Genomic DNA, 53,508 nt, shown 5'->3' with positions numbered 1-53,508 from the left:
CATCCGGGGCAGGGTGACGCGACGCACGCCGAGTTCCTTCATCCGGGCAATCGGGATCAGCGGCGTGGTGGGGCGCGAGCGCAGCCCGAATCCCATGTTCACCGATACCGGAATATCGACCGCATCGACCAGCGCCTTGATCTGATCCTCGCCCTTGATCGCATCGGCGAAGATCAGGTCGGCACCGGCCTTCTCGTAGAGCTTGGCGCGCCGGATTGCTCCTTCGAGCCCTTCGACCGCGAGCGCATCCGTGCGGGCCAGGATCACGAAATCATCGTCGCGCCGCGCATCGCATGCGGCCTCGATCTTGCGCGCCATTTCGCGCATGTCGATCACATCCTTGCCGGCCATATGTCCACACCGCTTGGGGCTGACCTGATCCTCGATATTGATCCCGGCGACGCCGGTATCCTCGAAGCGTTGCGTCGCGTGCCAGACCGTCGCGGGATTGCCATAGCCCGTATCGGCATCGGCCATCACCGGGATCGACACGCAGCCAGCGATCATTCGGCAGGCATCGAGATTGTCCGTCATGCCCATGATGCCCACATCCTCGAAACCCATGCGGGAATTCGCAAGGCCCGCGCCGCTGGTGCAGGCGGTCTTGAATCCCATCTTCTCGACGAGCCGGATGCTGTAGCCGTCATAGACGCCGGGCGAAACGAGGATGTCGTCGCCCGCCAGAAGCTCCCTCAGACGCTTGGTTGGTTTCACGCTTCACTTTCCTTTCTTTCACGCCGTGGCTGCGCCGGTGCGGGCGCATTTGCATTGGCGGTATCGGTGTCCAGAAGGCGCTGCAGCGCCGCGGTGGCGCGGGCGATATGCGCCCGCATCAGCGACTCGGCCAGTTCGGCATCGCGCGATTTCATGCCGCGCAGGATCTGCCAATGCTCCGCCGAGGCGTTGTCATGTCGCCCCGGTGTCGAGCCCGAGCGGGCACGATACAGGCGCAACAGGTAATAGAGCTCGTCGCACAGCAAGGATTCGATGCGCCGGTTGCCGCACTCCTTCGCAATCCTGACATGAAGGTCAAGCACGCGGCCATTGCCGCCAGCCTGCTCGAAATCATGCAGCAGCCGGTTCATCGATTCATCCGACATCGCACGGGTCGCCAGCTTGACGCTCATTCCCTCGACGCTTTCGCGCAGCTGGAATATCTCGATCATGTCTTTCACGTCCAGATCGACGACACGGGCCTTGAAATAGGGTTCCTTTACGATCAGACCTCGACCCTGAAGCGCCTTCACTGCCTCGCGCACGGGGCCGCGGCTGACCTTGAACCGCTCCGCAAGCGTGGCCTCGTTCACGACTCCGCCCAGCGGAATCTCTCCGCTGAGGATAAGGTCAAAAATACCATCGAAGACGGTGTCGACGCGAGTTCGCTGCTGGCCGGACATCCTTACCTCAATCTGTCAACACTTTTGCGGAACTTACCTGTTATCTACGAAAAGTAAAAGACATTATTGCCCATTTTTGGGCGTTATGGCTGATAGTGTTGACACTTTTACAGCCGCGTCTTATCCAGATGATATGCAGAATGTAGTCAGGACAAATTCCGCCGAAATCGCCTGTGCCGGTTTTCCGGGCAAAGGCGGCGCGCCCGCGCTGGCGGTCGACCTCAACGCCCTGACCGCAGGCCGTAAGCGGCCATTGCCGCGCTCCCTGCGCGTGGTGCTCGAGAACCTTGCCTTGCAGGCGCTCGACGGGGAAGATGTTGCTCACGAGATCGCCGCGATCCGTGACTGGAGCGCCAGCACGGACGAGATTTCTGTTCCGTTGCAGGTCTCCCGCGTCATGCTGCCCGATTCCAGCGGCCTGCCTGCGCTCATGGACCTTGCCGCGGCGCGCGATGCGCTGGTTGAGCGTGGCCGCGACCCGAGCGCGGTAGAGCCGGCCGTGCCGGTGACGTTGGTGGTCGATCACTCGTTGATCGTCGATGTGGCGGGCCATCCCAACGCCCGAAACCGCAACATGGCCGAGGAATACCGCCGCAACGCCGAGCGCTACGCCTTTTTCAAATGGGCCGAACAGGCCTTTGATCGTCTCCGGGTCGTTCCGCCCGGTTCGGGCATCATCCATCAGGTTCATCTGGAGAGCATTGCACAGGTGGCCGCCCCGCGCGAGGTGCAAGAGGGACGCATCATCGCGACGGAATTCGTTCTGGGATGCGACAGCCATACGACGATGGTCGGTGGTATCGGCATGCTGGCCTGGGGCGTCGGCGGGATCGACGGCGAGGCCGCGGCCCTGGGTCTTCCCTATCAGGTGCGCATTCCCCGTGTCGTCGGCGTCCAGCTCAATGGCGACCTCCCGGCAGGTAGCACAACGACTGATCTGGTTCTGACCGTGACCGAGCGCTTGCGTCAGCTCGGCGTGGTCGGGGCATTCGTCGAGTTCTGCGGCCCCGGTGCCGCCAGCCTGTCGGTGCCCGACCGCGCGACCATCGCCAACATGGCCCCCGAATACGGCGCCACCTGCGCATTTTTCCCCATTGATGAACGCACCATAGAATATCTGGCGGTATCCGGACGCGATCCAGACCACGTATCGCTCGTCGAATCCTACGCCCGCGCCAGCGGCATGTGGGCCGACCCCGGCGACCCTCTGCCCGAGGTCACCGAGATGGTCGAGATCGACCTTGGATCAATCGTTCCCAGCGTCGCCGGTCCCAAGCGCCCTCAAGACCGCGTGCCGCTCGACCGGATCGCGCAATCGTTCCGCGATGCGCTTTGCGCCCCGGTCGGCCCGCAAGGCTTTGGCTTGTCCGAAGACGCGCGCGATGCCTGCGTTGAAGTGGATGTCGCGGGCTCGCCCGTCACCTTGCGCCATGGCAGCCTGACCATTGCCGCGATCACCTCCTGCACCAATACGTCGAACCCGACAGTGATGCTTGCGGCCGGTCTGCTGGCGCGCAATGCCGTCGCCAAGGGGCTCTGCGTCCCACCCCAGGTCAAGACCTCTCTCGCACCAGGCTCGCGGGTGGTCGAGGACTACCTCGCCGCCGCAGGTTTGATGGAACCGCTCGAGACGCTTGGCTTCCATGTGGTCGGGATCGGCTGCACCACCTGTTCGGGCAAGTCCGGCCCCCTTGCGCCCGGCATCTCCGAAGCCATCGCCAAGAACGATCTGGTCTGCGCCGCGATCCTGTCGGGCAACCGGAACTTCGAGGGCCGCATCCATAAATCGGTCCGTGCCGCCTATCTCGCATCGCCCCCGCTGGTGGTGGCCTTCGCCCTGGCGGGGCGGGTTGATATCGACTTTGCCAACGAACCCTTGGGTCACGACGCACAAGGCGTCGGGGTGATGCTGTCGGATATCTGGCCCGACCGTGACGAAATCGCCGCGTTGGAAAAGGACAGCCAGCAACCCGAGCGGTTCCGCAGCAGCTATGCCACCTTGTTCGATGGCGCGCAGCTCTGGGACGATCTGGAAAGCCCGCGTGGCCCGGTCTTCGACTGGAACCCTGATTCCAGCTACATCAAGCGTCCGCCCTTTATCGAACTCGGTGGTCAGGCGTTGCCTGACCGGATCGAACAGGCGCGCGCATTGGTCGTCGCGGGGGATTCCCTGACCACCGATTTCGTGACTCCCTCGGGTGAAATCCTGGCCGAAAGCCAGGCCGGCCAATATCTCATGGATCAGGGCGTCGCGCCGCGCGATTTCAACGCGGTCACGCAGCGGCGCGGCAATCACGAGTTCATGGCGCGCGTGACCTTTGCCAACCAGCGCATGAAGAACCGCCTTGCGGGCGGGATCGAAGGCGGCTTCACCCGGCTCGACCCTGATGGCGAGGTGATGACGATCTACGACGCCGCTCAGCAATTGCGTGAACAGAATTGCCCGGCGATCGTGTTGGCGGGCAAGGATTACGGCATGGGGTCCAGCCGGGACTGGGCCGCCAAGGGGCCAAAACTGCTGGGCGTGGCCGCCGTGCTCGCCGAAAGTTTCGAGCGCATCCACCGGGCCAACCTGATCGGAATGGGGATTGCCCCGCTGGTCTTTTCACCGGGCGAAAGCGTCGAAAGCCTCGGCTTGACGGGGTTTGAAACCTTTCGCCTGACCGGTCTGCACGACGCGGTCGAGACTGGCGCGCCGGTGCGTGTCAGCGCCATCGGGCGCGGCATCGAGCCCCGCGACTTCACGATGCGCCTTGACGTCACCGGCACGCATGAAGCCAAGCTGCTTCGCGAGGGCGGGATCTTCGCCGAGATCCTGAAAACGGCGCTGGCCGAAAAGGACCATGAACGGGATGACACCGCATGAACACGCTCGATGACGCCGTTGAACTGGTGGTCGCCTATCTGAAGGCGATGGAAAACCGCGACCTCGCAACCGCGCAAGGTTTTGTCGCTGAGACCGGGCTCGAACTCGTGTTTCCCGGTGATCGCCGGTTCTCGAGCATCGATGAGATTCGCAGCAATTCCGCCGGCCGATACGGTTTCGTGGGCAAGACCATCACCGAAACCGACGCCTGGCAGAACGGCGAGACGACACGGGTGATGGTGCAGGGCACGCTGCACGGCGAATGGCGCGACGGCGAATCCTTCGAGGGAATCCGCTTCGTCGACCTGTTTGACCTCACCGCAGGCAAGATCCGGCGCCAACAGGTTTGGAACGACACCGCGGAACGACTGATCGCATTGGGAAAGGAGTGGCAGACATGACCTTCGACCTGGTCCTCAAGAACGGCGAGATCGTCTTTCCGGGCGAAGGCGTGGCGCGTGGCTCGATCGCGGTCAAGACCGGCCGGATCGCCGCGATCCTCGCACCCGATGAATCCGTCAGCGCCCGTCAGGTGATCGACTGCACCGATCGCTGGATTCTCCCCGGCGCGATCGATCCTCACACCCATGTCGGGTTCGGGGCCAAGGAACAGGACTGGACCACCGAAAGCCGCACCGCCGCCTTGCAGGGAGTGACCGGATTGATGACCTTCTGGCGCTCCGAGGATCTGGCTCAATCCACGCCGGGTTGGCAGCGCGAGGGCGAGGCCCGCTCGGTGATCGATTTCGGCTTTCATTTCGGCGTCACCTCGCGCAGCCATGTCGACGCGTTTCCGGCACTTGCCGCGAAGTTCGGTGTGACCTCGCTCAAGGTCTACCTGATGTACAAGGGCGCGAACGGCGCCGCCAAGGGTTTCACCGAAGTCGATGACGCACTCCTGTTCTCGGCCCTTGCAGCCGCCGCGCGGGTGCCGGGCGGGGTGGTCGGGGTCCATTGCGAGAACACCGAGGTCATCCCGTTCTTCCGTGACCCGATCAAGGCGGCGGGCCGCTCGGACCTGGGCGCCTGGGACGACCAGAGCCCCGGCTTCCTTGAAACCGAGAATGTCTTTCGTGTCGCCTATTTCGGCGAAAAGGCGGGTTGCCCGGTCAATATCGTGCATATGTCGGCAGTCGAAAGCCTCGATCTCGTGCGCCGGATGCGCCATGCTGATCGCCCAGCCATCAATGTCGAGACCTGCATCCATTATCTCAGCCTGACCCGCGACAGCGACATTGGCGACTTGGGCAAGGTCAATCCGCCACTGCGCAGCCAGGCCGATGTGGACGGGCTCTGGGAAGGCGTGCGTGACGGTGCGATCCAGACCATCGGCTCGGATCACGTCGCGCGCAAACGCGCCACCAAGGGGCCGGACCTCTGGGGCGCAACGGCCGGGTTTCCCGGTATCGCGCAGCTTTGGCCGATCCTTGTCTCCGAGGGCTACCATCGGCGCGACATTCCGATCGAGACCCTGGCCGCTACCACCAGCCGCAACGTGGCGGCGCTCTACAATCTTGCGGGCAAGGGGCGGATCGCGCCGGGCTACGACGCCGACTTCGCCGTGGTCGACCCGGATGCCACCACAGTTGTGCGCCCTTCCGACTACCCCTCGCATTCCGATTACTCGCCCTACGAAGGCATGGAACTGCGCGGTGCGGTCACCCATACGATCCTGCGCGGTATGCTGCTGTCCGAGAACGGCCAGCTTTCCGAAGCTGTCGATGCGGCACCGCGCGGCCAATACCTTTTCCGGGCCAATTGATTCACTCAGCGAAAGAAGAGAGACACATGACCGAGCGCATCTGGGACAAGTTCCTGACCGAGAAAGACAAGCGGATCTTCCAACTGGCGGGTTACGGCAAGCGCGGCGGCTTTGGCACGCGCCCGGCCCTGTTCATCATTGATGTTCAGTATAACTTCACCGGCGACGAACCCGGAGAACCGCAGGAAGAGGGCGTTCTCAAGTATCGCACCCATTGCGGCGAGGCTGGCTGGAAAGCCGTGCCCCATATCGAGCGTCTTCTCAAGATCGCCCGCGCAAAGAACCTGCCGGTCTTCTACACGGTCTCCGAACGCCGCGCTGACATGATCGACAGCGGCGTTCAGGTGGGCAAGAGCCACCGTGGCACCGAGAAGACCTCGACCGAGGGCTCCCACGCGACCCAGACGGTCGCACCATTGGCCCCTCAGCCCCAGGACATCCTGATCGGCAAACGCAAACCCTCGGCCTTCTTCGGCACGATCTTCATGAGCCACCTCAATTTCCTCGATGTGGACACGCTGATCATGACCGGTTGCACGACCTCGGGCTGCCTGCGCGCAACGACGGTCGATGCCTACTCGTTCAACTTCAAGGTCGTAATCCCCGAAGAAACCGCCTTCGACCGCTTCGAGGCAAGCCACGCCGTCAACCTCTTCGACCTGAACTGCAAATATGCCGATGTGATCCCGACTGATGAGGTGGCGGAATATCTCGAGGGCCTGCCCGTCCGCGACACCGCAACCTGATCCGGCGCACCCATCGCCTCGCGCAGCTTGACCCGGCCCTCCGCGAGGCGGGGACGTTCCTGCAACCCGAAGCGGTTTTTCACGCCCGTCCCTTGTTGATATACACGTTTCGACGCGACCCTGCCCGTTCCCAACCGGGGTGTTCCAACAGTTCTTGGCCAGAGGAAAACCGAGCCCAGTGACACCCGGTGAGACCGCATGACAGAACAAGGCCCGCCTCCTCGGCGGGCTTTGATTTTTCAAGCATATTCAAAAGATTACTGCGAACCTCCAGCGTTTGAACGCCTTCTTCAGCGATCCAGCTGACCACCAAGATGTCGATCAAACGGTGCAACTCGTCGGGTGCCCGGCGCGAAGCGATCGGCGCCGGTCGCAAAGCGCCAAGTGGCATCGAGCGGGCGCGCAAGGCTTTCCGTAGAGCCTTTGAGCGGCTTTACCGCCGAGCGCGCAAGAATGCCGAGGAGCAGGTCGCGTCAGCGGTCAAAGACATCAATAAAGCTGATCAAACGATTGCGGAGATAGCCAGCCAGCTTCCGCGAAGTCTGAGGCAGCGAATTGCTGAGAAGCGGCGTGAGTTGAGCGCGCGGACGGTGAAGCCTCTTTCGGTCATTTGTCTGTCTCCGCGTTGCTGTGATTTGAAGGGAAAGAAACGTGTTATGTCACGTCGTCCCCCTTTGCAGAAGCAGGCGCAGACAGAACGCCGTCTCGGCGAGGATCGTTAGCCCGTAGGCAGGCAGGAAGACTGGCAGGAAATCGGGTGCGAAGAATCGCAGGCCGCTGCCGATGAGATACACCACCCCGGCAAGCGCGAGCCCCGCCCCGAACGCCTTGGCAAAGAGACCCGAGCGCCATATGAGCACGCCCATGATTAAGCTGTTCACTCCAAAGAAGACCAGTCCGAGATCGTAGCCGTGTGCGTGCAGGTCAAGGAACACCAGCGCGAGCGCCGGAGCATCGGTCAGCGCGTCGGCGGACGTCAGAACCAACCAAGCCGCCAGCAGAGCCATGAGGCTCGTGGCGATCAGCACGGTCTGGATCAGTCGGAACACCATTGCCGACAACGCAAGGCCCGGCGCGACGGTGCGAAAGATCAGGTACAGCAGGATCGCAATACCCGCATCGCTGAGCGCCATCACGAGGTCTGTTGCGATGGCGGCGCGGAATTGGGACGGTGCCGCGAGGATCGCGGTGGCGGTCGCGTCGGCATCGCTGAAGTCGACCAGCGGACCGCGAAGGCCAAGCTCCGCCCCGAGACCCGTGACAATGACGACCAGGTAGAGAAGTCCGGCAAATCGGGCCTTCCGCGCGAGGCTGTCGGTGCGTGCAAGGGTGGGCATAAGGCTTTTACCTTTCCGAAAGAGTGATCAGACATACTATGCGCAGCTTTTGAGCGGGCTCATAGTGGCGACACCGACTGATGGGCGGTTCGCTCGCTGCCCGGCCCAGACAGAACCGAGAATGATTGCAGCGCCAAGGCCCTGTACGACCGTGAGTGATTGGCCCAGCACCGGCCAGCCAAGCAACACAGCTGTCACGGGGCTCATCATGCCGAGTATCGAGACCGCGCCGGCCTCGATCCGGGCAATGCCCCGGAACCAGAGCGCGTAAGTGGCCGCCGCGCCGATGAGCCCAAGCCAGATCAGCCAGGCCATGTTCGTGGCCGTAAGCGGTGGCAGAGCGGGTTCCATGATTAGCGCCAGCGGCAAGGCTGCGCCTCGCCAAGCTCCGCGCCAATGAGCCGTAATCATTGAAACACTGACCCCGAGAGATCGGACTGCACGTAATGGCCCGCACGGGCTTCAGGCGCCAAACCCTACATTTGCTGCGCACTGCGTGAAGGTCGGCTTGGGACCTGAAGGCGGAAGGCCTCTCCAAAGCCACCGGCTGGCAGGCATATAGGGTGCGCGCGCGGTCTCATACACCAACCGGCGCTGCACTACCGACATACCTGAGTGGTGGATCGCGTTTCCCCACGTCGGCAGGGTAGGGGCGGACTGGCGCGCCGCAAGCCAAGTTGTCTTCGACAATGCCTGGTTTGCTTGTTCAGAAGCGTGCGAGTCAGCCACGACCGTCGCAAGTCATCCCTCGGATGCTTCCGCTCGTTCTCCTTCGGCGCTGCCTTCACTGGCGGCGAACCGATCAAATGTTTCAGTTGACTTGGAAGCTGCTGATTTGCACTGAGTATGTTTATTTATGCACAACATGAGGGATAATTGTAAGTATTTAATAATAAAAGATTTTACCAAATATACTCGTTCTAATTTCCTCAGCATGATACAGTTTTCGTGAATTAATCAAACGTCTGTGCGTTTGCGTGATCCGATGTTCAATTCCTCTGTGAAGACATTTCCCCAGAGGCGTTTCCGTCCCATTTTGAATGTCAGACGAGCGGGGTAGTCCCGCCGCCGAACTTCTCAAACGGGTCCGCGTGGACCACACGTAAATGGAGACATTACAATGCCTACAGCAAAACTCTTTGCCTTGATTGCCGCAACTGCAATTCCCGCCCTTGCCTCGGCCCAGACGGTTTCGTCCGATGCGGCAACACAAGCTGCGCTGCTCAAATCAGCAACCGCGTCGGTGACGGAATTCGACCAATTCGCCGGTGGCGAGCTCAACCCTGATGACCGCACGGGCGTCATCTACAACGGTGAACTCAATCCTGGCGACCGCGAGGGTGTGATCTACAATCAGGGCGCCCAGTCATTCGATATCGCCGGTGGCGAGCTCAACCCTGATGATCGCACGGGCGTCATCTACAACGGCGAGCTCAATCCTGGCGACCGCGAGGGCGTGATCTACAATCAGGGCGTCCAGTCATTCGATATCGCCGGTGGCGAGCTCAACCCTGATGACCGCACGGGCGTCATCTACAACGGTGAACTCAATCCTGGCGACCGCGCGGGCGTGATCTACAATCAGGGCGCCCAGTCATTCGATATCGCCGGTGGCGAGCTCAACCCTGATGACCGCACAGGCGTCATCTACAACGGCGAGCTCAATCCGGGTGACCGCGAAGGCGTGATCTACAGTGTCAGCCATGTTGCGGCCGATATCGCCTAAACGTTCAGTCAATGCCCTATGAACGTGGCGCCTTAGGGCGCCGCGTCTTCCTTTGCTATACATTTGGTGACGGCAAGAAACATCCGGTCACATTCAACACGGTCCGTCTATCCCCTTTTGTAGACTTTCGCCTGCCCAGTCCCCGATCATACCTTTGTCACGTTGGAATGCACACATTCGCCTGCTTCCGTCGTCGGGCTCGCTCTTGCCGCTCCGTATTGATCGGATGATTGCACCCCGTGTCCTGTCGACCAGTTCAGGAACGGGCTGAAACTGTCGACCTGGTCGTCATGGCGGGCGCGCTGAGTTTAAGCGGATGTCCTTGTCGTCATGTGGCTTGCTGGGACGACATCAGTGGTAACCGCTTTTCTGGAATACCTGCAGCAGGGGCTTGCCGCTGTGGGCCGCTCGCGACGATCCGATAGTCGGGCGGAGAGAGGTCATTCGCCGCGCTCACCGCGAACACACGCTATCCATCATCTGCGGCACGGCGGGCGACTCGAGCATATGCCCGAGCCGCCTCGATTTTCGCGCGAATCTAAATCAAAGATCGCTCACAGGGGTATGCACGATCCCCGGCCACTTGGCGTTCGCGCCTGCGATAACCGCCTGCGGGTCTTCGCGGTATTTCTCCAGGATCGCGGCGTTCACGAAAAGGTAGAGCTTTCCCTCGACGATATCGGCATAGCGGACATCGCCATCGAGTTTCTTGTCGACAAAGACGCCGTAGGCACAAAAGCCACCGAATTGGGGCAGATAGGCTGCCGGGTTTGCTTCGAACGCCTGCTTCGCCTTTGCCGTGGCGAAGTAGTAGTCGATCCCGTCATGCGTCATGGCATGCGTGGCGTCCCCGACGACCGGCCCCTGGTCACCGAACATCGACACCGGGTCGACCCCGTGGAGGCCCAACGGGTGTCCGGAAAGCGTGTAGCCGTTGACGACGTTATATTCGTCGGCGGCATTGGCAAAGGTGGCGAGGGTCAGGGTGGCGGCAGAGGCCATGGTCAGGATGGTGGTCCATTTGGCGATGCCCTTGATGATTTGGGAAGTCATGGGAAGTCTCCTTCAGGTTTGGATGAAAGGTTGGATTCTGGAACAAGATCAGCTTGCGGCGGCGATGCGTTTCACGGCGTCGTCCGTCCACCAGACTGCGTTGGCGACCATGCGGAAATTGATGATGGCGGCGAGGTATCCATCGCCCTCGGGCACCTTGGCACCCGCCGTTGCATCACGCACCACGGCCACTTCGTAACCAAGCTCCAGCAACTCGTAGAGATGCGCCTGCGTGCAGAGGTTTGCGGACATACCAGCCAGGATCACCTTGTCGATCCCGCGCTTGCGCATCTGAAGGTTCAGATCGTTCTGCGCGGGGCTGTAGACCTTGTGCGGAGAGCAGACGATGGTTTCGCCATCCTCGATGTATTTCTTGTATTGCGGCATCCAGTCGGCGCCTGAGCCTTCGAAATTGCCGAGGTTCAGCGGCCCGAGGCGGTCGAACATGCCGATAGAGTGCATGGTCTTTTCCAGCGTTCCCTCGAACTGCCATTGATGGTCGTGCGGGTAGTAGTAGTGCGGCGAGATGAAGACCGGCATGCCGGCCGCCTTGGCTGCGGCGAACAGACGCTCGATATTGTCCACCGTGCCTTGCTCTGTCACGCTTTCGCCGACGACGCCCCAAGTGACACCATCCTCGGACAGAAAGTCGATCTGCGGGTCGGTGACGACGAGCGCGGTGCGGCCGGGCTCGATTTCCATGTCGACCTGCGGCAGGCCAGGTGTCTCGGGATCGGCGTAATAGGCGCGGGCCTCATCGGTGGCCGCCGTGGCGGCACTGCCGGTCAGCGCCGCGGCCCCGGCCGCAGCTGCGCCGGCAGCCCCCGCAAGAACCCGGCGGCGTGCCAGATCGACATACTCGGGCGTGATTCCGCAGCCGCAGTCGTGGTTGTGGTTTTGTGTCATGGTCAGTCTCCTGTTCAGGGGTGAGGACAGCGCGGCGTCGTTGCCGCGATGCCAGGTTGGCGGGATCACACCGGCCGCATCAGAAGACAGCCGTCACCTGTTCGCGGTCGTGGGTCACGTCGCGAGCGAGAGGGAGCGATATCCGCTTTCCTTCGGGGTCGGCACCGTCAGCGGGGTGCCGGAAACCGGGTCAGTCCGCCAGTACTTCGGTCAATGCGAGAGCGCAGGCGGCCGTTTTCATTGGTGCGTGGTGGTCGGGTGCGGCCTTGGATGCCATCTGTGTCTGGGCGCGATCGGTGTCCGGCATGGCCGATGGTATCGCGATGTTGCCGGCGGTAATCGCCACGGCCAAGGCCAAGATGAGAAGCGAGTTTCTGTCTTTCATTTCAATGATCCACTTCCTGGCTTGAAATTCGGGCGTGCGCCCTTGGGTTTGATCCTTGCGGTCAGCTCGGGGAAATCCCGGCCTTGGTCAGTTGTCCTTCCAGCGCCTCGATGCGCGCCTTCAAGCGGAGAATCTCACCACCATGTTCCGCATCTGTACGGCGCACCGGAATGTGCTGAGGGCAGTTCCAGTCATAGGCTGCGACACGAATGATGATCGCGCGCTCTGCCGGCGGCGCACCGGGCGTGGAGAGCAGGCCCATCACACCGGCGTTCTCGGAGATCTCGGCCGTGCCCCACAGCTTGAGGCGCTTGCGCGCCGGGTAGTCGATCGCGATAATCGCGACGCGGGGATTGGTGCGCAGGTTGCCGGTGCTGATATACTGCCGATTGCCGCGGTAATCGGCGTAGGCGACGGTTTGCGGGTCGATCACCCTGAAAAAGCCGGGCGCGCCGCCGCGGAACTGCACGTAGGGCCAGCCGGTTTCCGAGGCGGTAGCCTGAAACACACCGTCGCGTGCCTCGAGAAAGGTGACCTCGCGTTCGGTTAGGTGGCGCCCGCCGTCGCGTTCGGGCGAGAGGGCGCTCTCGTAAAGCGTGGCGGAGCCAAGGCGTTCCTGTTCGGCACGTACGGTCGGGGTGAAGGCGATATCGGCAACTCCGAGAGGCATGACTCCACTCCTACAGGCCAAGGGCCGACAGGCCGGGGTGATTGTCCGGGCGATGACCGAGCGGCCAGTGAAAGAGACGCTCCTGCTCGCTGATCGGCAGGTCGTTGATCGATGCGATGCGCTGCCGCATCAGGCCATTTTCGGCAAATTCCCAGTTCTCGTTGCCATAGGCGCGGAACCACGAGCCGCTGTCGTCGCGGTATTCATAGGCGAACCGCACGGCGATCCGGTTGCCGTGGCAGGCCCACAAATCCTTGATGAGCCGGTAGTCCAACTCTCGCGCCCATTTGCGGGTGAGAAACTCTATGATCCTTTCGCGCCCCCGGAAGATCTCGGCACGGTTGCGCCATTGGCAGTCGGGAGTATAGGCCAGCGCGACCTTCTCCGGGTTGCGGCTGTTCCAGCCATCCTCGGCCATGCGGACCTTCGTGATGGCGGTGTTTTCGTCGAAGGGCGGAAGAGGGGGGCGTGTCATCGAATATCTCCGGTTCGAAGGAATGCTGACGCCCCGGCAGGGACAGGGAGCGATCCAGGGGAAGGATGCCGGGGCGCCTCCGGGTCAGGCCACCTTGGCGCTGACGGCCGGAAAATCGATCGGCGTGTCGAGTGCCGAATTCAGGTAGTTGGTCAGCGTATTGAGCGCGACATGGGCGACGATCTCGACGATCTCTGCCTCGGAGTATCCAGCCGCTTTCACGGCCGAGACATCGGCGTCGGATACGCGTCCGCGATCGTTTACGAGTGCGACCGCAAAGCGGAGGGCGGCCTGGGCCTTCTCGTCCTGAGACTGACCGGCGCGGTTCGCCGCGATCTCCGCCTCGTCGAGCTTGGCCACATGCGTGCCGAGATACGTATGGGCGGCCAGGCAATAGTCGCAGCCATTGATCTGTGCCACGGCCAGCGCGATGCGTTCTCGGGTGCGGGCATCAAGGCTACCCTTGGCGAGCGCGCCGTTGAGGCCGAGATATCCTTCGAGCGCGGCGGCGCTGTTCGCGGTGATACGGAACAGGTTCGGCACGCTGCCCAGCAATTTCTTCACATCTTCAAGAAGCGGTTGTGCAGCGGCCGGAGCCGTTTCGATCGAGGCGGGAAGTGCAATTCTGGTCATGGGTTTGTCTCACTATGGTTGGTCGAATGGACAAAATATATACAGACCAGTCTGTATAGTATCAAGCCCGATAATCGTCGAGCTGAACAGATTGCAACCGCGTGACCACTTGAATTATTGAGATTGTTGCGCCAGATATATACAGAACTGTCTGGATATGTTGGGAAATATGCCAAAGTCTCGTCGCGACGATCTTGTAGAAACCGCACTGAAACTTTTTTACGCGGGCGGCTTCAAAGCCACCGGTATCGACAAGATTCTGGAAGAATCCGGCGTCGCAAAGATGACGCTCTACAATCACTTCCGCTCCAAGGACGAACTGATTCTCGCGGTGTTGCACCGGCGTGACGAACAGTTCCGCAACTGGATGATGGGCGAGATGGACAAGGTTTCAGCCGACCCGCGGGCGCGTCTGCTTGCGATGTTCGACGCGCTCGAGACCTGGTTTGAGGGGAGGGCGTTCAAGGGCCTGGGCTTTCACGGCTGCGCGTTCATCAACGCTGCCGGAGAATTCGGCGACCATGCGCATCCTGCGCACCGCGCCGCGGCCGAACACAAGCGCAGTATCCTGAAATATCTCGAACGCCTCTGCTCCGAGGCCGGCGCGCCCGATCCGGCAAAACTCGCCGAGCAATTGGCCCTGCTCAAGGAGGGGGCCATCGCCACCGCCCATGTGCGCTGCATGCCCGCCGCCGCGCAGATAGCCAAGGAAATGGCTGCCCGGATGATCGATGCGGCGCTCGCCGAGGCATAGTTGCCTGCCAGGATATCCTCCGAAACTCGTCAGGCCGCGAATTTCGGCAATGGCATTCCGAAAGCAACGCATCGGTTTGTGGTCCTGTGTCCGCCCCGGGGCGGTCGCTGTCCTTGCACCGAAACGGAGCGCAGCAGACCATTGCTACAGGTGCAGTTTGGAATCGGGTTCTCGCAATAATTGGAACTCCGGTCCGTATTGCGTCCGGATACAGCACGAGGTTGGTCGCTTCCCGCGCGTGTCGTAGGATGCGGATCATGGGGTATGTGACATCTCTCTTCGCGCGCAAGGTGGTCGCCGCGGCTGGCGACGGCATCGACGCGGCCGAGATGCTGTCCTTGGTAGGCATTGATGTTGATCGTCCTTGGAATCCCAAGCAGATGATCCCGGCCGAGCGCTACTATGACATGCTTGAAAGGATCGCCGATCAGATAGACGTGACCGACCTTCCGGTGCGGACGGGCGCCTCCATGCGGCTCGACGAGTACGGCGCACTTGGGCTGGCCTTCAAGGCTGCAAAGACGCTTGGCGCGTCCTTTGCGCGGGTCGAGCGCTACGCACGCCTGTGGACAAGCGTCGCCGAATACGAGCTACGGCCGGCGACCGGAGGCACGCTCTTCATCCTTCACCGGGCGGGCGAACGACGCCTCGGAATGCGGCTGTCGAACGAGGCCACACTGGCCAGCGCCGTGTCCATCGCAAGGCAGGTCTGCCCGGTGCCGGTCGCACCGGTGGAAGTGTTGGTCCGGCATCGCGCCCCGCGCTCAATCGCTGCTCACGAGGAGTGGTTCGGCTGTCCGGTGCGCTTCGGCGCCGAACTCGACGCGATCCACTATGCCGACGAGACGCTGGCACGGCCCAACATCATCGGGGATGAGGGAATCTCCAGGTATCTCACGGCGCATTTGGACACGGAATTGTCCGAGATCACGCGCGAGCCCGCGCTTGTCACGCAGGCAAAAGCATCCATCGCTCAGGCCCTGAACGAGGGGTCGCCGAAGATGGCCGACATCGCCCGTGGCCTCGGACTCAGTGCGCGGTCCTTCCACAGACGTCTCTCCGAGCACGGCATGAACTTTCAGGCACTGACCGAGCAAACTCGCCGCGACCTCGCCGAGGGCCTCTTGCAAGACGAGAGCCGCTCATTGGCTGAAATCGCGTTTCTGACCGGTTTCTCTGAGCAGAGCGCCTTTACCCGTGCGTTCAAGCGCTGGGTCGGCGTGACACCCGCGACATACCGCAAGGAAATGGCCCACCGTTGACAGGCGCGTTGGCCGCGTCGGTCAAAAGGCTGGCATCGCCGGTCAATACTGATCAGCATCTGCGCGCCTATCCCTTGGCTGTCGAAACCGAAGCCAAGGAGATACCCGATGCAAGATCAACCAATCCTCGTCATCGGCGCAACCGGCAAGACCGGCCGCCGCGTCGCCAGCCGCCTCGAAGCGCGTGGCCTTCCCGTGCGCCGCGGCTCGCGCAGTTCCGCAACGCCCTTCGACTGGGACGCGCCCGAGACCTGGGCGCCGGCCCTGCGCGGGGCCCGTGCGGCCTATGTCACCTACTTCCCCGACCTCGCATTCCCCGGGGCGGTGGAGAAGCTCGAGTCACTGTGCGAGACAGCCCGCGACGTGGACGTCGAGCACCTCGTGCTGCTCTCTGGCCGCGGCGAGCACCATGCGCGGCTGGGCGAAGATGTGGTCCGCAGTTCCGGCCTCGACTTCACCATCGTCAGGGCCGCGTGGTTCGCTCAGAACTTCTCGGAAGGATACCTGCGTGATCCGGTCCTGGCTGGTGTCCTGCCGATGCCTGGTGACGATGTCGCCGAACCGATCATCGATATCGATGACATTGCCGACGTAGCCGTCGCGGCGCTGATCGAAGACGGGCACAAGGGTGAGCTATACGAGGTGACCGGCCCACGTTTGATGTCATTCGCAGACATGGCAGCCGAGCTGTCCCAGGCTACCGGACACGAGATCCGGCATATCCCGATCAGCTTCGAGGATTTCCACGGCAATGTCGCCGAGGCTGGCGGCACCTTCGTCGCCGACGTCTTCACCGCCATCGCGCGCGAAACCCTGGATGGGCGCAACGCGCACACCACGGGCGGCGTTATGCGGGCGCTTGGCCGTGGCCCTCGCGACTTTGCAGACTTCGCCCGCGCCGCCGCCAGAAGCGGGGCATGGACAAGCGCCGCCTGACACCCCCCCATGAAAGGAGGATGACAAGAGACCCACCATCTTCGAGAAGATCGCGCTCGGTCTCGCCCTGGACCCACCGCGTTCACCTTCGGCGCGCCTGTGGAGCCAAAGACCCGGGCCATCGCAATGCTTGCCCACCGGCAGGGATTTGAGGTGTGCGACTGTAAATGCATTGATCTTGTCATGAAAATACCCTCTGTTTTATACACGTTATGACGTGACACTGCCCGGTTCATTCCGGGGCACCGCGACACCTCAAATCCCTGTGTTTAAAGGAAAATTAATGCCCGTGAGACCCGGTGAGAACGTATGAAACAGCAAGGATTCCCCTCCGGCGGGCGTATCTGGAGCATGATGAAGGGGGTTTGCGCTTCATCTTGCCGGAAATACTCCGGGGGAGTCGCCGCTTGCGGCGACGGGGGCAGCGCCCCCCGGCGGTGCCTGCCATGAGCTTGCTGGAACTCGACCGTGTCACTGCCTTTTACGGCGCGACCCAGGCGCTTTTTGGCGTGTCGCTTGATCTCGCCGAGGGCGAGGTGATGGCTCTGATGGGGCGCAACGGCATGGGCAAAACTACCACCATCAAGGCGATCTGCCGGATGCTGCCGCTGCGCTCGGGCACGATCCGCTTCGGCGGCGCCGATATCACTGCGCTGCCATCTTATCGCGCGGCGCGGATGGGGCTGGGGCTGGTGCCTGAGGGGCGGCGCTGTTTCGCCAATCTGAGCGTGCATGAGAACCTGATCGCCGCCGCGCGCCCCGGCCATTGGGATGTCGCGCGCGTCACCGGACTTTTCCCGCGCCTCGCCGAGCGCCGCGACCAGGGCGCCGCCACGCTGTCAGGGGGCGAACAGCAGATGCTTGCGATCGGGCGCGCCCTGATGACCAATCCGCGGCTGCTCATTCTCGACGAGGCCACCGAGGGGCTGGCCCCGATCGTGCGTCAGGAGATCTGGTCGGCGATCGCCCGACTCAAATCCGAGACCGGGCTCGCGATCCTTCTCGTCGACAAATCGCTGGCCGAACTGCGCGACGTCGCCGACCGCGCCGTGATCCTGCAACGCGGCGAGTCGGTCTGGTCGGGTGCGTTCAGCGCGCTGGATGACGCCGTGACGACCCGGCTGATCGGGGTCTGATCCGGCCGATATTGCCGGTTTGTACAAACCTTCCGGCGAAGCCGCCGATTTGTGTACAGAACCGGCGTACAAAACGGACGAATTGTACGAAATTTCAGTCCCCAGCAGCCAGCAGGACGATCTCACCGTCCCAGACCTGTCTGAGCCGCTCTGCCGCCTGCCATGACCGCAGCCCCGACCGGCAGCACATCACCGCCCGCTGGCCGGGCGCGGGGCGCGGTCCGGCTGGTGTTCCGAATGCCTCGACTGGCAGGCGAACGGCGCTCTCGCGGATCAGGTCCGCCTCGTCGTGATCGCGAAGATCAACAATGAAATCATGATCTTGCAAGGCGCTTGGTGATATGAATGCCGGCTGCCATTCGGGTTCGGGCGCGTTGTCGAACCGGAACCCGCCAAAGCGCATCCCCCCCGCATCGCAGCTTACCAGCCGCCCCAGCGGGCTTGGCTGCAACCCGGTCAGAACCGCCAGCGCCATCTGTGCCTGAAGGCTCCCCAGAAGCCCCACCACCGGTCCAAGCACACCATCTTCGGCGCAACTCCCCATTCTTTGCGGCAAGTCCGGGAAAATCGCCCGCAAACTTGGCGCGCCACCGCAAAAGCCGCCTGCATATCCGGCCATTTGCGTGACAGATGCACTGATCAGAGGCAGGTCGCGGGTCATGCAGTGATCCGACAGGATATAGCTCACCGCGAAACTGTCCGCGCAATCGAGCACAAGGTTAACGCCATCGCAGAATCCGGGCGCCGTTTCGGGGTCGAGCGCCGCCTCATCCGGTTCGATCCGGCACGCAGGATTGAGCCGATGCATCGCCGCTGCGGCGGCCGCGACCTTGGGTCGGCCTAGGTCGTCTGCCCGGAAAATCGTTTGTCTGTGGAGGTTTGTCTCGTCCACGCAATCGGGGTCCACAAGCCGGATAAATCCGATGCCGGCGCCCGCAAGATACTGCAGGACCGGTGCGGCCAGTCCGCCCGCGCCCACCACCAGCACTCGCGCGGCCTCTAAACTTTCCTGCCCCTGCGCGCCGAACCCGGGGACCGCGATCTGGCGTGCATAACGGCTCATCGCGTCGCCCCGATCCAGGCTTTCACCCGCGCTTCGGGGTCGTCGCTCCAGGTGATGTCGGTCACCGCCGAGACGATATCCGCCCCAGCGTCAAGCGCGCCCTGCGCCCGCTCGACCGTCATGCCGCCAATCGCGACCAGTGGCGTTTGGCCGATCAACCCCTTCCATTCGCTCAGTTTTTCCAATCCCTGTTGATGCCATTTCATCTTCTTGAGCTTGGTTGGATAGACCGGGCCAAGGGCCACGTAATCGGGCGTATGGCGCATCGCGCGTTCCAGCTCGTCGCGGTCATGGGTGCTGATCCCGAGCCGTATTCCGGCACGGCGAATCGCCGGGATATCGGCATCGTCCAGATCCTCCTGGCCGAGATGAATCCAATCACACCCCGCATCGATCGCGACCTGCCAGTAATCGTTCAGGATCAATATGGTATCGTGTTTCTGGCAGAGCACCCGCGCCTCTGTGACCGCATGCCGCAGCTCCGGTTCGGGCATGTCCTTGATGCGCAACTGCACCAGTTTCACACCCAGAGGCAACATCCGCTCCAGCCAGTCGATGCTATCGAAAATCGGATAGAAGCGGTCCAGTTTCATGTAAGAAAAGCCTTTCCGATCAATGGGGTGGACGGTGCAGCCATGTCGCGCGGCTCCATCGGGTCGGCCTCGAAAGCCAGCCGCCCTGCCTTGACGCCAAGGGCAAACCCCTCGGCCATCGCCGCCGGGTCGCCCGCCTTGGCCACGGCAGTGTTCAAGAGCACGGCATCGAACCCCATTTCCATCGCCATCGCGGCCTGGCTCGGCAGCCCAAGCCCGGCATCCACCACCATCGGGATATCTGGAAACTGGGCCCTAAGTGTGCGTAACCCATAGATATTCGTCAGGCCCAACCCGGTCCCGATGGGCGCACCCCAAGGCATCAGAACCTTGCACCCTGCCTCAAGCAGGCGCTCGCCCAGAACCACGTCCTCGGTCGTATAGGGAAACACCTCGAACCCGTCATCGGTCAGAATTCGGGCGGCCTCGACGAGTCCGAACGGGTCGGGTTGCAGGGTGTCCGCATGACCGATGACTTCCAGCTTTATCCATTTGGTATCAAAGAGTTCGCGCGCCATATGCGCGGTCGTCACAGCCTCACGCACCGAATGGCACCCGGCGGTATTGGGCAGCACCTTGACGCCCAGCTGGCGCACCAGGTCCCAGAACGCGCCCCCGGCGCGCTCCCCCCCCGCCTCTCGCCTGACCGATACGGTTGCAATCCCGGCGCCCGAGCGGCGAAACGCCTGTTCGAGGATCGCAGGCGACGGGTACTGCGCCGTACCCAGCATCAGCCGCGATGCGACCTCTGTGCCGTAGAATTCTGCCATGCTTCAGCCCCCCTGCCGCGGTGCGACGATCTCGAGCCGGTCTCCCGGTTGCAGGATCACCGAGGCGCGCCCGCCCGCCGGCACGAACGCCTCATTCACCGCTGTCGCCACCTTGGCCTCGCCATACCCCAGTTCCGCCAGCGCGGCGTTCAGGTCGGATGCGGTGACCTCCCGAGGCTCACCGTTCACGTTGATCTTCATCCATCATCTCCGGTGTTTTGCCCTCCAGCAGCAATTCGCCCACCATCCGCGCAAGCGCGGGTGACAGAAGAAAACCGTGCCGGAACAGGCCGTTGACATAGATCGTATCGCCCCGCCGCCGAATGCGCGGCAGGTTGTCTGCAAAGGCGGGGCGGGCATCGACGCCGATCTCGAGGATCTCGGCCTCGCCGAAAGCGGGGTGCAGCGCATAGGCCGCGTTGAACAGCTCTGTCACCGAGCGCAGGGTCGCGCGGTTGCGCTCGCCGCTTTCGATCTGCGTTGCACCCAGCATGAACACCCCATCCCCGCGCGGCACGATATAAAGCGGGTAGCGCGGGTGAAGCAGGCGCACCGGACGGTTGAGCACCACATCCGGCGCGCGCAGCACCGCCATTTCCCCTTTGACTCCGCGCAGATCCGTCAACACGTCCTGCGCCGCCAGCCCCCGGCAATCGACGGTCAAACCCGTCCTAGAAGGTGCCGTTTCGACAAAGGCGACGCCCGCAGCTTCAAGGCTGTCGCGCAGATGACCAAGCGCGTCGCGTGGCGTGATATGGGCCTCGTCTGCAAAGAACAGCGCCCGGTCGAACCGCCCGTCCAGCTGTGGCTCGATCTCGGCCAGCGCCTCGCGACTCAGGCTCTGGTGTCCCGCGGTGCGGCGCGCAAAACGGTTGAGCTCGGCGCGGTCGCGGCCGAGGGTCACGACCAGCGAGCCTTCACGGGCCACCTCGACACCGGCGCGCGCCCACCAATCGGCGGCCTCTTGCCCGAGGCGGGTGACGGGTTCCTCGGCTGTTTCGGCCTCGCAGAACGGAGCCAGCATGCCGGCGGCCCACCAAGAGCAGGCATGCGGACCGGGCCGGGGATTCGGATCGACCACCGTCAGCGTCACGCCGCGTGCGGCGAGTTCGGTCGCCACGCAGAGCCCGACAACGCCACCACCGAGGATCGTTACATGCTCGTTCATGACCAGACCTCGTGAAAATGATGCACCGGTCCATGGCCCGATCCGATATTGAGCCGGTCCGCATGCGCGATCGCCTCATGAAGCCACAGATGCGCATGGCGCACCGCTTCGGTCAGGTCGCGACCCTTGGCAAGTTCCGCGGCGATGGCGGATGAAAGCGAACAGCCGGTGCCATGCGTGTTGCGCGTGTCGATCCGTGCTGCCTCAAGCCGTGTGGTGCCGTCCTTGCCGACCAGCAGATCGGTGCAGACAGCGCCTGCGCCATGCCCGCCCTTCATCAGCACCGCGTCCGGACCCATTGAGAGAAGGGCGCGCCCCTGCGCCTCTGCCTCGTCGGGCGAGCTGGCAGGCGCGCGGCCCAGAAGGCGCGCGGCCTCTGGCAGGTTCGGCGTCAGGATGGCGGCGCGCGGCAGCAGGTCGCGGATCAGCGCGGCGATGGCATCTTCTGACAAAAGCGGGTCGCCCGATTTCGCGACCATGACCGGATCGAGCACGATGGGGCCATCATATCCCGACAATGCCGTCGCGACGGTCTCGACGATGCCTGCGGTGCCCAACATACCGATCTTCACGGCGCCCATCGGGATATCGTCCAGCACCGCTCCGATCTGCGCGGAAACCATCGCGTTTGAAACAGCCTCCACCGACAGCACGCCCAGCGTATTCTGCGCGGTCAGTCCGGTGATCGCGCTGGCACCATAGACACCAAGCGCTGAAAACGTCTTGAGATCGGCCTGGATACCTGCACCACCGCCGCTGTCTGAACCGGCGATGGTAAGGGCCGTGGGAATGGCGTTCATCTGTCTTTTGCTCCTCGCTCGCGTGGCGCGGGTGCGGAGCAGGAGACCAGGGCATTCAGAGCCTTTTGATGGTCCATTTCCGTTCCCTACGCCGGTACTGACCGGATCAGGTTCGATGGGTTGGCCTTGCCTCTCAGCCCCTCAAGTGGGCACCCCAACGGATATGACTGACTTTAGTGCTTGCGCGGAACGGGTTCAAGGGACCGCGCGATCAAGATTGCCCTCTTTCGGCCGAGGGCGCGTCTCACGCCGTCATGTGGCGCGCGCGTGCGCCCCTTTCGATCGCCGCGGCATGCAGGCGGTCGATATTCAGCTCATAGCGGATTTCCTCGAGCAGGCGAAGTTCGGTGTCAGGCAGCACCCCATCGGCGGCAGCCACGTCGCAGGCCAGCGCATAGGCGGTCTCGTAGAGGCGCTCCGGAAGGTTGTCGCGGATGAGGCCAAACAGGGCGTCCAGCCCATCTTCGACGCTGAACAGGTCGAACACGGTCTGGGCCATGACATTCATGCGGTCCAGATCATAGCTGGCGAAGATCGGAAGATTGTTCACCGCCGCCTCGATCTTGACCAGTTCGGCAGTGCGGATGTTCTCGTCTGAGGCCGAGACCGCGATCATCACCGCCACAAGACAGTCCTGCGGCGTAAGCGGGTGGGGAATCTGATCGTTCATCTGTTGGCCTTTCAAGGGGGCATGTCGCAGGTGCAGAATATTGACTGTCCCCGCCCTCGGCAATAGGAAGCGAACGACCCGGTGTGCGCGACGGCAGGCGGGAATATACAGGAACATGGATGATGTCTGAGATACGTGACGCAGCGATGAGTTCGAAAGCCTGGCCTTTTGAAGAAGCGCGCCGCGTGCTCAAACGCTATGAAAAGGCCCCGCCCGAAAAGGGATATGTCCTGTTCCAGACGGGTTATGGCCCCTCTGGCCTGCCCCATATCGGCACCTTCGGCGAGGTGGCCCGCACCACGATGGTGCGGCGCGCCTTCGAGACGATGAGCGATATTCCCACCAAGCTCCTGTGCTTTTCCGACGATATGGACGGGCTGCGCAAGGTGCCGGGAAACGTGCCCAACCAGGAGCAGATGAAAGAGGATCTGAACCTGCCCCTGACCAAGGTGCGCGATCCGTTCGGCACGCACGAGGGTTTTGCACAGCATAACAATGCCCGCCTGCGCGCCTTCCTCGACAGTTTCGGCTTCGAGTATGAGTTCGCCTCGGCGACCGACTATTACACCTCGGGCCGCTTTGACGAGATGCTGTTGGTGGCGCTGGCGCGGTTCGACAAGATCATGGAAATCATGCTGCCTACGCTGGGTGATGAGCGCAAGCAGACCTATTCGCCTTTCCTGCCGGTCAGCCCCAAGACCGGTCATGTGCTTCAGGTGCCGACGCTGGAGCGCAATGTCGAAAAGGGCACGATTGTCTACGAAGAGCCCGATGGCGAACGTGTCGAGCTGCCGGTGACGGGTGGCAACGTCAAGATGCAGTGGAAGCCCGACTGGGCGCTGCGCTGGGCGGCGCTTGGCGTGGATTACGAGATGTCTGGCAAAGACCTGATCGACAGCGTCAAGCAATCCACCCGGATCTGTCGCGCGCTGGGCAAGGAGCCCCCCGAGTCGCTCTCCTATGAGCTGTTCAACGACGAACAGGGGCAGAAGATTTCGAAGTCCAAGGGCAATGGCCTGAGCATGGAAGAATGGCTGCGCTATGCGGCGCCCGAAAGCCTGTCCTACTTCATGTATCAGAAGCCGAAGACCGCCAAGCGGTTGTATTTCGACGTTATTCCCAAGGCGGTGGACGAATATCACCAGCAGTTGCGCGCCTATCCCGATCAGGATCTGACGGCGCAGCTGAACAACCCCGTCTATCATATCCACGGCGGCGCAGTGCCGGAAAGCCGCATGGTCGTGCCGTTCTCGATGCTGCTCAACCTGGCCTCCGTGGCGGGTGCCGAGACCAAGGACACGCTCTGGGGATTCATGCGCCGCTATGCGCCCGAGGCCAGCCCGGAGACCCATCCCGATCTGGATGCGGCGGCGGAATTCGCGGTGCGGTATTACAATGATTTCGTCAAACCCGAGAAGACCTATCGCGCGCCGACGGAGCTTGAGCGCGAGGCGCTGGAAGAGCTGCGCGAGGGGCTCAAGGCATGGGATGGCCCGGCCGATCCCGAGGCGCTTCAAGGGCTTGTCTTTGCCTGCGGGCGCGAGCGGTTCGAGCCCTTGCGCGACTGGTTCAAGGCGCTTTACGAGGTGCTTCTTGGCGCCAGCCAGGGGCCGCGTTTCGGCGGGTTCATCGCGCTTTACGGCGTCGACGAAACCGTGGCGCTGATCGACGATGCGCTGGCCGGCAAGCTGGCGTGATCTGCGTCATTGCCCGTCTGTCGGCGGCTTGCTAGGCTGTTGCAAAAGGGAGGCAGGGGCATGAAGCGTATCACACTGATTTCAATGGGCCTTCTGGGGCTGGCGGTGGCCTGTGCCAAGGCGCCATCGATGCCTGAACCAGCCGAGGGACAGGCGCTGTTCAACGAGAACTGCGCGCAATGTCATGGCGTTTCGGGCAAGGGCGACGGCCCTTGGGCCGCCCAGCAAACACCCGCTCCGGCGGATCTGACGGCGCTGAGCGAGAGCGGCGAATTCCCGCGCGCCCGTGTGCTCAGTGTCATCGACGGCTATGATCGCACCGGCCTGCCGGGGCAGGAGATGCCGGAATTCGGCCTGCTGCTGGAGGGGGAAACCGTGCCGGTCGATGTGGGCGACGGGGTGCTGACCCCGACCCCGCGGCCCTTGGCGGCGCTTCTGTTCTACCTCGAAAGCATCCAGGAATAACAACACCTTAGAGGCGGCAGATCCCCTTGATCTGCGCGTCTTTCCATGGGATCAGCACGTTATCGGGCGCGGGCAGGTCGGCGGTCGGGAAGGCCCCTTCCAGAAGTGCGCGCAGCCGCGCGGTGCGCGGGGCCTCGGGATCGAGCGTCTGGCAGCAGACATATTCCTCGACGATGCTGGCCTGCTGCTCATACCCGTAATCCAGAAACTCGGCCTTCGTGGCGATGTCAAAGAGGTAGGGGTCGTCGCTCAGCCGGTGTTCGCGCATGGCACGCAGGGGCGAGTAACCGGTGGCCTTGCGGTTCTGCCATTGCCAGACATGGGTCATCTCATGGGCGAAAACCATCGCATGAACAAGGCTCATGAACTGCGGGTAGCGGGGCATGAAATTCGTTTCATACCAATCGTTTGAGAAGAAAACCCGGTTATGCACCACCACTGCCGCGGGGGCCACAGTGACGGTGGGTGTCGTGATCTCGGGGACGATACGCTCGCGGCAGGTGAGGCGGGGCCGGGTGGGGCGCGGATAGCTGATCTTGCCGATCAGGGCGCCGTCGACGATGCGGATGCGGCTGGTATCGAGGCTCTCGCCATGCATCCGCGTGGCGAAGGCCGCCTCGCTCGGCGTCAGGGGACGACCGCAGGACAGAAGGAAGAGCGGAACGAGAAGCCAGAGCCAGCGCATGGCCAGACGTTACCAAGAGATGAACGACCCGCACAGCGAAAACCCGGCCGCCGCCCCGAATCGGCGGCAAAGCGTTGGTTAACAACGAAAAACCCCCTTCGGTATTGCGGCGGTATCCCGTCGGTATCGCGTCGGTGTTCGATGCGGGAAGGGGGCGGATTAACGGGGCGCACGGTGGGTGTGCGTACGGATTGGGGGCGGGTTTTGTACGGAAAGGGGGCGGGGGCGTGGTGCCGGATGGGTGGTCTGGTGATTGCTCAGCGGCGCTATGTGTCTTAATTCCGCTCCGGTGAGAGTGAATCCCAACTGATAACCGTCTGAGTAATTGCCGGAGTCTTTCTCACAGCCCAATCACTCGGTTCCAATCAGCCACATACATGTAAAGGCGTTGAAACTCAGAAGGCAATAACATCCTGTTGTGAGCAATGAAGTTACGGGCCTTCTCAATCTCATCCATTCTTTGCTGGATCCAATGTTGTGAAGGCAGCACATCGCGAAAGTGATCCCACTTCGCGATAATTATCTGTGCCAGATGAGCAAAGTCTACATAACCTAGAACATCAGTTTTTGACCCTTCCAGCCATGTATCCTTCAGTGCGGTTTCCTGGCGTTTTGTTGCTTGGGTTTGAATTTTCTGTGGTAGTTTTTCGAACCAATCAGGTCCGTCGGTTTCCTCCAGCCTTTCTCGAATGAAGTCGCGTATTTCGTTCTCAAAGCAAAAAAGAACTGCGTACAAGCGAGCCATCTCCATGGCGTTGTTACGACGACTTATCGAGAACGGCGATAGCGCCTCCGCTGTTAGCCGCTCCGCATTCAAGGTCGATCTTGCGCCGACATCAATTCCTGCTTTTTGAAAAACGTCCGCTTCGGATTCGAATAATAGGCCTCGAAAAAGGAAATCGCGAATGTCCTTGCCGGTTTCAGTCAACTAGATGCTCCTTGAGCGACTTGAAGATGGCATTGTAAACCTCGACGTCCTTCGTTGCTGGTAGGTGAATCTGAATGTTATAGTGGAGACCGGAAAGCCCTGAGATTTTCGAGTTTCCTTGTAGCGGTTCCGGGGCTATCTCAGCAGATGCTTCTTTCACTTCGCCGAAGTTAGATGATGAAGGTGGAGTCGAGATATCAGCAAGGTCCAAAAGCGCGAGAAACGTTCTTGTCATATGGTTGGCGACCAAGTCGCTCACATTATGATAACTCTTGAACTTGCCTTGAATAGCCTCTCTATCAGAAGCGGTTGGGTTTTGTTTGATCAGGAAAATGTCTTTGTATGCTTCCCTAATTGCTTCTCCAAGGACCTTTGCTGACTGTGACTGATTCCGGAAGTTCTGATATCTCTCGGTCGGACTGCCGTCACTGGTTAAGAACCCAAGGGTTTTTAAGAGAGGTATGAGCGCTCTGTCATTCGACGAAGTAAACCCCCAATCCTTAAGCAGCTTTTGCGTAAGCTGGTCGGGTGCCTGAGCGTCTTTGATTTGTTGGAAGAAGTCTGCAAGACGCCCTAGATTTTGATAATAATTGCTAGCGAGTGCCATATCTATCCTTCCGTTTTTCAGAGGATACTGGCATTGAGATCATTTGACCGCAACCTTTGCTTGCAACTCAAACATCCAACTCCTCCACGAAGCGTGCGTTCTCCGAAATATACTGGAAGCGCAGTTCGGGTTTCTTGCCCATCAACCGCTCGACCAGGTCGCCGGTTTCGCCGGGTTCGTCCTCGTCGATGGTGACGCGGATGAGCTTGCGGGTTTTGGGGTCCATCGTGGTCTCTTTCAGGTCCTTGGCGTCCATTTCACCAAGACCCTTGAAGCGGGACACGTCGATCTTGCCCTTGCCGCCAAGGCCCTTTTCCATCCAGGCGTCGCGCTCGGCCTGGTCGATGCAATAGACCCGCTTCGCGCCCTGCGTCAGCCGGTAGAGCGGCGGGCAGGCCAGGTAGAGGTGGCCCGCGTCGATCATCGGGCGCATCTGGGTGAAGAAGAAGGTCATCAGAAGCGAGGCAATATGCGCGCCGTCCACATCGGCGTCGGTCATGATGATGATCTTGTCATAGCGCAGATCGTCGATATTGAAGCGCGTGCCCAGCCCCACGCCAAGCGCCTGGGTAAGGTCGTTGATCTCCTGGTTGGAGCCCAGTTTCGAGCTGGCGGCCCCCAGCACGTTGAGGATCTTGCCGCGCAGGGGCAAAAGCGCCTGGGTTTTGCGGTCGCGGCCCATCTTGGCCGAACCGCCGGCGCTGTCGCCCTCGACGATGAACAGCTCGGTGCCGTCGCGCACATTGGATGAGCAATCCACCAGCTTGCCGGGCAGGCGCAGTTTCTTGGTCGCGGTCTTGCGCTGGGTTTCCTTTTCCTGGCGGCGGCGCAGGCGTTCTTCGGCCCGCAGCACGAGGAAATCGAGGATCGCGCCCGCCGATTTCGTATCGGCGGCCAGCCAGTTGTCGAAATGGTCGCGCACGGCGTTTTCCACCAGCCTCTGGGCTTCGGTGGTGGCGAGCCGGTCCTTGGTCTGGCCGACGAATTCGGGTTCGCGGATGAAGCAGGAGACCAGCGCGCAGCCGCCTGTCATCAGGTCGTCGCGGGTGATGTTGGCGGCCTTCTTGTTGTTCACGAGTTCGCCGTAGGCCTTGATGCCCTTGACGATCGCGGCCCAGAACCCGGCCACATGGGTGCCGCCTTCGGGGGTGGGCACGGTGTTGCAGTAGCTTTGCAGGAAGCCGTCGCGCGCGGGCGTCCAGTTGATCGCCCATTCCACCTTGCCGGGGGTGCCGAAGCGTTCCTGGAACTCGACCGTGCCGGCAAAGGGTTTCTCGGCATAGGTCGAGGCGCCGTTGAGCGTTTCCTTGAGGAAATCCGACAGCCCGCCGGGAAAGTGGAAGGTGGCCTCGAGCGGGGTGTCGCCATCCTCGATCGCCGATTTCCAGCGGATCTCGACGCCGCTGAACAGGTAGGCCTTGGAGCGGATGGATTTGAACATCCGCGAGGGTTTGAAGCGGTGCGAGCCGAAGATTTCCTCGTCGGCATGGAAGGTGATGGTGGTGCCGCGCCGGTTGGGGGCCTGGCCGACCTTTTCGACCGGGCCAAGCGGCGTGCCGCGCGAGAAGCGTTGCTCGTAAAGCTCCTTGTTGCGCGCGACCTGCACGACCATCGAATCCGAGAGCGCGTTGACGACCGAGGCGCCGACCCCGTGCAGGCCGCCCGATGTCTGATAGGCCTTGCCGCTGAACTTGCCGCCCGAATGGAGCGTGCAGAGGATCACCTCGAGCGCGGATTTGCCGGGGAATTTCGGGTGCGGGTCGATGGGAATGCCGCGCCCGTTGTCGCGCACGGTCAGCGAATAATCCGCGTGCAGTTCCACTTCGATCCGGTTGGCGTGGCCCGCGACGGCCTCGTCCATCGAGTTGTCGAGGATCTCGGCGACAAGGTGGTGCAGGGCGCGTTCGTCGGTGCCGCCGATATACATGCCGGGGCGTTTGCGGACGGGTTCGAGCCCTTCGAGCACCTCGATGGAGGAGGCGTCGTAATCCGAATGTTCGGTCGCTGAAAGAAGATCGTCGGCCATGCGGTGCTGCTCTTGGTTTTATGGGTTGGCGTGCATTATGGCAGAGCGCGGAGGGCGGGGGAAGGGGCTGTGCGCCCGCCTATGCGTGTGCCGTTTGGCGCAGGTGGCGCGCGCAGCCTGCCAGCGCGATGGTGTCGTCCGCGATCAGGGTGACGGGGATGTCCCGCATGATCGCGCTATAGGGGCCGCGCGCGGTGAACGGCGCCGCGAATCCGAGGTCGCGAAGATGGGGCGCGATGGCGCGCGCGGTGCCGCCGATCAGGTAGAGCCCGCCCATCGGCAGGTGATGCAGGCAGAGATTGCCCGCGACCGCCCCGAGGATCGTGGCGAACAGCGTGAGCGCCTGCGTGGCGCGCGGATCGGTGCGCTGCTCATGCGCGGTCACGATCTGCGCCGAGCTGAGCGCGGCACCCCCGAGCCAGCGGTGAATGCGCATGAGTCCCGGCCCCGACAGCGCCGCCTCGACCGGGCAATGGGGGTGGGTTTCGGCAAGGTGGCGGATCAGGGCGCTGGCCTGCGCGTCCGCCATATGTGGAAGCGCCGAGTGGCCGGATTCGGCGGGTGGCACGAAGAGCCGACCGCCGCTCTGGTGGACCACGGCGACATTGCAGCCCGTCCCGAGGCCGAGCACGAGGCGGGTGGCGTCGGGGGGCGGCGGCGCGTCGTCAAAGAGCGGCACGCGTGCAGCGGGCGGCACATCGTCAAGCGCGTAGCCCTGCGCCTGAAGGTCGTTGATGAGACGGACCCGCGCCGCGCCGGTGGCGGCGGCGAGATCGGCGGCGGCGATGAACCAGTCGTGGTTGGTCAGCTGCGCGTCACCGTCGCGCACCGGCCCCGCCACCCCGGCGCAGAGCGCGTCGATGGGGCCGGGTTCCGTTTCGCACAGATAGGCCGCAAGCAGTGGCGCGAGCCCGTCGAAGCCGGCGTTTTCATAGATGCGCACGGTGTCGGGCAGCAGACCGCGCGCGTCGGCGAGGCCGACACGGGTATTGGTGCCGCCGACATCGGCCAGCAGGTGACGTTCACTCATCGCGCCAGCGCGCCATGAGGGCGCGCGCGGCCTGTGCAAGCAGGACCACATCGACCCCGACCGCGAGGAACTGCGCGCCCCATTCGCGATAGGTCAGGGCGGTGTCGTGGTCGGTGGCGAGGATCCCGGCCGCTTTGTCGGATGCGGCGATGCGCGCCAGCGCGTCGCGGATCGTGTCCTGCACCGCGCGCGCGCCGCTGTCACCGGGATAGCCCATGTCGGCCCCGAGGTCCGAAGGGCCGATGAACACGCCATCCACGCCGTCAACCGCCAGGATTTCGTCGAGCGCGTCGATCCCGGCCGAGGTTTCCACCTGCACAAGCAGGCAGATCTGCGCGTTGGCGGTGGTGGTGTAATCCGGGATCTGCGCAAAGTGCGACGCCCGCGCCAGTGCCGCGCCCGAGCCGCGGATGCCTTCGGGCGGGTAACGCGTGGCGCGCACGAGGTCACGGGCCTGCGCGGCGCTTTCGACCATCGGGATCAGCAGCGTCTGCGCGCCCGCATCGAGCACCTGCTTGATCGCCCAGGACTCGCCCATTGGCAGGCGCACCACGGGCGCGCTGTGGCGGCCTTCGAGCACCTGCAACTGCTGCATGATCGTGCGCAGGTCGTTCGGGGCGTGCTCGCCGTCAATCACCAGCCAGTCGAACCCGGCGGTGGCGACGATCTCGGCGGCGTAGGCGTCGGCGAAACCCGCCCAGCACCCATAGAGCATCCGGCCCGAGGCGAGCGCGGATTTGAAACGGTTTTCGGGGGCGGGCATCGGGCTTCCTCCTGTTGACTGCGCATGACCATAACCGCGCGCAAGCAAGGAGTTAACCCTTGTCGGCGAAGGGGCGATCAGGCGATGGACAGCTGCTGTGCGCTGTGCTTTTGTCCCCGCATGAAAACCGACACCCGCCTGCCCTATATCGTCACGGCCCTGATGGTGCTGGTCTCTGCCGCCCTTTTGCTTGGCATGGGGCGTGCGCCGATCTGCCCCTGCGGATATGTCGATTTCTGGGGGCCGGTGGGCAGCGACGAGGCCAACATGCAGCTGGCCGACTGGTATACGCCGAGCCACCTGTTGCATGGCATCCTGTTTTACTGGGCCTTGTGGCTGATCCTGCCGCGCATGGCGATCGGCTGGCGGCTGGTGATCGCCACTGCGCTGGAATGCGGCTGGGAGCTGCTTGAGAATACCGATGCGGTGATCCGGCATTACCGGGACACGACCGTTTCTTCCGATTACATCGGCGACAGCGTCCTGAATTCGGTCTCGGATATCGTGGCGATGTTCCTGGGGTTCTGGATGGCGCGGCGCTGGCCGGTCTGGGTCTGCGTGGCGGCGGTCATCGGATTCGAGGTGCTGACCGCCATCGTGATCCGCGACGGGCTGGCGCTCAATGTGCTGATGCTGCTCTGGCCGATCGATGCGATCCTTGAATGGCAGTCGGCTGGCTGAGACAGGCTGTCGCGGCGCGGGGTTTACTTTCGGGGCCGGAAACCGCACAGATTCGAACCATGAACGATCATGTCAAAGGCCTTCTGATTACCGCCATAGGCGTTCTGTTCGTGGTGCCGGATTCACTTTTCATCCGGCTGATCGACGCCTCGGCCCCCACCGTCACGTTCTGGCGGGGGATGACCTCGGGGTCATTCATCCTTGTGGGTGTGCTGGCCGTGATGGGCCTGCGCGGTTTCCGAGAGGTCGCCAAGACCGGCATGCCGGGTCTGATCTACACGATCCTGATTGCCGCCACGGCGCCGGGATTCGTGCTGGCGGTGACATGGACCAGCGTGGCCAACGTGGTGTTCATCATCGCCTCGATGCCGGTTTTCGCCGCCATTTTCAGCCGGATCTTCCTGGGCGAGACGATCAGCCGCCGCATGGTGCTGACGATGATGGGCGTGTTCGTGGGCCTTGGGATCATCGCCTGGGGCTCTGGCGAGACCGAGGGCGCGTCATGGCAGGGCGATCTGGTGGCGGTCTGCGTTTCGGCCAGTTTCGCGGCGGCCATGACGGCGGTGCGCAAGGTGCGCGCCACGTCGATGATTCCGGCGATTCCGCTGGCCTATATCGGTGCGGCGCTGGTGGTCTGGCCCTTTGCCGATCCGGGCGTGGTGTTGCCCGATCAATGGCATCTTGTGGTGGGGCATGGCGCGTTCATCACCGTGTCCACCTGCCTTCTGACCCTCGGGCCGCGCTATATCGCGTCGGCCGAGGTGGCGCTGTTGATCCTGCTGGAATCGGTGCTTGCGCCGCTTCTGGTCTGGGCCGTCATTGGCGAAGACCCCGGACCCTGGGCATTGGCCGGGGGTGCGGTGGTGATCGGTGTGCTGTTCGTGTCCAACATCTGGGTGCTGCGCTACCGGCGGCGGATGCGCAACGTACCCCAGCCAAGGGTCGGCCCGCCGGTCGAATGACACTGGCACGCGTCCCGGATCAGACCCCGATATAGCGATCCACGATGGAATGATCGGCGCGCAGTTCCTCGGCGTCCATCACCGCACCGCCGCGCCCGTTTTCAAGGAACGCCACCCGGTCGGCCAGCGACAGAACCGCATCGACGCGCTGTTCCACCAGAAGCACCGCGACACCGGCGCTGCGCATTCTGGCGATGACCTGCCGGATCGCCTCGATCATCGAGGGTTGCAGCCCTTCGGTCGGCTCGTCGAGCAGCAGAGCCTTGGGGCGCAGGCAGAGCGCGCGGGCGGTCGAGAGCATCTGCTGCTCACCCCCCGAGAGCGTCTCGGCGCGCTGGTTCATCCGTTCGCGCAGGCGGGGGAACAGCTCCAGCACCTCTTCGAGCGTGTCGTGCCCCGATCCGCGCGCGCGCAGGCCGATTTCCAGGTTCTGCGCCACGCTCAGCCCGGCAAACAGCCGTCGCCCCTGCGGGATATAGCCGATCCCGGCGCGCGGGACATGATGGGCGGGCAGCGCGCTGACCTCCTGTCCGTCCAGAAGGACGCGGCCCGACATCAGCGGCAACAGCCCCATGATGGCCTTCATGCAGGTGGTCTTGCCCGCGCCGTTGCGCCCCAGAAGGCAGACGATCTCGCCCGCGCGGATGCTGAGGGAGAAGTCGCGCAGAACCTGTGCCTTGCCATAGCCCGCGCTGATCGAATCGAGTTCCAGCATCATCCCGTCCCCAGATAGGCGGCCTGAACGGCGGCGTTCTCGTGGATCTCGGCAGGTGTTCCCTCGGCCAGGACGGCGCCGCCATTGAGGACCGTGACCCGGTCGGCCACGTCCATCACCACGCTCATGTTATGTTCGATCAGGAGGATGGTGGTTGCGCCTTTCAGTTCGCCGATCAACGCCTTGAAGCCGTCGATCTCGCTGTCCGAAAGCCCCTGTGTCGGCTCGTCGAGGATCAGCAGGCGCGGGGCCTGCACCAGCCCCATCGCCAGTTCCAGCAGGCGCTGGTGGCCATAGCTGAGATTGCCCGCTGCCTGTTCGGCGCTGTCTGGAGGAAGGCCGACACGGGTGAGCGCGTGGCGCACGGCCTCCTGCACCGCTGCGCCCTTGAGGCGGCGGCGCGCGGCCAGGGCGAGGTTTTCGCGCACCGGCAGGGCGGGAAAGACCGAGGTGATCTGGAACGTGTAGGCCATGCCAAGCCCGATGCGTTTATGTGCGGGCAGGGCGGTGATGTCGGCGCCATCGAAGGTGACCCGCCCCGCAGAGGGCGCGATGCGCCCGCAGATCATGCCCACCAGCGTCGTCTTGCCCGCGCCGTTGGGGCCTATCAGCGCGCGCACTTCGCCGGGCGCCAGGTCGAGATCGACATCGCGCACGGCCTGCAGGCCGTCGAAATGCTTGGATAGGCCACGCATGGACAGAAGCGGCGCAGCGGTCATGGCAGCCACCCCCAGAGCCTGCGGCGCAGCTCTCCGGCGAGACCTTGGGGTGCGAACAGCGTCAGCACCACCAGCGCCACGCCCGCGATCAGCATGTAGGCAGTGGTCAGCCCCGAGCTGAGGTCGATGAGGTAGAACATGAAGAGCGTGCCGAGGAATGGCCCGAGAACCGTGCCAGCCCCACCCAGAAGCACCCAGAGCAGCGGGAAGATGGAATACTGCACGCTGGCGAAGCTGGCGCCCGCATAGCCGAAAAGCAGCCCGTAGACCGCCCCCGCCAGTGCCGAGATCGTGCCCGAGACGATCATCGCGCCCAGCTTGTGGGCGTGGGTGTCATAGCCGAGCATGCGCACGCGTTCCTCGTTCTCGCGGATCGCCACCAGCACCCGCCCGAAAGGCGCGCGCACCAGCCACAGGCTGAGCCCGAGGCAGACCGAGAACAAAAGGAGCGCCGCAAGGTAGCGGTTGGTCGGATCGCTGAGGTCGATCCCCCAGAGCATCCGCTGCGTGGTCTGGATCACGAAGCCCTCGTCGCCGCGGGTGTATTCGCCGAAATAGAGGATCGAAAGGTAGCCCGCCTGCGCGAACATCAGCGTCACGATCATGAAGGCGACGCCGCTTGTGCGCAGCGCCAGCACCGCCAGCCCTGCCGAGACGGCCACCCCCGCCAGAAGCCCCGCCAGCAGCGCCGGGGCGGGCGAGAACCCCGCGTGCTGGATGGTCAGCCCCATGCCATACATCCCGGCCGCGAAGAACAGCGCATGCCCGAGACTCAGAAGGCCGGTATAGCCGAACAGGATGTTATAGCCGATCGCATAGCTGGCCAGCACCATGATCCGGGCAAGGTTGCCGTGGTGATAGGCGGGCAGCACGAATTGCAGCCCCAAGAGAAGCACCAGCAGCCCGCCATGCAGGGCAAGAATGCGCCGGGTCTCGTGGCTCATGTCCGGCGCGTCCCAAAGAGGCCCTCGGGGCGGAACACCAGCACCAGCGCCACCAGGAGCGTGGCGATGATCTTGGCCAGCGTCGGCGAGAAGAAGACCGAGATGATCCCGTCGCTGAGCCCGATCAGGACGGCGGCCAGCACCGTACCGGGCAGGCTGCCGAGCCCGCCGATGATGACCACGATGAAGGACAGGAGCAGCGGGTCGGCGCCCATCAGGTAATGCGCCTGTTGGATCGGCACGATCAGCACCGCCGCCAGCGCCGCCAGCGCCGCACCGATGCCGAAGACCAGCGCATAGACGCGTTCCACCGGGATGCCGAAGGCCAGCGCCATGTCGCGGTCGGCTTGCGTTGCGCGCATCACCAGCCCCAGCCTCGAGCGCGCCATCATCAGCCACACCCCGGCCAGCACAACGCCCGCCGCGCCGATCACCGCCAGCTTGTAGCTGGTGGTGCCAAGGCCCCAGGGCCAGATCACCTGCCAGCCGGTGTCGCCATGCTCGATCCAGGGCAGGGCGATGCGCTGGTTGAACGGCGCCTCGACCGGGCGGGCCTCGGGGCCGTAGGTCATCAGGGTCAGTTGCTGAAGGATGTAGAGCAGGCCGATGGTGGCGACGATGGTGCGTTCAGGGTCGTAATCGAGCCGCTTGAGAATGGTCATGTCGGCGGCGGCCGCGATGGCCCCCACGGCGAGCGGTGCAATCACCAGCGCGGCGGCGAAGCCGATGGCGGGATGCCCGCCCACGGTCTGCGCCACCCACCAGGCGATCACGGCGCCAAGCATGAAGAATTCGCCATGCGCGATATTGACCACCCGCATGACGCCGAACACCAGCGCAAGCCCGACCGCCGTCAGCGCCAGCACAGCCGCCGTTACCGCCCCTTCGAGCGAGGCCAGGAGGATATAAGGTCCGAGTTCCATGACGGCCAAGGGATGCCCCGCCTAGCGGCACAGGGCAAGCGAAATGGCCCGCGATGTGATGTTTTGCCTGCGCGGCGCCGCGCTGTCAGCCGCCCTGGCGCATCATCCGGAACACCGCCGAGGCGCTCCAGCCCGCGACGATGGCGATGGCCAGCGACATGAGCCCGTAAAGCATCGCCTGTTCGCGCGACATGGTGAAAAGCCAGCGTTCCAGACCCACCTTGCGCACGTCGATCCCGGTCTCGTATTGCGACACCACCTCGCCGCCGCGCGTGAGGAAGATGCGGGTGCGGTATTCGCCCTCGGTCAGGTTCGCGGGCAGTTCGAATGCGACGCGGAACAGGGTCTGTTCTTCCAGCGACACCGCGCCTTCGAGGATCTGATAGGCATTCTGGCGCATGCGGATGCGGATCAGCGCATCGGTAAAGGCCTGCGCGTCCTTGATCGAGGCGGGCGCGCCGACCGAACGGATCGCGCTGTTGATCGAGATCTTGTGGCGCAGATCCTCGACATTGGACAGAACCTCGGAGAGCGGCGCACTGGCCGCCACCGCGTAGAAGCTGGGCGCGGCGTCGATCCCGACCGAGTCGGTGTTCACCCAGATCCCCAGAACCCGTTCCTTGCGGCGCACGGTCAGGGGTTTGGACGGCCCGGCGATGGTCACGATCACATCGAGCGGCTGTTCGGGGATGGGCGCCTCGCGCTTGACCGCGCCGAAGACAAGGATCTCCGAGCCCTCGAACGTGGTATTGATGCGGACCTGGTCGCGCGACAGGCCCATGACCACCTCTTCGGCCTTGAGCGGAAGCGCCAGGAGCGCAAGCAGGAGTGCGAGCCGCAGCATCATGTCAATGCCCCCCCGGTGCGGCGATCGAGTAGATCTCGGAGGGCTGCAACAAGAGGTCCAGCGCCAGCTTGAAACAGACGACCAGCACCATCAGAGCCAAGAGGATGCGCAGCTGTTCGGCCTTCATGCGGGTGCCGATCTGCGTGCCGACCTGCGCGCCGATCACGCCGCCCACAAGCAGCAGCACCGCCAGCACCACATCGACGGTAAAGTTCGTGGTCGCGTGCAGCATGGTGGTGAAGGCCGTGACGAAGATGATCTGAAAGAGCGAGGTGCCCACGACCACCTTGGTCGGCATCCCCAGCAGATAGATCATCGCCGGAACCATGATGAAGCCGCCACCGACGCCCATGATCGCGGCAAGGATACCCACGGCCACCCCGACCAGAACGGGGGGGATCACGCTGATGTAAAGCCCCGAGGTGCGAAACCGCATCTTGAGCGGCAGTCCGTGAATCCAGTTGTGCTTCTTGCGCTTGGCGACCACCTTGCCCGAGCGGGTCTGGCGGATCGCGCGCAGGCTTTCAAAGAACATCATGCCGCCGATCACGCCAAGAAAGACGACGTAACAGAGCCGCACCAGCAGATCGACCTGACCCAGCGATTTCAGGTAGTTGAACAGGATCACGCCGACCGCGGCCCCGGCCAGGCCGCCCACGAGCAGCACCGTTCCCATCCTGAGATCAACCGTCTTGCGCCGCAGATGCGCCAGCACACCGGAGAAGGACGACGCAACGATCTGGTTCGCCTCGGTGGCGACGGCGACAGCGGGCGGAATGCCGATGAAGAACAGAAGCGGCGTCATGAGGAAGCCCCCGCCAACGCCGAACATGCCCGAAAGAACGCCAACCATGCCGCCCAGCCCCAGAAGGAGGAAGGCGTTGACCGACACCTCGGCTATGGGCAGATAGATTTGCATGGCTGTTCCTAGCCGCAGTTTTCATTTCATTGCAAGTGAACAGGCGCGGCAAGAGGCGTCAGGCCCGATCAATTCCTGTAAACTGGACCTATCCTTCGGATTTTCTGGATCGTTCCGGGGTTATGGCGCGGTCCGGGCCGGATGATGGGTCCAGATCGCGGCGCAGAATCAGCGCATCGACGGAATATGCGCCGCGCCGGTAGTATTCTGCGCGCCGCGCGGCCTCTTGATATCCGGCCGTTTCATAAAGCGCGCGCGCTGCCGCGTTGTCCGCCGCGACCTCCAGGAACGAGATGCGCGCGCCGCGCGCGACCGCCTGCGTTTCATAGGCGGCAAGGCAGGCGCGCCCCAGCCCCTGTCGCGAACAGGCCGGATCGGTGGCGATGGTCAGAAGCTCGGCCTCGTCCGCGATGACGCGGCCAAGCGCAAAGGCGCGGGCATCGCCGGTAACAAAGACATGCGGGCTGTCGAGCAGACCCGCAAATTCCGCCTCGCTCCAGCCGCGCCCCTGCCCGAGAAAGGCGCGGCCATGCAGGCTGGCCAGCGTGGCGGGCGTCAGCGTGCACGCCATGTCAGTCGAGCATCACCGGCGGCGCATCCCGCGAGGGCGCGGCGTCTGCCGGTTTCACATAAAGCGGCGCGGGTGCGGGGGGAGGGGTTGGCGTGGCCGCGGCCACCCGCGCGATCGCCTCGGCCAGCTTGGCAGGCGGTGGCAGTTGGGCCAGCGCAAGGCCGGTGGCGTCGGCTTCGCCGGGCTGCATCAACTGCGCGGCACCGCCCTCGGGGCGGGCATAGAGCATCCCGCGTGGCGCGGGCAGGACCGGCAGATGCGCGCCGCTGACGCCATGCGAAATCGCGTCGAAACCCGACACGCCGATGGCAGGGATATCCAGCGCGAGCGCCAGGCCGCGCGCCGCCGATACCGAGATCCTGATACCGGTGAAATTGCCGGGGCCGATGCCGACGCCGATCCGGTCCAGATCGCGCCATGCGACACCCGCATCCGCGAGCATCTCTTCGATCAGCGGCATCAGCCGTTCGGCCTGACCGCGGCCCATGTCCTCGGCGCGGGCATCCAGGAGCCTGTCGCCAGACAGCAAAGCGGCCGCGCAATGCGCGGCCGATGTGTCGAGTGCCAGTGTCAGGGCGCCGTCAGATACCAACGGGGCGCACCTCGGTCACTTCGGGGATGTAATGGCGCAGCAGGTTCTCGATCCCCATTTTCAGGGTGATGGTCGAGGACGGGCAGCCCGCGCAGGCGCCCTGCATGTGCAGGTAGACGACGCCGCGCTCGAAGCCGTGGAAGGTGATGTCGCCACCATCCTGCGCCACGGCGGGGCGCACGCGGGTGTCCAGCAGCTCCTTGATCTGGCCGACGATCTCGGAATCCTCGCCCTCGTGATCCGCATGACCCGAGGAGGCGTCGGCCTCGCCGGTCATGACCGGGGTGCCGGATTGGAAATGCTCCATGATCGCGCCCAGGATGGCGGGTTTCATGTGGTCCCATTCCGCGCCTTCGGCCTTGGTCACGGTCACGAAGTCATTGCCGAAAAACACGCCGGTAACGCCCTGCACACCGAAGATGCGCTTGGCCAGCGGCGAATTGTCGGTCGCCTCGGCGCTTGCGAAATCCGCCGTGCCCGCCTCGAGAACGGTCTGGCCGGGAAGGAATTTCAGCGTCGCGGGGTTCGGGGTGGACTCGGTCTGAATGAACATGGGTCGGGCCTTTCCAGTGGATGCCCTACGATATGCGCCCGCATGGTCCGACTGTCAAGGTTTGGAACGATTCTAAACTGGACGCGCTGCCATAGCGCGCGCCCCCGCAGGGCCGCGCGCAATTCGTTGCGATTCAGTCGCGCAGCAATTCGTTGATCGCTGTTTTCGACCGTGTCTGGGCGTCCACGCGCTTGACGATCACCGCGCAGTAAAGATTGAGGTTGTTCTTCGTGGGCATCGAGCCCGACACGACCACCGAATAGGGCGGCACCTCGCCGATGAAGACCTCGCCGGTTTCGCGGTCGACGATCTTGGTGGACTTGCCGATATAGACGCCCATGCCGAGCACCGAGCCTTCGCGCACGATGCAGCCTTCGACCACCTCGGAGCGCGCGCCGATAAAGCAGTTGTCCTCGATGATGGTGGGGCCTGCCTGCATCGGTTCCAGCACGCCGCCGATCCCGACGCCGCCCGAAAGGTGGACGTTCTTGCCGATCTGCGCGCAGCTGCCGACGGTGGCCCATGTATCGACCATCGAGCCCTGGTCCACATAGGCGCCAAGGTTCACGAAACTCGGCATCAGAACGACGCCCGGCGCGATATAGGCGGATTTGCGCACGATGCAGTTGGGGACCGCGCGAAAGCCCGCGTCGCGCCATTGATCGTCGTCCCAGCCCTTGAACTTGCTGTCGACCTTGTCCCACCAGCCGCCGCCCTGCGGGCCGCCGGGCTGGATTTCCATGTCCTTGATGCGAAAGCCCAGGAGAACCGCCTTCTTGGCCCATTGATTGACGTGCCAGTCGCCGTTTTCCTGCCGCTCGGCCACGCGCAGCTTGCCGCTGTCCAGCGCATCGAGGGTGGATTCGATGGCCTCGCGCGTTTCGCCGCCGGTGGACGGGGTGATGGTGTCGCGCGCCTCCCAGGCGGCTTCGATCGCGTGCTCAAGTTGGGCGTTCGACATCGGCTTTCTCTCCGTCAATCTGGTGCTGTCCCTTGGGGCATGACCTATACGGTCCGCAAGCGCGCGGCGCAACAAGTCAAACCCGCGCGATCGACGGGCGGAAATGGCGCCGATGCCTTCCCTTGGGGGCGCGAACCGGCTAGGCCTGAAGCGAACACGCAGACAAGGACCGCCCCGACATGGATGACGAACGTCACAGCCAGTTCCGCGACGCCCATACCGACCGAAGCAGCGCCGAACAGGTGCCCGACACGCCCCAGACCCGCGCCCCGGCCTATCGGCTGGCCTTCGCCGATCCCGATTTCCTGTGCCGTGACGAATTGCGCCCGGTGCGTCTTCAGCTGGAGCTGCTGAAGCCCGAGATGATCCTCAACGAGCGCAGCATCGAAAGCACCGTGGTGCTGTTCGGCGGCGCCCGCATCCCCGAACCCTCCAAGCGTGACACCGCCCGCACCGAGACCCTTGCGGACCTGTCGCGTTTCTATGACGAGGCGCGCGAATTCGCCCGGCTGGTGACGATGAAATCAATGGCCAGCTACGGGCGCGAACTGGTGGTGGCCACGGGTGGCGGTCCCGGCGTGATGGAGGCGGGCAACCGCGGCGCGGACGACGCGGGGGGCGCGTCGATCGGGCTCAATATCGTGCTGCCCCACGAACAGGCCCCGAACGAATACGTGACGCCCGGCCTGTGCTTCAACTTCCACTATTTCGGCATCCGCAAGATGCATTTCCTGATGCGCGCCAAGGCGATCTGCGTCTTTCCCGGCGGTTTCGGCACCCTCGACGAGATGTTCGAGGCGCTGACGCTGATCCAGACGGATCGCATGAACAAGGTGCCCTTCCTGCTGTTCGGCGAGGAATTCTGGCGCAAGATCATCAACTGGGACGCGCTGGCGGATGCCGGAACGATCAGCCCCGAAGACCTTGAGCTGTTCAGCTTTGTCGAGACCGCGCAACAGGCGATGGAGGTCATCGACGCCTGGTATAGCGACCAGGCCTGCTGAACCCCGAGCCGCGATCACCCGCCGGGCGGCCCCGCAAGGGCGCACCGCCCGGCCCGGGAGGATCGTGTGATAGGAGGGGCTGTCAGGCCGCGTGGGCGGGCAGCGAGCACAGAAGGCTGCCACGGACCAGCGAGGTCACGATGCGGCCTTCGGTCGTATCCCTGATGGCATAGCCATAGCCGCGCAGGCGATGCTGCCATTCGCGCTCTGACACCGCCATGCTGCGCTCGCGCAGGACCAGGTTCAGGATCTCTGTTTCCGCTTCACTCGTATATTGTTTCATCGTTTCCACCATCAAAACAGTTTCGGTAAAATCAGCGATAAAATCGGTTGGTGGCAACAATCGTTCGGAAATGCGGCAAGCCGGGGGTTTCATCGCGGCGGGATGCGGAGCGCGCCTAGAGTCCGGTGCTGTCCACCTGTTCCATCTGGTCGCGATGCGCCTGGCGTGCCCTGGCCGCAGCGATCAGCGCGCGGAACAGTCCCTGTTGGCGGCGCGCATAGAACAGGTGCTCGGGGTGCCACTGGACGCCGATGGCGAACGGGTCGTGCAGACGCTCGATGGCCTGGATCATGCCGCCCCGGTCGCGTGCCGCGACGCGCAAGCCATCGCCCAATCTATCGACGGCCTGAGAGTGCAGCGCGTTGATCTTCATCGGTGCGTCGCCCGCCAGCCTTGCCAGCCGCGTGCCGGGGGTGATCAGCACCGTCTTGCGCGGCAGGATCGTGCGGTGGCGGTCGCTGTCGCGATAGGCGTCATAGGCATCCTGATGCAGCGTCCCGCCAAGCGCCACGTTCAGCATCTGGCTGCCCCGGCAGATCCCCAGCACCGGCTTGTCCAGATCGAAGGCGTCATGCACCAGCCGGCGTTCCAGCGCGTCGCGTCCCGGATCGAGCCGCGCCGAACTGACAAGTTGCCCGCCATAGAGGTCGGGCGAGATGTCGTCGCCGCCGCCGATGATCAGCCCGTCCACGTCCTCGACCCGCGCGTCCGACCCGTCGACCCATCGCTGGGCGCGGCCCCCCGCCATCCAGACATTCAGGGCAATCAGCGGAAAGATGCGCCAGCCCGAGCGGCGCGACGTGGTGACTCCGACAAGCGGACGGCTCATCGGTGTTCAGCCAGCGGCAGGTCATGCCCGAATTGATGCAGCAGCGCGCCACAGCGCTCCGCCCAGCTGGCGCGCGAAAACGTCACCATCCCATGATCGTCCAGCCATGCCGCCCCCAGCCGCGTCAGCAGCCGTTCATCTGCGGCCACGCGCTCGACGAGGACCCAGCGTTGCCATTCCTGCGCGATCGACCAGCCGGGCTCGTCGATCCGGGAATCGGGCAGGCGGAAATGAAAGGCGGGGCGCGACGATACGGATTCGCTCACGGCGTCTTCGACCGTTTCGGGTGCGAGATGCGCGAAGATCGGCAGCATATCGAGCCCGCGATTTCGCGACGGCGTATGTTCAAGATAGACCGCGATCATCTCGCGCAGCGATGCATCCATCCCCAGCCCGAGCAGCGCGCGCACGAAATTGGTGGGGTAGGGATCGGTAAAGGGCAACAGGCGGCGCGAGTCGTCGATCGGCTCGGCATGGCGCAGCCAGTCCTCGATCAGCGCATAGGCCAGCATCGGGCGCAGGATATCGGCGTTCCGGTCCGAGGCGATCTCGATATTGAGGTGCAGCCCGAAGCCGAACACCCAACCCGCGCCACTGCCAAGAGCACCCGCATGGCGCAAGGCGCCGGTCAGGTCGTGCAACGTCGCGAGCTCGGCCATATCCAGCGGCTGGGTCACGATCTCGACCGGGATCACCTCGCGCCCGAGATCAAGCGCCAGGTCGCGCAGCTTGCTGCGTGTCGCCTTGCGCAGTGACGTGTCGAGATAGACCTCGATCTTGCCGATTCGCGTGTCGTGGACGGTCCAGAGTGTCCCGTCGCCCTGTTCGGCCCGCCCGCCGAGAACCTCGGCGCAAATCCGGGCGACCTCGCCCTCGTCCAACCCGCCCAGCTCGATCTCGACGCCGACCTTGCGCGGCGCGCCATCGGCATTGTGGGGCCGGGGAAGGGGGGTGAAGAGCGGGGGTGTCAGGGCGTCCGCCTTAGCCAAGCCCGGCCTCGGATTCGATCTGCCGGCGGGATTTGCGCGCCCGCTCGGTCGCGGATTTGAGCTGTCCGCAGGCGGCCATGATATCCTCGCCGCGCGGGGTGCGGATGGGGCTGGCATAACCGGCCTTGTAGACGATATCGGCAAAGGCCTGGATCCGGTCCCAGTCGCTGCGCTCATGCGGCGCGCCGGGCCATTCGTTGAACGGGATCAGGTTGATCTTGGCCGGGATGCCCTTGATCAGCTGAACAAGGCGGCGGGCGTCCTCGTCGCTGTCGTTCACGTCCTTCAGCATCACGTATTCAAAGGTGATGCGCTCGGAGTTGCTGGCCTTGGGATAGGCGCGCAGCGCGTCCAGCAGCGTGGCGATGTTCCACTTCTTGTTGATCGGCACCAGCTTGTCGCGCACCTCGTCGGTGGTGGCGTGAAAGCTGACCGCCAGCATGCAGCCGATCTCCTCGGCGGTCTTGGCGATCTCGGGGACAACGCCACTGGTCGACAGGGTGATGCGGCGGCGGCTGAGGCTGATTCCCTCGCCATCCATCGCGATCTTCATCGCGTCGCGCACATTGTCGAAATTATAGAGCGGCTCGCCCATGCCCATCAGCACGATATTGGACAAGAGGCGGGGCCGTTCGCCCGCGCCCTCGCCGGGGCGGGGCCATTCGCCCAGATCGTCGCGCGCCATCATCACCTGGCCGATGATTTCGCCGGCATGAAGGTTGCGCACCAGTTTCTGCGTGCCGGTGTGGCAGAAGGAACAGGTCAGGGTGCAGCCCACCTGGCTGGAAATGCACAGCGTGCCGCGGTCGGATTCGGGGATGTAGACCACCTCGACCTCGTGCCCCCCGGCGATCCGCGCCAGATACTTGCGGGTGCCGTCGGCGCTGACCTGCTTGCTGACCATCTCGGGGATCTCGATGACGAAGTTCTCGGCCAGTTCCTTGCGATAGGCCTTGGCGAGATTGGTCATCGAATCGAAATCGCGCACGCCCCACTGGTAGATCCATTGCCAGATCTGATTGACCCGCATCTTGGCCTGCTTTTCCGGCGTGCCATGCGCGATCAGCGCCTCGCGCATCCGGTCGCGCGTCAGCCCGACAAGGTTGATCGGCCCTTCGGCCTGCTTGCGGGGGATCGTCATCACGTCCTGGGTGATCGGAGCGGTCTGGGTCATGGTCTCGCGCGTGTCGGTTCAAATGGGGTCAGATGGGCCTCCATATAGGATATGCGCGGCGATTCCAAAACATTCCCTGCCCGCTTGAGCCGCAGCCAGGACATACCGACGTGACACATATGGAATACCGACGTCGAACCGATGCCGGTTTCATCGCCGCTCCGACAATCGCGCCACCGGGTCATGGCAGGGGCAGGTGACAAGATGATCGTTCACCATCCCCACCGCCTGCATGAAAGCATAGACGATGGTCGGCCCGCAGAATTTGAATCCCATTTTGCGCAAATCCTTTGAAATTTGTCTGGAGATTTCGGTCTCGGTCGGCACCTCCTTGAGACTGGTCCAGCGGTTCTGAATCGGCGCCCCGCCGACATGATCCCAAAGGTAGGTATCAAAGCCCTTTTCGGCCTCGATCCGCTGCCAGACACGGGCGTTCCCGATGGTCGCCTCGATCTTGCCGCGATGGCGCACGATGCCCGGATCGGCCAGCAATCGCTCGACATCGGATGCACCCCATCCGGCGATCACGTTGGGGTCAAACCCTTGGAAAGCAATGCGAAAATTGTCACGCTTGCGCAGGATCGTGATCCAGCTCAGCCCGGCCTGAAAGCCATCCAGGATCAGCTTTTCCCATAGCGCGCGGCTGTCATGCTCGGGCACACCCCATTCTTCGTCGTGATAGGCCTCGTAAAGCGGGTCCGCACCGACCCAACCGCATCTTTCGCCCATTTCGTTCCCTCCGTGGATGCTCCGCGACCCGCAAGATCGGCGTGCGCGCTTAAATGTTCCTTAGCCCTTGCGCGCCAGCCTGTGAACCGAATGATCAGGAGGTGTGCATGGGCCAGGATGGAAAATGGGCCGATATTCCGGCGGGGCACGACACGGCGCTGAACTACGCCGTCATGTCGCGCGACCGCTCGGTGATGGAGATGGTCCAGCAGGCGGTCGATCACAACCAGGTGATGCTGGCCTACCAGCCTGTCGTGCCCGCCCGCAGCCCGGCCGTTCCGGCCTATTACGAGGGGCTGATCCGCATTCTGGACGAGACCGGCCGCATCATTCCGGCACGCGAGTTCATCGAGGTGGTCGAAGCCACTGAAACCGGGCGGCAGATTGACTGCCTGGCGCTTGAAAACGGTTTGGACACGCTGATGCGCCAGCCCGACCTGCGCCTTGCGCTGAACATGTCGGCGCGCTCGATCGGCTATCCGCGCTGGATGGAAACCCTGCATGGCCGGCTCGATGAACAGCCGACGATGGGCGAGCGGCTGATTCTGGAGATCACCGAAAGCTCGGCCATGATCGTGCCGGAACTGGTGACCGGCTTCATGAGGGATCTGCAATGCCGGGGCGTCAGCTTCGCGCTGGACGATTTCGGCGCCGGGTTCACGTCTTTCCGCTATCTCAGGGATTTCTATTTCGACATCGTAAAGATCGACGGCCAGTTCATCCGCGGGATCGCGGACAGTGCCGACAATCAGGTCCTGACCTCGGCGCTGAGCGCCATCGCGACCCAGTTCGACATGCTGACTGTCGCCGAAAGCGTCGAAACTGCACGGGACGCGGAGTATCTGGCGGCGGTGGGGATCAACTGCCTGCAAGGCTATTTTTTCGGCGCGCCCACGGTGAATCCACCCTGGCAGAGCGATGCGCCGGATCAGGCCATCGGTTGAGATGTGACATCCGGGCCGTTGCCGCAATGCGGCGAGTGCGGTATGACAGCCTTGATAGGCGGGGGATTCCGACGTCGCGTCCGGGCATTCCGGGGCGCACCTCCGACCGAAATATTCGTCTGGTGGAGGACACATATGACCAATGTAGTTATCGCATCCGCGGCCCGCACGGCTGTGGGCTCTTTCGGCGGCGCATTCGCCAATACCCCGGCTCATGACCTTGGCGCCGCGGTTCTCGAAGCGGTGGTGGAACGCGCCGGGATCGAAAAGGGCGAGGTGTCGGAAACCATCCTCGGGCAGGTGCTGACCGCGGCCCAGGGCCAGAACCCGGCACGCCAGGCGCATGTCAACGCGGGCCTGCCCATCGAAAGCGCGGCCTGGAGCATCAACCAGGTCTGCGGCTCGGGCCTGCGGGCGGTGGCGCTTGGGGCGCAGCACATCCAGCTGGGCGATGCCGACATCATCTGCGCTGGCGGTCAGGAAAACATGACGCTCAGCCCCCATGCCGCGCATCTGCGCGCCGGGCACAAGATGGGCGACATGAAGTATATCGACACCATGATCCGCGACGGTCTGTGGGATGCCTTCAACGGCTATCATATGGGCCAGACGGCCGAGAACGTCGCCGAGAAATGGCAGATCAGCCGCGAACAGCAGGACGAATTCGCGCTGGCCAGCCAGAACAAGGCCGAGGCGGCGCAGAACGCAGGCAAGTTCGACGACGAGGTGATCGCCTTTACCGTCAAGACCCGCAAGGGCGACATCATCGTCGACAAGGATGAATACATCCGCCACGGCGCGGTGATCGAGAACATGCAGAAACTGCGTCCGGCCTTCACCAAGGACGGTTCGGTCACGGCAGCCAATGCCAGTGGCATCAATGACGGCGCCGCGGCCACGCTGCTGATGAGCGCCGATGCCGCCGAGAAGCGCGGGATCGAACCGCTGGCGAGGATCGTTTCTTATGCCACGGCCGGTCTGGACCCGTCGATCATGGGCGTCGGGCCGATCCATGCCAGCCGCAAGGCGCTGGACAAGGCCGGATGGACCGTTGCCGACCTGGACCTTGTCGAGGCAAACGAAGCCTTCGCCGCACAGGCCTGCGCCGTGAACAAGGACATGGGCTGGGATCCGTCGATCGTGAACGTGAACGGCGGCGCCATCGCCATTGGCCACCCGATCGGGGCCTCGGGCTGCCGGGTTCTGAACACGCTGCTCTTCGAGATGAAGCGTCGAGGCGCCAAGAAGGGCCTTGCCACGCTGTGTATCGGCGGGGGCATGGGCGTTGCCATGTGTGTCGAGCGCGATTGATTGAGCGGCAAAGCATCGCAGGACATGGTAAAAGGGCGCTGATGTGGCGCCCTTTTCCATGAGCGGCGAAAAAAACGCCGCGATGCGGCAAATTGGGTAAGTAATATTATTGCGTATGATATGCTGAAATAGTAACAGAGTTACCAGAACGTTTAGCCAGATTGGAGGATAACATGGCAAGAACAGCACTCGTCACCGGCGGATCGCGCGGTATCGGCGCGGCGATTTCCAAGGCTCTCAAGGCCGAAGGCCACACGGTTGCGGCCACCTATGCCGGAAATGATGAGGCCGCCGCCAAGTTCACCGAGGAAACGGGAATCAAGACCTACAAATGGAATGTCGGCAGCTACGAGGACAGCAAGGCCGGTATCGCCAAGGTCGAAGAGGATCTGGGCCCCATCGACATCGTGGTCGCCAATGCGGGCATCACCCGCGATGCGCCCTTCCACAAGATGAGCCCCGAACAGTGGCAGGAGGTGATCGACACCAATCTGACCGGCGTGTTCAACACCATCCACCCTGTCTGGCCCGGCATGCGCGAGCGCGGTTTCGGGCGCATCGTGGTTATCAGCTCGATCAACGGCCAGAAGGGTCAGTTCGGGCAGGTCAACTATGCCGCGACCAAGGCCGGCGATCTGGGCATCGTCAAGTCGCTGGCGCAGGAGGGTGCGGCCAAGGGCATCACCGCCAACGCCGTCTGTCCGGGCTATATCGCCACCGAAATGGTCATGGCAGTCCCCGAGAAGGTGCGTGAATCGATCATCGGCATGATCCCCACCGGACGCCTGGGCGAACCGGAAGAGATCGCGCGCTGCGTGACGTTCCTGACCTCGGATGATGCCGGGTTCATCAACGGCTCGACGATCACCGCCAATGGCGGTCAGTTCTTCGTCTGACCTGCGGCGCCGACGCGGGTCGGCTGCAAGAAAACAATGGGCCGGACGCATCTGCGACCGGCCCTTTTTTCCCACCAGATTACCGCTTTGAGCCGCGGTCTTGCCCCGACAGGCCATCAGCCTGCCGGATATTCAGCAACAGACGCGTTTCAGGCGTCCATCGACAGGCGTTCGATCTCTTCCTTGATCCGAAGCTTCTGTTTCTTGAGTTCCGCGATCTCCAGATTGCTGACGCCGGGTGCGCGTTGCACCTCTTCGACGCGATCTGAGAGTGCCCTATGTTTCTTCTTCAGTTCCTCGACATGCGAACTCAAGCTCATTGGCATTCTCCTCTGCGGTTATGTTGAACATCATGAGTGCACCACAGTTTCATAAATCTGTCACGCTGCATCAGCAGCATAAGCTGATTTTTGCATGGAAGATTTAACTCAACTCAGGCAGGAAATGGCAGCGCAGCGCCGTAGCGCAGGATGCAAGCCGTTGCTGTGTTGTAATTTTCCCGGTCGCCGTCATGAGATGCGCCATCGTGAAGCACCCAGGCGTCATGCAGTCTGAAATCCGCACGTCCGCCCTTGCGCCCGCGCAGCAGCACCAGCCGCGCGGCCCTTCCGGGCCGGGGAATCAATGGCAGGACCTCGAGGCTGCCGAAATGGCGACCCATGAGAGACAGAAGATCGGGCAGGCGCGCACTGCGCTGGATGAAGGTGGCGTGGCCCTTGGGAGCGGTGCGTTTAGCCGCCGCCTTGACCCACTCCGCCAGCGGCGTGCCCTCGCCCAGGGCGGTTTCGCGCCCGGTGTCGCGGGCGGCGGTGCTGGCGCTTCTGTCGAAATAGGGCGGGTTGACGATGACATGGTCGAACTGCTGTTCGCGCACGGCAGCGGGCATCTCGGCAAGATCGCCGGTCACGACCGTCATCTCGATTCCGTTCTGGATGGCGTTGCGCCGCGCCAGTTCGGCGTAGTCCGGTTGCAGCTCCAGTCCGGTCAGGCGCAGGCCCTCGACCCGCCGCGCCACGCAGAGCCCCGCCACCCCCGCGCCGCAGCCCAGATCCAGCACCCTGTCGCCCGCCCGCGCCGGAATGCTGGCTGCCAGCAACACCGGATCGATCCCGGCCCGATACCCATCGCGTGGCTGGAGTATCCGCAGTTTGCCACCCAGGAACGCGTCGGTGCTCAGCCGGTCCTCGGGCCAGCCCTCAGCCATCCACGTCGATCCCGTTATCGGTCAGCGCCACGCGGGCGCGGTCGTAATCACGGGTCGCCACCATCAGGCGGCGGGGCAAAATCCCGATGGAGCCTTCGAGGACGCTCATGTTTACGTCCATTTCAAAGCAGTCTATACCCTCGCCCTGAAGCAAGGCGCGGGCAAAAGCGATGGCCGTGGGATCGTTGGTGCTGAGCAACTGTTTCATGGGGATGACTTAAGGGCACCGGGGGCGACTTGTCGACAGGTGTGACGGGAGTGTGATGGGATTGGACCACGCCGCGACGAAACCGCATGAACAACTGGCCCGGCATCTCGACAGCCGGATGAATGCCGTCAACGGCCTGATCCGCGAGCGCATGGCCTCGCGTCACGCGCCGCGCATTCCGGAGGTCACGGCGCATCTGGTCGAAGCGGGCGGCAAGCGCCTGCGCCCGATGCTGACCCTGGCGAGCGCCGATCTGTGCGGCTATGGCGGCGTGTTCGACGTGCATCTGGCCGCAACGGTCGAGTTCATCCACACCGCCACGCTCTTGCATGACGACGTGGTGGACGAAAGCCGCCAGAGGCGCGGCCGGCCAACGGCCAACCTTCTGTGGGACAACAAGTCAAGCGTGCTGGTGGGCGACTACCTGTTCGCGCGGGCCTTTCAGCTGATGGTCGAGCCAGGCAACCTGCGGGTGCTCGACATCCTGTCGAACGCTGCCGCGGTGATCGCCGAAGGCGAGGTGCTGCAACTGAGCGCCGCGCGGGATCTGGCCACCGACGAAAGCGTCTATCTTCAGGTGGTGCGGGGCAAGACGGCGGCGTTGTTCTCGGCGGCGACCGAGGTCGGCGGCGTGATCGCCGAAGCGCCTGAGGCGCATATCAAGGCCCTGTTCGAGTACGGCGACGCGCTTGGCATAGCATTTCAGATTGTTGACGACCTGCTTGATTACCAGGGCGACAGCAGCGCCACCGGCAAGAATGTCGGCGATGATTTCCGCGAGCGCAAGTTGACCTTGCCGGTCATCAAGGCGATTGCCCTCGCCGACGATGAGGAGCGGACCTTCTGGTCGCGCACCATCGAGAAGGGCAGGCAGGAGGATGGCGATCTGGATCGCGCGCTGGACCTGCTGAAGAAGCACGGCGCGCTAGAAGCCACGCGCGCCGATGCGCTGGAATGGGCCGCAAAGGCGCGTGCCGCCATCGAAACGCTCCCCGATCATCCGGTGCGCAAGATGCTGGCCGATATCGCCGATTACGTGGTGGCGCGGGTCAACTAGCGGCGTTGAGCCGGGTCGCGGCGACCCACCAGCCGGGAAAGCCTTCGCGCAGGCGGCCAGCGGCCGATGCGGCGGTTTCCGCGCCGAAATAGATTCCGAAACAGGTCGCCCCCGAGCCCGACATGCGCGCCAGCTGGCATCCCGGCGTTGCCGACAATGTCTCGAGAACCTGCCCGATGAGCGGCTGCAGGGACTGCGCGGGTGCCTCGAGATCATTGCGCATGGTTCGCAGCCACGCCACTGCATCGCCCGGATCGGTCAGCAGCGGCAGATCGTCGGGCATTGGCGGGTTCGCGGGCGTTTCCATCCGCGCGAAGACCTCTTTCGTCGGGACTGCCGCGGCGGGGTTGATCAATACCGCATGAAGTGCGGGAAGACCCGCGACCGGGGTGATCTGCTCGCCGATACCGCGCATCCGTGCGGCGCGCGCTTCGAGGCATACGGGCACATCCGCCCCCAGCGACAGCGCATCATCGGGCAGGGGGCGCCCTGAAAGCTCGGAAAGTGCCTTGAGAACCGCGGCCGCATCGCTTGATCCGCCACCGAGGCCCGCGGCATTGGGCAGAAATTTCTGAAGGCGGATCCTGGCATCGAGGCCCATCAGCCGCGCGGCTCGCATCACCAGATTGTCGTCACCCTCGGGGACGCCACCGGCCATCGGCCCCTGGACGGTCAGTTCGGGCGTCTCGGCGAGGTCGATCTCGATCCGGTCGCCGATATCGGCGAACACGACGAGCGAGTCGAGCTCGTGATAGCCATTGTCGCGCCGCCCGGTGACATGCAGCGTCAGGTTTATCTTGGCCGGGGCGAAGGCCTCAATCACTGCCGTTGGCCACTTTCAACGGCGGTGCGCCCTCTTCCTTGAGCACCTGATCCAGCCCGACCTCGAGCTTGCGGCGGATGCGTTCGGGGTCGATATCGGGCGCGGGGCTTTCCGGGTCGATCAGCGACAGTGCGCGTTTCCACTGGAAGGTGGCCTCGGTCTTGCGCCCGACCGCCCATAGCACGTCACCCAGATGATCGTTGACGACCGGGTCCACGGGCATCAGTTCCGCGGCGCGCTCCATGTGGCCGATCGCCTCGTCATAGCGATCCAGCCGATAGAGCGCCCAGCCGAGGCTGTCGACGATATAGCCGCTGTCGGGCTGCGCCTCGACGGCTTGTTCGATCATCTCCAGGGCCTCGTCGAGCTTCATCTGATGTTCGACCAGCGAATAGCCGAGATAGTTCAGCACCTGCGGATGACCGGGGTTGAGTTCCAGCGCGCGGCGGAAATCGGCCTCGGCCTTGTCCCATTGGTCCAGCCGCTCGTAGCAGATCGCGCGGGCGTAATGCACGAACCACTGATCGGTTTCGTTCGCGCTGAAGATCTCCAGCGCGCGGTTATACGCGGCGACGGCGGCCTCGTAGTTTTCAAGCTGCCGGTTCAGATCGCCGGAGGCCACATGCACCGAAGGCAGGTCGGGATGGGTTTCGGCCAGTTGCTTGAGCACCTCGACCGCGGCGTCGGTCTTGCCGGCGCGGCGCAGGCTTTCAGCGCGCCCCAGTTCGGCAGCATGAAACGCGGGGTTGTCGCGCGGAACGCGCCGATAGGTTTCGGTCGCCAGTTCGTAGCGCCCGAGACTTTCGAGAAGTTCGGCCGACATCAGGATGGCGTCCACATGCGCCGGGTTCAGCCGCTCGGCGACGCGCGCGTAAAGCAGCGTGTATTCATCGCCGGTATCGGACATCAGCGCCCGCCCCAGCGAATAGAACACTTCGGCAAGCCCCTCGCGGGCGGTCTGGATACGCGAGAACGGGACCTGTTCACCTGCGGCCAGCCGTTCGCGCAAATGCGCGACCTCGGGGTCGAGATCGGCGATGAACACATCGTCGATCAGCGCGACCGCATCGTCGTTGCGCTCGAGCTGGCTCATGACTTCGGCCCAGGCCAAGGTGCCGCTGCGGGTGCTTTGCAGGGGGCCGTCCTCGTTCCCGGCAAAGATGGCGTTCGCGCTTTCAAAATCGCCGACCGAGGCCAAAGCGAGCGCCTTGTGGTACAGGCCAAAGCTGCGCAGGCCGCGTTGGTCGGCCACCTCGTCGAAATGTTCGAGCGCGGTGCGCATGTCGCCCTTTCCAAGATAGGCCCAGGCGGCGATCAGCCCGTCGGCCAGCGGGCCGATGCCGCGACCGTCTTCGATACGC

At 63.4% G+C, this 53,508-nt stretch carries 62 protein-coding genes and 1 riboswitch (2 of these 63 running past the window's edge); of the genes, 19 read left to right on the top strand and 43 right to left on the bottom strand.

The genetic code is table 11. The features are described from left to right. Both ROH8110_RS08895 and ROH8110_RS08890 read right to left on the bottom strand, forming a co-directional pair. On the bottom strand, positions 1-714 hold the 5' portion of the coding sequence (locus ROH8110_RS08895) for an isocitrate lyase/PEP mutase family protein (RefSeq protein WP_085817402.1). 222 nt of this gene lie to the left of the window's left edge; the window shows 714 of its 936 coding nt (coding positions 1-714); it begins with the start codon at positions 712-714; the stop codon falls past the left edge of the window. Continuing rightward, a complete protein-coding gene (locus ROH8110_RS08890; RefSeq protein ID WP_085817401.1) occupies positions 711-1,397 on the bottom strand; it encodes a GntR family transcriptional regulator in 687 nt (228 codons plus the stop codon). Before ROH8110_RS08890 ends, ROH8110_RS08895 begins: the two co-directional genes overlap by 4 nt. A gap of 133 nt (positions 1,398-1,530) precedes the next feature. Between ROH8110_RS08890 and acnA the strand changes: the two genes are divergently transcribed. The 5 genes from acnA to ROH8110_RS18670 all read left to right on the top strand — a co-directional run bounded on the left by acnA (position 1,531) and on the right by ROH8110_RS18670 (position 7,493). Beyond that, complete coding sequence (acnA, locus tag ROH8110_RS08885; protein ID WP_170156491.1) at positions 1,531-4,263, top strand: aconitate hydratase AcnA; 2,733 nt, start codon at positions 1,531-1,533, stop codon at positions 4,261-4,263. After that, entirely contained in the window at positions 4,260-4,664 is a 405-nt protein-coding gene (locus ROH8110_RS08880; RefSeq protein ID WP_085817399.1) for a nuclear transport factor 2 family protein, read from the top strand. The genes acnA and ROH8110_RS08880 overlap by 4 nt, the downstream gene beginning before the upstream one ends. Further along, the gene (locus ROH8110_RS08875; RefSeq protein ID WP_085817398.1) at positions 4,661-6,025 is read left to right on the top strand and encodes a dihydroorotase; all 1,365 of its coding nucleotides are present in this window, start codon (positions 4,661-4,663) and stop codon (positions 6,023-6,025) included. The genes ROH8110_RS08880 and ROH8110_RS08875 overlap by 4 nt, the downstream gene beginning before the upstream one ends. A 26-nt stretch (positions 6,026-6,051) precedes the next feature. After that, positions 6,052-6,771: an isochorismatase family protein gene (locus ROH8110_RS08870; RefSeq protein WP_085817397.1), complete on the top strand. Its 720-nt coding sequence runs from the start codon at positions 6,052-6,054 to the stop codon at positions 6,769-6,771. Between the two features lie 314 nt (positions 6,772-7,085). Next, positions 7,086-7,493 carry a hypothetical protein gene (locus ROH8110_RS18670; protein ID WP_176236588.1) on the top strand — a complete coding sequence of 136 codons (408 nt, stop codon included), beginning with the start codon at positions 7,086-7,088 and terminating at the stop codon, positions 7,491-7,493. Here ROH8110_RS18670 and ROH8110_RS08865 read toward each other — a convergent pair. Next, the gene (locus tag ROH8110_RS08865; protein ID WP_085817396.1) at positions 7,431-8,108 is read right to left on the bottom strand and encodes a DUF4386 domain-containing protein; all 678 of its coding nucleotides are present in this window, start codon (positions 8,106-8,108) and stop codon (positions 7,431-7,433) included. The genes ROH8110_RS18670 and ROH8110_RS08865 overlap by 63 nt on opposite strands. A gap of 36 nt (positions 8,109-8,144) precedes the next feature. Further along, complete coding sequence (locus ROH8110_RS08860) at positions 8,145-8,519, bottom strand: EamA family transporter (RefSeq protein ID WP_085817395.1); 375 nt, start codon at positions 8,517-8,519, stop codon at positions 8,145-8,147. Between the two features lie 709 nt (positions 8,520-9,228). On the opposite strand from ROH8110_RS08860, the gene ROH8110_RS08855 reads away from it, so the two are divergent. Next, positions 9,229-9,834: a hypothetical protein gene (locus ROH8110_RS08855; RefSeq protein WP_139837395.1), complete on the top strand. Its 606-nt coding sequence runs from the start codon at positions 9,229-9,231 to the stop codon at positions 9,832-9,834. 543 nt (positions 9,835-10,377) lie between these two features. Here ROH8110_RS08855 and ROH8110_RS08850 read toward each other — a convergent pair. From ROH8110_RS08850 to ROH8110_RS08825, 6 genes are all read right to left on the bottom strand, one after another. Then, positions 10,378-10,887 carry a YHS domain-containing (seleno)protein gene (locus ROH8110_RS08850; RefSeq protein WP_245962810.1) on the bottom strand — a complete coding sequence of 170 codons (510 nt, stop codon included), beginning with the start codon at positions 10,885-10,887 and terminating at the stop codon, positions 10,378-10,380. Positions 10,888-10,935: 48 nt separating this feature from the next. Then, on the bottom strand, positions 10,936-11,793 hold the full coding sequence (locus tag ROH8110_RS08845) for a cysteine hydrolase family protein (protein ID WP_085817821.1): 858 nt from the start codon (positions 11,791-11,793) through the stop codon (positions 10,936-10,938). 190 nt (positions 11,794-11,983) lie between these two features. Then, positions 11,984-12,178, bottom strand: coding sequence for a hypothetical protein (locus tag ROH8110_RS08840; protein ID WP_085817393.1), 195 nt, complete (start codon positions 12,176-12,178; stop codon positions 11,984-11,986). 61 nt (positions 12,179-12,239) lie between these two features. Beyond that, positions 12,240-12,848: a pyridoxamine 5'-phosphate oxidase family protein gene (locus ROH8110_RS08835; protein ID WP_085817392.1), complete on the bottom strand. Its 609-nt coding sequence runs from the start codon at positions 12,846-12,848 to the stop codon at positions 12,240-12,242. 10 nt (positions 12,849-12,858) lie between these two features. Next, entirely contained in the window at positions 12,859-13,323 is a 465-nt protein-coding gene (locus ROH8110_RS08830) for a nuclear transport factor 2 family protein (protein WP_085817391.1), read from the bottom strand. A gap of 84 nt (positions 13,324-13,407) precedes the next feature. After that, positions 13,408-13,956: a carboxymuconolactone decarboxylase family protein gene (locus ROH8110_RS08825; protein WP_085817390.1), complete on the bottom strand. Its 549-nt coding sequence runs from the start codon at positions 13,954-13,956 to the stop codon at positions 13,408-13,410. A 157-nt stretch (positions 13,957-14,113) separates the two neighbouring features. On the opposite strand from ROH8110_RS08825, the gene ROH8110_RS08820 reads away from it, so the two are divergent. From ROH8110_RS08820 to ROH8110_RS08805, 4 genes are all read left to right on the top strand, one after another. Next, the gene (locus tag ROH8110_RS08820; protein WP_254903770.1) at positions 14,114-14,710 is read left to right on the top strand and encodes a TetR/AcrR family transcriptional regulator; all 597 of its coding nucleotides are present in this window, start codon (positions 14,114-14,116) and stop codon (positions 14,708-14,710) included. A gap of 257 nt (positions 14,711-14,967) precedes the next feature. Further along, complete coding sequence (locus ROH8110_RS08815; protein WP_085817820.1) at positions 14,968-15,972, top strand: AraC family transcriptional regulator; 1,005 nt, start codon at positions 14,968-14,970, stop codon at positions 15,970-15,972. 108 nt (positions 15,973-16,080) lie between these two features. Further along, positions 16,081-16,908 (top strand): NAD(P)H-binding protein, encoded by an 828-nt coding sequence (locus ROH8110_RS08810; RefSeq protein ID WP_085817388.1) that lies wholly within the window; start codon positions 16,081-16,083, stop codon positions 16,906-16,908. 446 nt (positions 16,909-17,354) lie between these two features. Further along, complete coding sequence (locus tag ROH8110_RS08805; protein WP_085817387.1) at positions 17,355-18,044, top strand: ABC transporter ATP-binding protein; 690 nt, start codon at positions 17,355-17,357, stop codon at positions 18,042-18,044. Positions 18,045-18,138: 94 nt separating this feature from the next. On the opposite strand, the gene ROH8110_RS08800 is transcribed toward ROH8110_RS08805, so the two are convergent. From ROH8110_RS08800 to ROH8110_RS08770, 7 genes are all read right to left on the bottom strand, one after another. Next, entirely contained in the window at positions 18,139-19,107 is a 969-nt protein-coding gene (locus tag ROH8110_RS08800) for a HesA/MoeB/ThiF family protein (protein ID WP_085817386.1), read from the bottom strand. Further along, positions 19,104-19,700 (bottom strand): thiamine phosphate synthase, encoded by a 597-nt coding sequence (locus ROH8110_RS08795; RefSeq protein WP_085817385.1) that lies wholly within the window; start codon positions 19,698-19,700, stop codon positions 19,104-19,106. Before ROH8110_RS08795 ends, ROH8110_RS08800 begins: the two co-directional genes overlap by 4 nt. Further along, complete coding sequence (locus ROH8110_RS08790; protein WP_085817384.1) at positions 19,697-20,470, bottom strand: thiazole synthase; 774 nt, start codon at positions 20,468-20,470, stop codon at positions 19,697-19,699. Before ROH8110_RS08790 ends, ROH8110_RS08795 begins: the two co-directional genes overlap by 4 nt. Positions 20,471-20,473: 3 nt before the next feature. Further along, positions 20,474-20,671, bottom strand: coding sequence for a sulfur carrier protein ThiS (gene thiS / locus ROH8110_RS08785; protein ID WP_085817383.1), 198 nt, complete (start codon positions 20,669-20,671; stop codon positions 20,474-20,476). After that, complete coding sequence (locus tag ROH8110_RS08780) at positions 20,649-21,638, bottom strand: FAD-dependent oxidoreductase (RefSeq protein ID WP_085817382.1); 990 nt, start codon at positions 21,636-21,638, stop codon at positions 20,649-20,651. The genes thiS and ROH8110_RS08780 overlap by 23 nt, the downstream gene beginning before the upstream one ends. Beyond that, on the bottom strand, positions 21,635-22,438 hold the full coding sequence (thiD, locus tag ROH8110_RS08775; RefSeq protein ID WP_085817381.1) for a bifunctional hydroxymethylpyrimidine kinase/phosphomethylpyrimidine kinase: 804 nt from the start codon (positions 22,436-22,438) through the stop codon (positions 21,635-21,637). The genes ROH8110_RS08780 and thiD overlap by 4 nt, the downstream gene beginning before the upstream one ends. A gap of 66 nt (positions 22,439-22,504) precedes the next feature. Next, positions 22,505-22,605, bottom strand: a riboswitch (TPP riboswitch). A gap of 77 nt (positions 22,606-22,682) precedes the next feature. After that, complete coding sequence (locus ROH8110_RS08770; protein WP_085817380.1) at positions 22,683-23,108, bottom strand: tellurite resistance TerB family protein; 426 nt, start codon at positions 23,106-23,108, stop codon at positions 22,683-22,685. Positions 23,109-23,230: 122 nt separating this feature from the next. Between ROH8110_RS08770 and ROH8110_RS08765 the strand changes: the two genes are divergently transcribed. Then, on the top strand, positions 23,231-24,805 hold the full coding sequence (locus ROH8110_RS08765) for a lysine--tRNA ligase (protein ID WP_085817819.1): 1,575 nt from the start codon (positions 23,231-23,233) through the stop codon (positions 24,803-24,805). Positions 24,806-24,865: 60 nt separating this feature from the next. Further along, complete coding sequence (locus tag ROH8110_RS08760) at positions 24,866-25,270, top strand: c-type cytochrome (RefSeq protein ID WP_085817379.1); 405 nt, start codon at positions 24,866-24,868, stop codon at positions 25,268-25,270. 7 nt (positions 25,271-25,277) lie between these two features. Here ROH8110_RS08760 and ROH8110_RS08755 read toward each other — a convergent pair whose 3' ends face one another. The 6 genes from ROH8110_RS08755 to ROH8110_RS08730 form a co-directional block, all read right to left on the bottom strand. Further along, a complete protein-coding gene (locus ROH8110_RS08755) occupies positions 25,278-25,955 on the bottom strand; it encodes a hypothetical protein (RefSeq protein ID WP_085817378.1) in 678 nt (225 codons plus the stop codon). Between the two features lie 340 nt (positions 25,956-26,295). Then, complete coding sequence (locus ROH8110_RS08750; protein ID WP_085817377.1) at positions 26,296-26,883, bottom strand: Swt1 family HEPN domain-containing protein; 588 nt, start codon at positions 26,881-26,883, stop codon at positions 26,296-26,298. Next, entirely contained in the window at positions 26,876-27,490 is a 615-nt protein-coding gene (locus tag ROH8110_RS08745; protein WP_085817376.1) for a DUF5343 domain-containing protein, read from the bottom strand. The genes ROH8110_RS08750 and ROH8110_RS08745 overlap by 8 nt, the downstream gene beginning before the upstream one ends. A gap of 67 nt (positions 27,491-27,557) precedes the next feature. Next, entirely contained in the window at positions 27,558-29,516 is a 1,959-nt protein-coding gene (gene parE / locus ROH8110_RS08740; RefSeq protein ID WP_085817375.1) for a DNA topoisomerase IV subunit B, read from the bottom strand. 79 nt (positions 29,517-29,595) lie between these two features. Beyond that, positions 29,596-30,546, bottom strand: coding sequence for a glucokinase (locus ROH8110_RS08735; protein ID WP_085817374.1), 951 nt, complete (start codon positions 30,544-30,546; stop codon positions 29,596-29,598). Beyond that, positions 30,539-31,309: an aldolase/citrate lyase family protein gene (locus ROH8110_RS08730; protein WP_085817373.1), complete on the bottom strand. Its 771-nt coding sequence runs from the start codon at positions 31,307-31,309 to the stop codon at positions 30,539-30,541. The genes ROH8110_RS08735 and ROH8110_RS08730 overlap by 8 nt, the downstream gene beginning before the upstream one ends. 120 nt (positions 31,310-31,429) lie before the next feature. On the opposite strand from ROH8110_RS08730, the gene ROH8110_RS08725 reads away from it, so the two are divergent. Both ROH8110_RS08725 and ROH8110_RS08720 read left to right on the top strand, forming a co-directional pair. Further along, the gene (locus ROH8110_RS08725) at positions 31,430-31,990 is read left to right on the top strand and encodes a DUF2585 family protein (RefSeq protein WP_085817372.1); all 561 of its coding nucleotides are present in this window, start codon (positions 31,430-31,432) and stop codon (positions 31,988-31,990) included. Between the two features lie 59 nt (positions 31,991-32,049). Further along, a complete protein-coding gene (locus ROH8110_RS08720) occupies positions 32,050-32,952 on the top strand; it encodes a DMT family transporter (protein ID WP_085817371.1) in 903 nt (300 codons plus the stop codon). 19 nt (positions 32,953-32,971) lie between these two features. Here ROH8110_RS08720 and ROH8110_RS08715 read toward each other — a convergent pair whose 3' ends face one another. From ROH8110_RS08715 to dapD, 10 genes are all read right to left on the bottom strand, one after another. Beyond that, positions 32,972-33,667: an ABC transporter ATP-binding protein gene (locus ROH8110_RS08715; RefSeq protein ID WP_085817818.1), complete on the bottom strand. Its 696-nt coding sequence runs from the start codon at positions 33,665-33,667 to the stop codon at positions 32,972-32,974. Further along, entirely contained in the window at positions 33,667-34,386 is a 720-nt protein-coding gene (locus ROH8110_RS08710) for an ABC transporter ATP-binding protein (protein WP_085817370.1), read from the bottom strand. Before ROH8110_RS08710 ends, ROH8110_RS08715 begins: the two co-directional genes overlap by 1 nt. Continuing rightward, positions 34,383-35,330, bottom strand: a complete 948-nt coding sequence (locus tag ROH8110_RS08705; protein ID WP_085817369.1) for a branched-chain amino acid ABC transporter permease — start codon at positions 35,328-35,330, stop codon at positions 34,383-34,385. Before ROH8110_RS08705 ends, ROH8110_RS08710 begins: the two co-directional genes overlap by 4 nt. Then, positions 35,327-36,253 carry a branched-chain amino acid ABC transporter permease gene (locus ROH8110_RS08700; RefSeq protein ID WP_085817817.1) on the bottom strand — a complete coding sequence of 309 codons (927 nt, stop codon included), beginning with the start codon at positions 36,251-36,253 and terminating at the stop codon, positions 35,327-35,329. Before ROH8110_RS08700 ends, ROH8110_RS08705 begins: the two co-directional genes overlap by 4 nt. Positions 36,254-36,338: 85 nt before the next feature. After that, the gene (locus ROH8110_RS08695; RefSeq protein ID WP_085817368.1) at positions 36,339-37,100 is read right to left on the bottom strand and encodes a TIGR02186 family protein; all 762 of its coding nucleotides are present in this window, start codon (positions 37,098-37,100) and stop codon (positions 36,339-36,341) included. Position 37,101: 1 nt separating this feature from the next. Beyond that, positions 37,102-38,019, bottom strand: a complete 918-nt coding sequence (locus tag ROH8110_RS08690) for a sulfite exporter TauE/SafE family protein (RefSeq protein ID WP_085817367.1) — start codon at positions 38,017-38,019, stop codon at positions 37,102-37,104. An 88-nt stretch (positions 38,020-38,107) separates the two neighbouring features. Beyond that, positions 38,108-38,590: a GNAT family N-acetyltransferase gene (locus ROH8110_RS08685; protein ID WP_085817366.1), complete on the bottom strand. Its 483-nt coding sequence runs from the start codon at positions 38,588-38,590 to the stop codon at positions 38,108-38,110. Position 38,591: 1 nt separating this feature from the next. Then, positions 38,592-39,182 (bottom strand): tRNA (adenosine(37)-N6)-threonylcarbamoyltransferase complex dimerization subunit type 1 TsaB, encoded by a 591-nt coding sequence (gene tsaB, locus ROH8110_RS08680; RefSeq protein ID WP_085817365.1) that lies wholly within the window; start codon positions 39,180-39,182, stop codon positions 38,592-38,594. After that, a complete protein-coding gene (locus ROH8110_RS08675) occupies positions 39,172-39,735 on the bottom strand; it encodes a NifU family protein (RefSeq protein ID WP_085817364.1) in 564 nt (187 codons plus the stop codon). Before ROH8110_RS08675 ends, tsaB begins: the two co-directional genes overlap by 11 nt. 133 nt (positions 39,736-39,868) lie before the next feature. Further along, positions 39,869-40,696: a 2,3,4,5-tetrahydropyridine-2,6-dicarboxylate N-succinyltransferase gene (gene dapD / locus ROH8110_RS08670; RefSeq protein ID WP_085817363.1), complete on the bottom strand. Its 828-nt coding sequence runs from the start codon at positions 40,694-40,696 to the stop codon at positions 39,869-39,871. 179 nt (positions 40,697-40,875) lie between these two features. Here dapD and ROH8110_RS08665 point away from each other — a divergent pair, with 179 nt between their 5' ends. Continuing rightward, positions 40,876-41,700, top strand: a complete 825-nt coding sequence (locus ROH8110_RS08665; protein ID WP_085817362.1) for an LOG family protein — start codon at positions 40,876-40,878, stop codon at positions 41,698-41,700. Between the two features lie 82 nt (positions 41,701-41,782). Here ROH8110_RS08665 and ROH8110_RS08660 read toward each other — a convergent pair whose 3' ends face one another. From ROH8110_RS08660 to ROH8110_RS08640, 5 genes are all read right to left on the bottom strand, one after another. Continuing rightward, positions 41,783-42,076: a hypothetical protein gene (locus ROH8110_RS08660; RefSeq protein WP_306372206.1), complete on the bottom strand. Its 294-nt coding sequence runs from the start codon at positions 42,074-42,076 to the stop codon at positions 41,783-41,785. Positions 42,077-42,098: 22 nt separating this feature from the next. Further along, complete coding sequence (locus ROH8110_RS08655; RefSeq protein WP_085817361.1) at positions 42,099-42,812, bottom strand: gamma-glutamyl-gamma-aminobutyrate hydrolase family protein; 714 nt, start codon at positions 42,810-42,812, stop codon at positions 42,099-42,101. Continuing rightward, a complete protein-coding gene (locus tag ROH8110_RS08650) occupies positions 42,809-43,801 on the bottom strand; it encodes an amidoligase family protein (protein ID WP_245962811.1) in 993 nt (330 codons plus the stop codon). The genes ROH8110_RS08655 and ROH8110_RS08650 overlap by 4 nt, the downstream gene beginning before the upstream one ends. After that, positions 43,794-44,975 (bottom strand): dual-specificity RNA methyltransferase RlmN, encoded by a 1,182-nt coding sequence (rlmN, locus tag ROH8110_RS08645; protein WP_085817360.1) that lies wholly within the window; start codon positions 44,973-44,975, stop codon positions 43,794-43,796. Before rlmN ends, ROH8110_RS08650 begins: the two co-directional genes overlap by 8 nt. 150 nt (positions 44,976-45,125) lie before the next feature. After that, on the bottom strand, positions 45,126-45,704 hold the full coding sequence (locus ROH8110_RS08640; RefSeq protein WP_085817359.1) for a DNA-3-methyladenine glycosylase I: 579 nt from the start codon (positions 45,702-45,704) through the stop codon (positions 45,126-45,128). Positions 45,705-45,811: 107 nt separating this feature from the next. Between ROH8110_RS08640 and ROH8110_RS08635 the strand changes: the two genes are divergently transcribed. The 3 genes from ROH8110_RS08635 (at position 45,812) to phbB (ending at position 48,855) form a co-directional block, all read left to right on the top strand. After that, a complete protein-coding gene (locus ROH8110_RS08635) occupies positions 45,812-46,648 on the top strand; it encodes an EAL domain-containing protein (RefSeq protein ID WP_085817358.1) in 837 nt (278 codons plus the stop codon). A 135-nt stretch (positions 46,649-46,783) separates the two neighbouring features. Continuing rightward, positions 46,784-47,959 (top strand): acetyl-CoA C-acetyltransferase, encoded by a 1,176-nt coding sequence (locus ROH8110_RS08630; protein WP_085817357.1) that lies wholly within the window; start codon positions 46,784-46,786, stop codon positions 47,957-47,959. Between the two features lie 173 nt (positions 47,960-48,132). Then, entirely contained in the window at positions 48,133-48,855 is a 723-nt protein-coding gene (phbB, locus tag ROH8110_RS08625) for an acetoacetyl-CoA reductase (RefSeq protein ID WP_085817356.1), read from the top strand. Between the two features lie 149 nt (positions 48,856-49,004). Here the strand turns inward: phbB and ROH8110_RS08620 are convergent, their stop codons facing one another. The 3 genes from ROH8110_RS08620 to ROH8110_RS08610 form a co-directional block, all read right to left on the bottom strand. Continuing rightward, positions 49,005-49,175: a YdcH family protein gene (locus tag ROH8110_RS08620; RefSeq protein WP_085817355.1), complete on the bottom strand. Its 171-nt coding sequence runs from the start codon at positions 49,173-49,175 to the stop codon at positions 49,005-49,007. Between the two features lie 113 nt (positions 49,176-49,288). After that, positions 49,289-50,059 (bottom strand): tRNA1(Val) (adenine(37)-N6)-methyltransferase, encoded by a 771-nt coding sequence (locus ROH8110_RS08615; protein WP_085817354.1) that lies wholly within the window; start codon positions 50,057-50,059, stop codon positions 49,289-49,291. Then, positions 50,052-50,267 (bottom strand): putative signal transducing protein, encoded by a 216-nt coding sequence (locus ROH8110_RS08610; RefSeq protein ID WP_085817353.1) that lies wholly within the window; start codon positions 50,265-50,267, stop codon positions 50,052-50,054. Before ROH8110_RS08610 ends, ROH8110_RS08615 begins: the two co-directional genes overlap by 8 nt. 55 nt (positions 50,268-50,322) lie before the next feature. Here ROH8110_RS08610 and ROH8110_RS08605 point away from each other — a divergent pair, with 55 nt between their 5' ends. Continuing rightward, positions 50,323-51,324, top strand: a complete 1,002-nt coding sequence (locus tag ROH8110_RS08605; RefSeq protein ID WP_085817352.1) for a polyprenyl synthetase family protein — start codon at positions 50,323-50,325, stop codon at positions 51,322-51,324. Here the strand turns inward: ROH8110_RS08605 and ROH8110_RS08600 are convergent. After that, on the bottom strand, positions 51,317-52,147 hold the full coding sequence (locus tag ROH8110_RS08600; protein WP_085817351.1) for a 4-(cytidine 5'-diphospho)-2-C-methyl-D-erythritol kinase: 831 nt from the start codon (positions 52,145-52,147) through the stop codon (positions 51,317-51,319). The two genes, ROH8110_RS08605 and ROH8110_RS08600, sit on opposite strands and share 8 nt — an antisense overlap. Continuing rightward, on the bottom strand, positions 52,140-53,508 hold the 3' portion of the coding sequence (locus ROH8110_RS08595) for a tetratricopeptide repeat protein (protein ID WP_170156496.1). The gene runs 308 nt beyond the window's last position; only the last 1,369 of its 1,677 coding nucleotides appear in the window; its start codon lies off the right edge, out of view; the stop codon is at positions 52,140-52,142. Before ROH8110_RS08595 ends, ROH8110_RS08600 begins: the two co-directional genes overlap by 8 nt.

Source organism: Roseovarius halotolerans (assembly GCF_900172255.1).
In the GTDB taxonomy this organism is placed as follows: Bacteria; Pseudomonadota; Alphaproteobacteria; order Rhodobacterales; family Rhodobacteraceae; genus Roseovarius; species Roseovarius halotolerans.
This window is presented reverse-complemented; position numbering and strand designations above follow the sequence as displayed.

Excerpts from the sequence above, each read along its gene's own strand:
- ROH8110_RS08870 (WP_085817397.1), top strand. The coding sequence starts at position 6,052 with ATGACCGAGCGCATCTGGGACAAGTTCCTGACCGAGAAAGACAAGCGG.
- ROH8110_RS08810 (WP_085817388.1), top strand. The coding sequence starts at position 16,081 with ATGCAAGATCAACCAATCCTCGTCATCGGCGCAACCGGCAAGACCGGC.
- ROH8110_RS08700 (WP_085817817.1), bottom strand. The coding sequence starts at position 36,253 with ATGGAACTCGGACCTTATATCCTCCTGGCCTCGCTCGAAGGGGCGGTA.
- ROH8110_RS08720 (WP_085817371.1), top strand. The coding sequence starts at position 32,050 with ATGAACGATCATGTCAAAGGCCTTCTGATTACCGCCATAGGCGTTCTG.
- ROH8110_RS08820 (WP_254903770.1), top strand. The coding sequence starts at position 14,114 with ATGTTGGGAAATATGCCAAAGTCTCGTCGCGACGATCTTGTAGAAACC.
- ROH8110_RS08660 (WP_306372206.1), bottom strand. The coding sequence starts at position 42,076 with ATGAAACCCCCGGCTTGCCGCATTTCCGAACGATTGTTGCCACCAACC.
- ROH8110_RS08835 (WP_085817392.1), bottom strand. The coding sequence starts at position 12,848 with ATGCCTCTCGGAGTTGCCGATATCGCCTTCACCCCGACCGTACGTGCC.
- ROH8110_RS08795 (WP_085817385.1), bottom strand. The coding sequence starts at position 19,700 with ATGAAACTGGACCGCTTCTATCCGATTTTCGATAGCATCGACTGGCTG.
- ROH8110_RS08685 (WP_085817366.1), bottom strand. The coding sequence starts at position 38,590 with ATGGCGTGCACGCTGACGCCCGCCACGCTGGCCAGCCTGCATGGCCGC.
- ROH8110_RS08690 (WP_085817367.1), bottom strand. The coding sequence starts at position 38,019 with ATGCAAATCTATCTGCCCATAGCCGAGGTGTCGGTCAACGCCTTCCTC.
- ROH8110_RS08825 (WP_085817390.1), bottom strand. The coding sequence starts at position 13,956 with ATGACCAGAATTGCACTTCCCGCCTCGATCGAAACGGCTCCGGCCGCT.
- ROH8110_RS08755 (WP_085817378.1), bottom strand. The coding sequence starts at position 25,955 with ATGCGCTGGCTCTGGCTTCTCGTTCCGCTCTTCCTTCTGTCCTGCGGT.
- thiS (WP_085817383.1), bottom strand. The coding sequence starts at position 20,671 with ATGAAGATCAACGTGAACGGTGAGCCTCGGGAGGTCACCGCATCCGAC.
- ROH8110_RS08800 (WP_085817386.1), bottom strand. The coding sequence starts at position 19,107 with ATGAGCCGTTATGCACGCCAGATCGCGGTCCCCGGGTTCGGCGCGCAG.
- rlmN (WP_085817360.1), bottom strand. The coding sequence starts at position 44,975 with ATGACCCAGACCGCTCCGATCACCCAGGACGTGATGACGATCCCCCGC.
- ROH8110_RS08860 (WP_085817395.1), bottom strand. The coding sequence starts at position 8,519 with ATGATTACGGCTCATTGGCGCGGAGCTTGGCGAGGCGCAGCCTTGCCG.
- ROH8110_RS08865 (WP_085817396.1), bottom strand. The coding sequence starts at position 8,108 with ATGCCCACCCTTGCACGCACCGACAGCCTCGCGCGGAAGGCCCGATTT.
- acnA (WP_170156491.1), top strand. The coding sequence starts at position 1,531 with ATGCAGAATGTAGTCAGGACAAATTCCGCCGAAATCGCCTGTGCCGGT.
- ROH8110_RS08635 (WP_085817358.1), top strand. The coding sequence starts at position 45,812 with ATGGGCCAGGATGGAAAATGGGCCGATATTCCGGCGGGGCACGACACG.
- ROH8110_RS08705 (WP_085817369.1), bottom strand. The coding sequence starts at position 35,330 with ATGAGCCACGAGACCCGGCGCATTCTTGCCCTGCATGGCGGGCTGCTG.
- dapD (WP_085817363.1), bottom strand. The coding sequence starts at position 40,696 with ATGTCGAACGCCCAACTTGAGCACGCGATCGAAGCCGCCTGGGAGGCG.
- ROH8110_RS08815 (WP_085817820.1), top strand. The coding sequence starts at position 14,968 with ATGGGGTATGTGACATCTCTCTTCGCGCGCAAGGTGGTCGCCGCGGCT.
- ROH8110_RS08605 (WP_085817352.1), top strand. The coding sequence starts at position 50,323 with ATGGGATTGGACCACGCCGCGACGAAACCGCATGAACAACTGGCCCGG.
- ROH8110_RS08745 (WP_085817376.1), bottom strand. The coding sequence starts at position 27,490 with ATGGCACTCGCTAGCAATTATTATCAAAATCTAGGGCGTCTTGCAGAC.
- ROH8110_RS08710 (WP_085817370.1), bottom strand. The coding sequence starts at position 34,386 with ATGACCGCTGCGCCGCTTCTGTCCATGCGTGGCCTATCCAAGCATTTC.
- ROH8110_RS08640 (WP_085817359.1), bottom strand. The coding sequence starts at position 45,704 with ATGGGCGAAAGATGCGGTTGGGTCGGTGCGGACCCGCTTTACGAGGCC.
- phbB (WP_085817356.1), top strand. The coding sequence starts at position 48,133 with ATGGCAAGAACAGCACTCGTCACCGGCGGATCGCGCGGTATCGGCGCG.
- ROH8110_RS08850 (WP_245962810.1), bottom strand. The coding sequence starts at position 10,887 with ATGACTTCCCAAATCATCAAGGGCATCGCCAAATGGACCACCATCCTG.
- ROH8110_RS08880 (WP_085817399.1), top strand. The coding sequence starts at position 4,260 with ATGAACACGCTCGATGACGCCGTTGAACTGGTGGTCGCCTATCTGAAG.
- ROH8110_RS08780 (WP_085817382.1), bottom strand. The coding sequence starts at position 21,638 with ATGAACGAGCATGTAACGATCCTCGGTGGTGGCGTTGTCGGGCTCTGC.
- ROH8110_RS08875 (WP_085817398.1), top strand. The coding sequence starts at position 4,661 with ATGACCTTCGACCTGGTCCTCAAGAACGGCGAGATCGTCTTTCCGGGC.
- ROH8110_RS08715 (WP_085817818.1), bottom strand. The coding sequence starts at position 33,667 with ATGCTGGAACTCGATTCGATCAGCGCGGGCTATGGCAAGGCACAGGTT.
- ROH8110_RS08695 (WP_085817368.1), bottom strand. The coding sequence starts at position 37,100 with ATGATGCTGCGGCTCGCACTCCTGCTTGCGCTCCTGGCGCTTCCGCTC.
- ROH8110_RS08765 (WP_085817819.1), top strand. The coding sequence starts at position 23,231 with ATGTCTGAGATACGTGACGCAGCGATGAGTTCGAAAGCCTGGCCTTTT.
- ROH8110_RS08845 (WP_085817821.1), bottom strand. The coding sequence starts at position 11,793 with ATGACACAAAACCACAACCACGACTGCGGCTGCGGAATCACGCCCGAG.
- ROH8110_RS08730 (WP_085817373.1), bottom strand. The coding sequence starts at position 31,309 with ATGCCCGCCCCCGAAAACCGTTTCAAATCCGCGCTCGCCTCGGGCCGG.
- ROH8110_RS08615 (WP_085817354.1), bottom strand. The coding sequence starts at position 50,059 with ATGGCTGAGGGCTGGCCCGAGGACCGGCTGAGCACCGACGCGTTCCTG.
- ROH8110_RS08760 (WP_085817379.1), top strand. The coding sequence starts at position 24,866 with ATGAAGCGTATCACACTGATTTCAATGGGCCTTCTGGGGCTGGCGGTG.
- ROH8110_RS08830 (WP_085817391.1), bottom strand. The coding sequence starts at position 13,323 with ATGACACGCCCCCCTCTTCCGCCCTTCGACGAAAACACCGCCATCACG.
- ROH8110_RS08805 (WP_085817387.1), top strand. The coding sequence starts at position 17,355 with ATGAGCTTGCTGGAACTCGACCGTGTCACTGCCTTTTACGGCGCGACC.
- ROH8110_RS18670 (WP_176236588.1), top strand. The coding sequence starts at position 7,086 with ATGTCGATCAAACGGTGCAACTCGTCGGGTGCCCGGCGCGAAGCGATC.
- ROH8110_RS08610 (WP_085817353.1), bottom strand. The coding sequence starts at position 50,267 with ATGAAACAGTTGCTCAGCACCAACGATCCCACGGCCATCGCTTTTGCC.
- ROH8110_RS08840 (WP_085817393.1), bottom strand. The coding sequence starts at position 12,178 with ATGAAAGACAGAAACTCGCTTCTCATCTTGGCCTTGGCCGTGGCGATT.
- ROH8110_RS08735 (WP_085817374.1), bottom strand. The coding sequence starts at position 30,546 with ATGAGTGAACGTCACCTGCTGGCCGATGTCGGCGGCACCAATACCCGT.
- parE (WP_085817375.1), bottom strand. The coding sequence starts at position 29,516 with ATGGCCGACGATCTTCTTTCAGCGACCGAACATTCGGATTACGACGCC.
- ROH8110_RS08675 (WP_085817364.1), bottom strand. The coding sequence starts at position 39,735 with ATGTTCATTCAGACCGAGTCCACCCCGAACCCCGCGACGCTGAAATTC.
- ROH8110_RS08890 (WP_085817401.1), bottom strand. The coding sequence starts at position 1,397 with ATGTCCGGCCAGCAGCGAACTCGCGTCGACACCGTCTTCGATGGTATT.
- ROH8110_RS08855 (WP_139837395.1), top strand. The coding sequence starts at position 9,229 with ATGCCTACAGCAAAACTCTTTGCCTTGATTGCCGCAACTGCAATTCCC.
- ROH8110_RS08725 (WP_085817372.1), top strand. The coding sequence starts at position 31,430 with ATGAAAACCGACACCCGCCTGCCCTATATCGTCACGGCCCTGATGGTG.
- ROH8110_RS08790 (WP_085817384.1), bottom strand. The coding sequence starts at position 20,470 with ATGGCAGAATTCTACGGCACAGAGGTCGCATCGCGGCTGATGCTGGGT.
- ROH8110_RS08630 (WP_085817357.1), top strand. The coding sequence starts at position 46,784 with ATGACCAATGTAGTTATCGCATCCGCGGCCCGCACGGCTGTGGGCTCT.
- ROH8110_RS08665 (WP_085817362.1), top strand. The coding sequence starts at position 40,876 with ATGGATGACGAACGTCACAGCCAGTTCCGCGACGCCCATACCGACCGA.
- thiD (WP_085817381.1), bottom strand. The coding sequence starts at position 22,438 with ATGAACGCCATTCCCACGGCCCTTACCATCGCCGGTTCAGACAGCGGC.
- ROH8110_RS08655 (WP_085817361.1), bottom strand. The coding sequence starts at position 42,812 with ATGAGCCGTCCGCTTGTCGGAGTCACCACGTCGCGCCGCTCGGGCTGG.
- ROH8110_RS08770 (WP_085817380.1), bottom strand. The coding sequence starts at position 23,108 with ATGAACGATCAGATTCCCCACCCGCTTACGCCGCAGGACTGTCTTGTG.
- ROH8110_RS08620 (WP_085817355.1), bottom strand. The coding sequence starts at position 49,175 with ATGAGCTTGAGTTCGCATGTCGAGGAACTGAAGAAGAAACATAGGGCA.